Raw genomic sequence first — 52,566 nt, 5'->3', positions numbered from 1 at the left:
ATGTCTAATTTAATTAAATAAACGATAAAATATTTATATTTATCCAATAATTAAGATTTTTATGATATTTAATAAATGTTAGTTACTATTTATTATTTATTATATTTACTGAAATAGCGTTATATGGCGAAAATAAGAGGTTGCATATATTTTATAGAAATAAATATTAAAATGAATGTTGATAAAAAAATAACGTAAATTTAAAAATTAAAGTGTTTTAATACTGATTTTATTCTACAGATTGATTATTATTTTTACTTTAACAATTCTAAATAAAACTAAAATTAAATTATCAGAATAATCTTGACAGTCTAAAATCGTGACTGTATAATACAATTAAAAATCGGATTAATTACCTAGCTTACAAAAAATAAAAATAATGCTAAAAGCAAACGTTTTATTTTTTTAGTAACTAATCCTCCGCCACTCCTTAAATTAGAGCTTTTCTAATTTCAAAATGTATTACTAAAACTTCATAATGTAACTGTGCAATATTTATTAGGCTCTAACTTTTAAGGTTACTAATAATTTATTACATGGCTCCATACATTTGGCGGCAATGGCGGGAGCGATAAGGGGTAAGATATGGAAAATTACAAGTATGGATTTAATGACAAGCCAAAGCTTCTAACAGCAATACCACTTAGTATGCAACATGTTTTTTCTGCTTTTGCAGGTACTATGTCGGGTGCCATTTTAGTAGCTGTGGGCATGGGTCTCTCACTAAGTGAGACTGCATTTTTGATTCAATGTTCGATGTTGATTGCAGGGGTGAGCACCATACTGCAATCTATGGGAATTGGACCAATAGGGTCACGGTTGCCAATTGTTACTGGTGGAAGTTTCACCTTTGTAGCACCATTAATTGCCTTAAGTACAAATAATGATGTTGGTATTGCTGGAGCTTTTGGAGCAGTACTTGTAGGAAGTCTAGTTTTAACTTTAGTAGGACCTCTTGCAGTAAAATATTTACATAAATATTTTACACCTACAGTTACAGGCAGTGTTGTTTTGGCAGTAGGTTTATCACTTATGAGCTCTTCATTTGACTACGCAGTATCTTTTGATGCTCATGGACCTAATGTAGTTGCTAATTTTTCTTTAGCTGTATTTACATTGTTGTTGACACTTATTTTAAATCAATTTGGAAAAGGTTTTCTCAAAGTAGCATCCATAATAATTTCAATAGTAATAGGCTATGTAGTAGCAGTAATATTTGGTATGGTTGACTTTTCTAGTATGGCACAAGCAAATTGGTTTGCAGTGCCAAAGCCTATATACTGGGGATTGGAGTTCAACTTGGGCGCTATTATAACCATATGTACAATTCATATTGTAACAGTTATGGAAATAATAGGAGATACGACAGGGGTTGTTAGTTCTGTTGAAAACCGTCTACCTACGCAAAAAGAATTGATGAGAGCTGTTAGAGCAGATGGAGTTGGAAGTTGTTTTGCAGCTTTGTTTAATGGGCTTCCAGTCATATCAGGTAGTCCAAACATAGGAATAATTTGTATGACAGGAGTTGCAAGTAGGTACATAGTAGCACTTGGGGGAGTAATGTTAGGTATATTAGCATTTTTCCCAAAGTTTGCCCAAATATTAGCTTTAACACCAGACCCAGTTATTGGAGGTACATTAGTTATGATGTTTGGAACAATTGCATCATCAGGTATTAAGGTTATTGGAATGGGAAAGATGACAAATCGTAACATAACAATTTTAGCAGTTTCGCTGGGCATTGGTATGGGTGGTTATTTTAATCAAGCTGCATTAGCATTTTTACCAAGCATTGTAGTCACTTTAATGACTGGTATATCTGGAACAGCTCTATTATCTTTAATACTAAATATCGTATTGCCTAAGGAAAAAGAGGATGTAGTGGAAAGTAAAGTAAGTTGTAAAGCTTAGAGAACGTAATTCTAAAGGATATCCAAGAAGGAGCGCCTTGCTTCTATTTTTTTTACCAAAAATAGGATTGAACTTTGAAGGAAACCTAATAGCTTGCATTTGAGCAGAATATAATCTGAAAGGATATCCAAGAAGGAGCGCCTTGCTTCTATTTTTTTTACCCAAAAACCTTAAAAAACTAAATAATCAAAAGATATAATACTCATTTTAATAAAAGTATAATCTGAAAGGATATCCAGGAGGAGCGCCTTGCTCCTCCTTTTTTAACAGTAATTATGGATTTTACTTGTCAAATGAGTGTAAATAACTTGGATAAATTATTAATTAAAGATTAAATTTCATAGAAAATATTAAAAATTAAATTATGTGGAGAGAAGGTGGAGATTATAGATGTTATTGAGCTTGATATAAATGGCAGATTGAGAGAGGTGAGTATAAAAAAAAGTTGGACTTTACTTTATGTTTTAAGAGAAGTGTTTAATTTAACTGGAAGTAAGTGTGGATGTAGTACTGGTGATTGTGGAGCTTGTAAAATAATTTTAGATGGAGAAGCAGTTAATTCATGTTTGATTCTAGCAAGAAATGCAGTTGGGAAAAAGATATTGACAATTGAAGGGTTGTCAGATGGTATCAATATACATCCAATTCAACAAGCATTTATTGATTGTGGAGCTGTTCAATGTGGGTATTGCACTCCAGGGATGATAATGTCGGCAAAAGCCCTGTTAGATAAAAATCCAAATCCTTCTGAGGAAGAGGTTAGAAAGTCTATAGACAATAATCTTTGCAGATGTACAGGATATGTAAAAATTGTTGAGGCTATACTTTTATCAGCAAAAAGGATGGGGGGTATAACCTGTGAGTAATAATTTTAAAGTTATTGGTGAAAGAGTCCCAATAAGAGATGCTGTACTTAAAGCTACTGGCCAACTTAGATATACTGCAGATATGAAAATTCCAAATATGCTTTATGCTAAGGTTTTATTCAGCCCTATAGCGCATGCAAAAATTAAAAAAATAGACACATCAAAAGCTGAAAAATTAGAAGGTGTAAAAGCTATAGCCACTTATAAAAACTCACCTCAAAAAGCCTTTAATAGTGCCATGAGATTTTATGAACATGAGTTGCCAGAGGTTGAACATATCTTTGATGATACTGTTCGTTTTGTGGGTGATAAAGTTGCAGCCGTTGCAGCTGAAGATTTACAAACGGCTGAAAAAGCATTGAAGCTTATTGAGGTTGAATATGAAGAATTACCCTCAGTATTTAATCCAGAAGAAGCAATACAAGAGGGTGCATATCCAATACATAAAGGGGGAAACAAGCTTGCAGTAAATGTACAGCAGTGTGGAAATATTGAAGAAGCCATGAAAAAAGCTGATTATATTTTTGAAGATAAGTATACACTTCCAGCTATACATCATGGTGCAATAGAAACTCATGTGGCGATTGCAGATTATGATTACAGTGGGAAACTTACTGTTTATAGTCCTAATCAAAACACTTTTGGATTTAGGATAATCTTATCTAATTTATTTGGATTACCAATGAATAAAGTTAGACTAGTAAGTCCAGCTATTGGAGGAGCTTTTGGAGGTAAATTAGAGATTACAATTGAGCCAATTGTAGCATTATTAGCAAAACTGTCAGGTAGGCCAGTCAAACTAGAGCTTAACAGGAGAGAAACTATTGCTTCGACAAGAACTAGACATGGCGCAGTTGTATATCTAAAAACGGGTGTTATGAAGGATGGTCAAGTTATAGCACAAGATATGAAAGTTCTGACAAATACAGGAGCATATGCATCAAGTGCTTTAAATGTAATTGGAGCAATGAGTCATAAAGTGTTTAAAGCATATAAGATTGAAAATATGAGATATACAGGGATACCAGTGTATACAAACACACCAATTGCAGGAGCAATGAGAGGGTATGGTTCTCCACAAGCTTTTTTTGCTCAACAATCCCAACTAAATAAAATTGCAAAAAAACTAAATATGGATATTTTAGATTTACAGCTTAAGAACTTAGTCGAACCAGATGGAATAGATCAAAGATTTAAAAGTCCTCATGGAAATCCAAGACCAATAGATTGTATAAAAAAAGGTGCTGAAATGTTTGACTGGAAAAAACAAATTAGACAGCAAAATGAATCAAATGGTAGATTTTTGATTGGTGTAGGTATGGCAGTTGGTTCACATGGAAATGGATGCTTTGGAGCACATAGGGATATAACAGCTTTAATGTTGAAAATGAATGAAGATGGTTCAGCTGTATTATATACAGGTACTCATGATATGGGAAATGCATCTGTAAGTGTTCAAGTACAAATTATATCTGAAGTACTTGGAATAAGCCAGGAAAAAATAGAATGTATACAGGCAGATACAGAAGCATCACCATGGAATTTAGGAGATTACGCAAGCAGAGGAGTTTTTGTATCTGGAAATGCAGCTTTAAAAGTAGCAAATTCAGTAAAAAAAGAACTTTTAAAGGAAGCATCCCAACTTTTAAAAGAGGATGAAGAATATATAGAATTTAAGGATGATAGAGTCTATTCTATCAAAAATAACAACAAACAAGCCACTTTATGTGATGTCATGATACATGCTCAAAAGGTAAGTTTAAGAGAGATTATAGGAGCTGAAACTTTTGCATCTCAAACTGGAGCAAGTTCATATGGTGTACATTTTGCTAAAGTTGAGGTCGATACTAAACTGGCAAGTGTAAGAGTTTTGGAATATGTTGCAGTTCATGATGTAGGAAAAGCTTTAAACCCAATGTCTGTAGAAGGTCAGATTGAAGGAGCAATTCAAATGGGAATAGGATATGCGTTGACTGAAGCACTTGAATTTGACAATAGAGGAAAAATAAAAGCTAATTCATTTCGCTCGTATCATATGATAAAGGCTAGTGAAATGCCCCAAATAAAAGTTGGCCTGATAGAATGTGGAGAACCTGGAGGTCCATTTGGAGCTAAGAGTATAGGTGAATGTTCTGTTGTACCATCAGCACCAGCAGTAGCAAATGCAGTAGCAAATGCATTAAATTGTGATTTTTATAGTTTGCCAATAAAGAAAAGTATTTTACTAGATAATATAAATATTTAATGTTGCTTTATACAAAAGAAATTAGTTATACAAAGTAAAAAGATATTTATTTAAAATACTTTAGATATTAAAATGTAAGACCTTTTTCTAAATGTAAGTTTAAATTATATAAATGTAGAGGGTGTGATGAATTTTGAATTTAAGGTTTAAAGATAAGGTTGTTGTGATAACAGGAGCAGGGCAGGGGTTAGGAGCAGGATTTGCTTTAGATTTTGCTATCGAAGGAGCAATAGTAGTCTTAATTGGTAGAACCAAAAGCAAATTGGATAATGTTGCAGAACAAATTATTAAATCTGGAGGTAAAGCTTTTGTTTCAGTTTGTGATGTAAGTAAACCTAAAGATGTAGAAGTTTGTTTTAGTGAGGTAATAGATAAATTTGAGAGTGTAGATGTATTGATTAATAATGTTGCTCTCCATAAATCAGCTCCAGTAGTTGATACTACAATTGAAGATTGGGATGCTCAGATAAAGACTAATTTAAGTGGAACTTTTTATTGTACTAAGGCTGTCCTTAGAACAATGATTGATAAAAAGTATGGAAAAATAATAAATATTAGCTCTACAGCAGCAAAACACTTTTTTCCAGGCTTTGGAGCATATGCTGCTTCTAAAGGAGGAATGGTAAGTTTTACTCAAACATTATCTGAAGAAGTAAAAGAGTATGGAATCAATGTAAATGCGATATATTTAGGGATGACTAACACTGAATATACAAGAAAAAGATTTAACTATGATGATGCAGTTACGATACCGCTTGAAGAAATGTTGCAAGTGGAAGAAGTATCAAAAGTTGTAACTTTCTTAGCATCTGATGAAGCAAGTCCAATAATGGGAGCTGCAATTGATGTATGTGGTAAGAAAGCATAAAAATATATATTGAGAGGTATAAAGATGATAAGTTTAAACAAGAAAGCTATGGTGGTAGTGAGAGAGATAATAGAAGATGCAGAAGCATTGGGATGTGAAATTATTAAGATGGATTGTGGAGCAACTATAATTGATATGGGCTTAAATTGTAGTGGAAGCTGGAAAGCAGGTGTTTTATTTACTAGGGCTTCTATAGGTGACCTAGGAACAGTGTCATTAGGAGATTTTAAATTAAATGATGAATATTCTTTCTCAGCAGTTGAAGTATTTATAGATAAACCATTGATTGCATGTATGGGTTCACAGATTGCTGGATGGAAACTTGGAGAAGGTGAATTTGCAACTATTGGGTCAGGACCAGCAAGAGCTTTAGCAAGAGTTGAATCAGACTGGTATTTTGAAATGACTCCATATAAAGATACTTATCATGAGGCAGTTTTATGTATCCAAGATATAAAATATCCCAATAATGAAACAGTCTTAGAGGTTGCAAATGCTTGTAAAGTAAAACCAGAAGACACATATATATTAATTTCACCAAGTACATGTATTGTAGCATCAATGCAAGTATCAGCAAGAATCATTGAGCAAGTATGTCATAAGATGTTTGAAAAAAACTTTGATGCAGGTCAAATTGTACTTGCGAGAGGAAAAGCACCAATAGCACCTATAGTAAAAGATGAACTTAAGACTATGGGAAGAATAAATGATGCATTGATTTATGGTAGTGAAACTGAGTTTTGGGTAGATTCAACTGATACTGCCATTGCAAAGACTATACACCAGTTAGCAGGGAAAACTTCATCTCCAAATTATGGGGAATTGTTTGAAGATGTATTTGTGAAGGCAGGAAGAGACTTTTTCTATGTAGACCATGATGTACATTCAATAGGCAAAATACAAATACATAATATAAACACTGGAAAATCATTTTCGGCAGGAGAAATAAATTATTCAGTACTCGAAAAAAGTTTCTTAAAATAAACAACTTAAAAATTTATTGATTCAGGAGGAGATAAGATGGCATTAGGTAAGTTAAGATTAGAAAAATTATACCGTGACATGGTTATGATTCGAAGATTTGAAGAAGTAATAGAAATATATGCTGCCAATGGAACAATACCAGGATTTGTTCATTTAAGTATAGGGCAAGAGGCTTGTCAAGCAGGTATAGTTGATGCACTTAGAAAAACAGATTATAAATTTCCAGACCATAGAGGTCATGGAACTATAGCACTTTGTGGTACTGACCCAAAACTTGTAATGGCAGAAATCTTTGCTAAGGCTACAGGGATAAATGGTGGTAGAGGCGGTTCAATGCATATAAATGATATTGAATGTAGAAATATGGGATTTAATGGAATACAAGGTTCAACTATGGTAACTTGTCTTGGTACAGCTTTTGCATCTGTGTATAAAGAAACAGATGATGTTACAGCAGTATTTCTAGGAGATGGAACTTTAGGAGAAGGAGCTTGTCACGAAAGTCTTAATATGGCAGCAACATGGAAGCTTCCTATAATATATTGCCTACTTAATAATCAATATGCTATATCTACACACTATACAGATTCACATCCTCAAAAAGAGTTAAAAACTTGGGGTGAGGGGTATGAGATTCCAAGTTTTAGGGTAGATGGAAATGATGTAGAAGCAGTAATTGAGATAGTGGAAATAGCAGCAGATAGGGCAAGAAAAGGTGAAGGACCAACTTTAATAGAGTTTCTTACTTATCGTTGGCAAGGTCATTTTGCAGGAGACCCAGCAGCATATAGACCAGAAGAAGAAGTTAAGTATTGGAAAGATAGGGACCCAATAAAATTAACTAGAAAGATACTTATTGAAAGAGAAGGCATGTCAGATGAATCACTTAAGCAAATAGAAGAAGAAATAGAGGCTGATGTTCAAGAAATGCTGAGATTCTCATTGGAGAGTCCATCACCAGATATTAAAGATGCAGTTACACACACATATGTTGATAGAGAGGTGGAGATAAGATAATGGGAAGAAAACTTTCATATGGAATGGCAATAAATGAAGCACTTCATCAAGCTATGGAAAATGATGATAGAGTTTTTATACTAGGTGAAGATGTAGCTAAAATGGGTGGAGATTTTGGAATTACCAAAGGAATAATGGCTAAATGGCCAAATCGAATAAAAGATACAGCGTTATCAGAATCAGCTATATTAGGATTATCAAATGGTGCAGCACTTTGTGGGTTAAGACCAGTTCCAGAGATAATGTTTGCAGATTTTTTGGGAGTTTGTTTTGACCAACTTGTAAATAATGCAGCAAAATTAAATTTTATGTTCCAAGGAAAAGCACATTGTCCAATTACTGTTCGTGCTGTACAGGGAGGTGGTATACGCTGTGCATATCATCATTCAGTTTGTGCAGAGTCATGGTTTATGAACACACCTGGGCTTGTAGTAGTTTCACCAACAACACCTTATGAAGCTAAAGGGATGTTGCTTTCAGCTATAAAAAACGATAATCCTGTATTATTTTTAGAACATAAGATGCTATACAATGTCAAAGGGGAAGTGCCAGTTGAGCCATATGAGATTCCTCTATATGAAGCTGAGATTGAGAAAACTGGAAGTGATATTACTATAGTAGCTACTCAAATGATGTTAGGATTAGCACATAAAGCAGCAAGTCAACTTGAAAAAGAAGGGATTGATGTAGAGATAATCGACCTTAGAACTGTATTTCCTTATGATAAAAAAACTATAGTAGAGTCAGTTGCGAAAACTAGTCGATTGGTTATTGCTCAAGAAGGTCCAAGAGTTGGAGGATGGGCAGCTGAAATATCTGCAATGATAAATGAAGATGTATTTGAGTACCTAAGTGCACCGATAAAAAGAGTTACATCAATTGATGCTCCAGTAGCATATGCACCAGTTTTAGAAGATTTTGTTTTACCAAAATTAGAAAATCTAATTAAGGCTTGTAAGGAAGTTATGCAATATTAGTCAGGGGAGGATAAACAATGATTACAGAGGTTAAGATGCCTAAGTTTGGTCTTTCTATGGAGGAAGGAACAATTGGCACATGGTTGATTGAAGAAGGAAGCGTAGTAAATAAGGGTGATGAAATTTTAGAAGTTGAAACTGATAAGATTACTAATACTGTTGAAGCGCCAGAAAGTGGGGTATTGAGAAAAATATTTTTTGAAGAGGGCGATATTGCTAATTGTGGAGAACTAATTTGTATAATTGCAGAAGCTAATGAAGATATTAGTGGATTTGATTTGATAGATAAAGCTGATAATGAAAAAGAGGCAGATATTTTAAATTTAGAAAATACAACTAAGGCAAAATGTTTAAATATAGAGAAAAGAATAACTCCGAGAGCTAAAAAAATAGCTGAGGAAAAAGGAATTAACTATTCAAATATAGAGGGAACAGGAATACATGGTGCAATAACAATTGATGATTTGAAAAATTTTATGAATAGTAATTCAGTAGAAGAAGTTATGAAAGTCAATAAAAATAAAGTAGTAGAAAAAGAAGTACGGCAAGAAGTTACTCCTATTTCTCACGTTAATAACATTAAGGTAAATATAGGGGAAAATGATTTGGTAACTAAGATGACACCAATGCAAAATATAATAGCAAAAAAAATGCATGAGAGTTTGTTGACAACAGCTCAAACTACAATTGCCACTGAATTAGAAATTACTAGCTTATCAAAAATATATAAAGGATTGAAAGAAAAGTATAAAAAAGTAGGAGTTAAATTAAGTTATACAGCTCTTATAATAAAGGCTGTAGCTGAAGCTCTTGAAAATCATCCTAAACTTAGAACGCAAATAGTTGATGAAAATCATTTTAAAATAAGTAACGAAATTAATATAGGTGTAGCTGTAGACATTCCAAATGGCTTGGTGGTACCTATAATAAAAAATGCAAATTTAAAAGATTTAAAAACAATATGTATTGAACTAAGTGATTTAAGTGAAAGAGCTAAAAATAACAAGTTAAATTCTGATGAAATGAGTAATGGAACTATCACTATAACTAACTTAGGGATGTTTGGAATAACATACTTTACCCCAGTGTTAAATACACCAGAAAGTGCAATTTTAGGTATTGGAAGTATAATAGAAAAAGTTCTTGTAAAAGATGGTGCATTTTATGCTGGTTTAATAATGAATATGAGTTTAACTCATGACCATAGAGTAGTAGACGGAGCACCTGGAGCACGTTTTCTTCAAGAAGTTACACAAAATCTTTTGGATTTTAGATGGATGTAATTAAAATATATGTAAAATAATTTTATAGTACACCAGTAATCTGACAGATAGTTTGTTATGCGTTTCTCGAAAGATTTTTTCTCTCCAAACTATCTGTCAAAATCAAGACATAGCAAAAAATTATATGGAGGTTACTGCATGAGAAAAGTAGATTTGATAATTAAAAACGCTTATCTAATTTCAATGAATAATGAGAGGGAAATACTAAATGATGCTTGTATAATAATTGAAAAGAACAAGATAATTGATATAGGAAAGACGAATTTACTAGAAGAATACATCTCTGAAAAAATTATAGATGCTAGAGGTAAATTTGTTTTACCTGGATTTATAAATACTCATTCTCATCTATTTCAGACTTTGTTAAAGGGATTAGGAAGAGATAAACTGTTGTTAGACTGGCTTGATAGCTCTGTTAGAAGGGCTATACATAAAATAGATGAAGAATGTTGCTATTATGCAGCCTTAACAGGATGTATAGAAGCAATTAGAACAGGCACAACTACTATACTTGACTATATGTATTGCCATGGAAAAGAAGGGCTTGATGATAGCATAATTCAAGCATTTGAAGACTTAGGAATAAGAGGAATACTTGGTAGAGGGTTTACAGACACAAGTAAATTTCCAAAAGAATTTGGCTGTACTTATCATGATACAGAACAAAAGTTTTTTGATGATGTTAGAAGATTAGAGAAAAAATATAGAGACCACTCGAGAATAAGTTTAGCATTAGCTCCTGGAATTATATGGGATAACACAGAAGAAGGATACAAAGAAATGAGAAATATAGCCAATGAGCTTCATATTCCAATAACTATGCATTTACTTGAAACTGAGGACGATGATAAATACTGTTTAGAAGATAGAGGTATGAAGACTGTACCATATCTTGAAAAAGTAGGAATTTTAGGACCTGACTTTATTGCAGTTCACTGCATACAAATGTCAGATGAAGACATAGAACTATTTAAAAAATATGATGTTAAAATATCTCATAATCCAGTATCTAATATGGTTTTAGCGGCAGGAGTAGCACCAATTCCAAAGCTTATTGAAAATGGATTAACTATAAGTTTAGCTTGCGATGGTTCAGCGAGTAATGATACTCAAAATATGTTAGAAGTAATGAAAATGACTACATTATTACAAAAAGTTACTCATAGAGATGCAAAGCTTTTACCTTCGTCAAGTGTGCTGGAAATGGCAACACTTGGAGGAGCAAAATCCATAAATAAATTAGACTGCTTAGGGTCAATAGAGATAGGAAAAAATGCTGATATTATAATTTATAATCCATATAAAAGTGCAATTTCTATACCAGTTCACGACCCAATTAGTTCATTAATATATTCATCTACTCCAAATAATATAGAAACTTCTATTATAGATGGAAAAGTAGTTATGGATAATAACAAGATAGTTAATATAGATGAAGAAAAAGTAATATATGAAACTCAAAAAATATCAAGTAAGTTAATAGAGGATGTTGGTCTAGGAAATGTACAATGGGGAAAAAGAATTTATGGATTGTAAAAAATACTTGGGAGAGGGCGGTCAAAGTATGAATAAGCTTGAGTTTTTCAACATACCAAAAAATAATTTAAAAATAAATGTATTAAATAGAAATGAAAAGATATTAGACACTATAAAAGAAGAATCTAATGAAAATGTCTGTATACCAGATGCTTTAGAGTATTATACGGAGTTGTTTTTTCCAAAATCAAAAGATAAAAGACCATATATATTTTCATCTATGGTGCTTTCATCCGATGGAAAAATGGCATATGAAGACAATAAAGCAGGACCTTTAATTGGAAAAAATAATTTTGTTGATCCAGATGGAGCCTTGGCAGATTTTTGGGTTTTAAATGTTCTAAGAGCATATTCAGATGCTGTGATTATAGGGGCTAGAACGTTGCAAAATGAACCTGGGATAACATGTCATGTATTTGATGAAAGTTTGACACAGCAAAGAAAAGACTATTTAAATAAAAAATATCAGCCATGTGGAGTAGTAGTTTCTTTTGATGCTACAGATATTCCATTTGACCATTATACATTTAGAGTTGATAAGAGTCAGGAATATAAAATGGTTATAGCTACATCTCCAAATGGTTGGGATTATATAAAAGAAAATTCTCCTTTAAAACACAGATGTATAGGAAGCTTTAATTCAATTAAGGATGTTGATGATTATAAATTTGAAGAATTATACAAAGATTTTGATGTTTGTCCTGTAATTGTAACTGGTAAAGATAGTACTCCAGACTCTAAGATATTACTTTATGTACTTAAAAGTCTAGGGATAGAAAAAATGTGTATAGAATCTCCTTCATATTGTACTCATCTAATTGAAAATGAATTATTAGACGAATATTTTATGAATTATTCTATGGTATTTGTTGGTGGAAAAATGACTCCAGGTTGTACAACAGCTTATAGCCACTTAGAACATCCACATTCGGAATTATTGACAGTAGGAATGCATAGAAATAATTTTATTTTTACACGTCAGAAACTTTGCTATGGTATTAAAAATCAAGTAGATTTAACAAGCTATAAATATTGATACTAAAATTTTAATTATAGATATTAATATCTATAACTTAAAAGGAGGAAAAATAAATATGAACACTGATTTAATCGTAATTGGTGGTGGCCCAGGTGGGTATGTTGCAGCGATTCGAGGAGCTCAACTGGGGTTAAAAGTTGTAATTGTAGAAAAAAATGAATTTGGAGGTACTTGCCTAAATACAGGTTGTATTCCTACAAAAACACTATTTAAAGATGCACAGGTTTTAAATTATTTTAATCATGCTGAAGAATATGGGATAAAAGTTTATAAATACAAATTAGACTTGGAAAAAGTGCAGAAAAGAAAGAAACATATAGTTAAGACATTAACTAGTGGTGTAAAAGGATTATTAAAAGCAAATAAAGTGACTGTAGAAAAGGGGGAAGCAAAGTTAATAGGTAAGGATTCTGTAGAAATAAAATTAGATGATGGTTCAAAGAAGATAATTAAAGGAAAAAATATTTTGATTGCATCTGGTTCAAAATCTTCTAAGCCTCCTATTAAAGGAATTGATTTAGAGGGAGTAATAACAAGTAAAGAAGCTTTAGAAGTAACTAATTTGCCTCAGAAAGTAGTAATAATTGGAGGAGGAGTTATAGGAATTGAGTTTGCAGGAATTTTAAATGAATTTGGTTCAGATGTAACTATAGTTGAGTTCTTGGATAATATAATTCCTATGGTTGATAATGAGGTATCTAATAGGTTAACTAAACTACTTAATAAAAGGGGGATTAAAATACTACTTTCATCAAAAGTAGAAGAAATATTTAAGAGTGATAAAGAACTAGTAGTAGATATAAATAAGAATGGAGAAAAAACAAAGATTGCTTGTAATAATGTACTTGTATCTACAGGAAGAGAGTTAGATGTAGAAGGACTAAATCTAGATAATTTAGGCATCAAATATGATAAAAAGGGAATAAAAGTTGATGAAAATTACTGTACGTCTGTACCAGGTATTTATGCAATTGGAGATGTGATTGGAGGAATAATGCTTGCACATGTTGCATCTGAAGAAGGCAAAGTAGCTGTTGAACGAATTGTAGGGGAAAAAACAAGTGTAGATTATGATTTAGTACCAAATTCCATTTTTACTTTTCCAGAGGTATCTACAGTTGGATTGTCTGAAGAAGAAGCCAAAAATAAAAACTTAGACTATGTCGTTAGCAAATTTCAGTTTTCTGGCAATGGAAAGGCTCTTACAATGAATGATTCAGATGGTATGGTTAAGGTAATTGCTTCAAAAGATAAGACTACAATATATGGTGTTCATATCATAGGGCCCAATGCTAGTGATTTAATTCATGAAGCTGTAATTGCGATGAAAGCAATGTTGACAGTTGAAGAAGTTGCCAGTACTATGCATGGACATCCAACTTTACCAGAAGCTTTTGCAGAAGCTACTATGGGAATAGTAGGTAAAGCAATACACATACCTCCTGTTAGAAAGTAAAATTATAAGAAGTAAATAAAAAGTAATTATATGTAAGAGCATTATGTTGAAAGTATTTAAATAAAAAATCATTTGAATAAAAAAGTAGTCAAATATTAAAGAGGGAAGTATATAATATGAAATTAAAATCATTTGAAAGACCTTTATTTATTGAAGAACTAACTTTTAGGATAAATACTGAATTAATAGAAAAGTACTTACAATTAGATTATGAGATTTGGGTTAAAGGTCTAGAATTATTAGAAGGATTTGCTGGTTCTGAGATATGGATTAGTGAAAGTAATCCAGAAGAAATAACATCAATAATATATTGGACAGATTATAAGTACTATAAAAATATTGATAAAGACTGGCTAAGTGATAGAAAGAAAAGAATGTCTGAATTAATGGGAGAAGGAAATTTAGAGTTTGTAAGAGCAGAGCATGATGTCAATAAAAAGTATAAGCTTAGAGAATATAAATAATAAGATTAAGTGCACTGAACAACTATACATAAATAATACTTTAGTTAAAATAAATATCATTTAAGTTAAGAATTAACTAGATTAAGATGTGTATAGCTCAAAATTAATTGTTAATAAATTCATGGTCGTAAAGAAAAATAAAATTTATGGGAGGATTTATTTTATGAAAGAGCACGATACATCAAAATTTCATCTAGAGGGAAAACCGCCTTTAAAAGAAGCTTTACCCTTAGGATTACAGCATTTTGTTTCAATGATAGCTGGTAATATGGTTCCAGCTATGCTTATATCGAATATAGTAGGGCTTGATAAACAGATGTCAACTATGCTTATGCAAGGTGCTATGTTGGTAGCTGGAATAGCAACTTTACTACAATTGTACTCAATACCACTATTTAAAGGGCATAGACTGGGTTCAAAGCTTCCTGTAATAATGGGAACAAATTACGTATTTTTAGGAGCCTGTCTTTCAGTGGCTGGCAAATACGGACTTAAAGCTCTTTTTGGAGCTCAAATTGGAGGAGCAATAGTAGTGTTTTTTATAGCCTTTGGAATTAAGAAGATAAGACATTTATTTACTCCAATTATAGCAGGTACAATGATTGCTTGTATGGGTATTAGTCTATTTCCAACTGCTGTAAAAAATTTAGCTGGGGGAGAAGGCTCAGCCACATTTGGAGAACCTATAAATTTTGCAATAGGGCTTATAGTTGTTATAGCTATAATTTTGCTTATGAAATTTGGCAAGGGTTTGGTTCAAGATGCTGCAATTTTAATAGGTATAATATTTGGTTATTTAGTGTCACTTGCATTTGGATTGGTTGATTTTTCTGCAATTCAAGGGACACCAATATTTTCTTTTCCAAAACCATTGGCATTTGGTCTAGAGTTTAGACTTGATTTAATATTAATGTTTGCCATTTTATTTATGGTAGCTATAGCTGATATGATGGGAGCAGCAACAATTGCTACAATGGGAGCTATGAATAGAGAGGTTACAGATAAAGAATTAGAGTCTGCTACAATGGGAAATGCATTAACATCTATAATTGCATCTGTATTTAGTTCAATACCAACAGGAGTATTTGGTCAAAATGCTGCAATCGTAGCTATAAATAAAGTTACTAGTAGATTTGTATTGTCAATTACAGGAGTAGTATTAATTTTAGTTGGATTTTCACCATTATTGGGAGCAATCATAACGACTATACCTTCATGCATAATAGGAGGGGTCACTTTAATCGTATTTTCATCAATTGCTATGGCTGGTTATGATATGATAAGTCAATGTGGATTTACGTCAGATAACAATCTTATAGCAGGAGTTTCAATTACCTTAAGTATAGGTATAACTTCAGTTCCTCAGACTTTGGAAAAGTTTCCAGAGATTATTAGAACTTTAGTTGGAAATTCTTGTATAGTATCAGTATTTATTATAGCGATGATAATTAAATATATATTATCAATAAAATCGAATAAGTCTAATGATATAAAAATAGAGGCTTAAATTAAAATTTGTGGGAGGTATAGAGTTATGGCTAAGATACTAGGAATATGTGGAAGTCCAAGAAAAGGAGCAACTGAATATGCAATACTACAAGCTTTAGAGGAAGCTAAAGAAATACCAGGTATAGAAATTGACTTTTGGACTGTAAGAGGAAAAAATATAGGTCCATGTATACATTGTGATGCTTGTATGAGAAAAGCAGAAAAATGTACTATACAAGATGATATGGGCGAACTAGAGAAAAAATTGCTAGAAGCAGATGGATTTATAATAGGTTCTCCTGTTTATGATATGGGAATAACTGCTCAATTGACTGCTGTGTTAAATAGATTAAGACATATGTATTTAGTACATGGATGTAATTTGCAAAATAAAGTAGGAGCTGCCATAACTACTGGTGGGACTAGATATGGTGGACAAGAAATGGCTAGATTACCAATAATAAATTTCTTTTTAATGCATGAGGTATTGGTAACAGGAGGACTTATTGGAGGATACACTGGTGCTAGTATTTGGAGTAAAGATGCAAAGGAAGAAGGTGCAAAAGATGACGAAGTAGGCATGAATACCATAAAAAGACTTGGGAGAGGTCTAGCTGAAGCTGTTAAAATATCTAAATATGGTCTTGAAAAGTGGAATATTGAAAAAGAAGAATTAGGAATAACAAGTGAAACTGAAAAAAGTCCTGTAAAAGACCACTAAAATTTATATTGCCCATACGTAAAATTTAATTAGCCCCTCTTAATATATGAGACAACCCATCATAAATATTAAGAGGGGTAATTTTGTATTTAAAATTATTTGTAATAAAATAAGATATATTAATAAATATGATAGAATATATATTATAAATTAAATTTTATAAATATAAGGGGGGAACTTTGAGTTCTTATAAATTTCTTATGTTATAAGAGCCAATATTTTATGCGGGAGTTATTAAATGTAACACTTATAATAGTACTTGTTTTAATAAATGCATTTTTTGTAGCTTGTGAATTTGCTATGGTAAAGCTTCGTAGTTCTAGGATAGATACTATGATGGCTGAAGGTAATAATAATGCTAAAAGATGTAAAATAATAAAAGATAATCTAAATTCCTATCTTTCTGCATGTCAACTTGGGATAACACTTTGTTCGCTTGCACTAGGGTGGATGGGAGAATCTACAGTTAAAGAGTTAATATTGCCAATAATAAGTATATTTAATCTTAGTGAAAGTGTTATATATACAATATCAATTTCTATTTCCTTTTTAATTATAACAATGGTAGAAGTTGTAATAGGGGAGCTTGTTCCTAAAGCCTTAGCACTTTATAATACAGAGAGAATAATGCTAAGTACATCTTTTTTGCTGATTGGATTTTATAAATTGACATACCCAATAATATACTTTTTCAATCTAAGTACTGATTTATTTCTTAAACCATTTGGATATTCACAAGCTGATGAAGTTGATGAACCACATACAGGTGATGAAATAAGATTATTAGTGGAAGAAAGTTATAAAAGCGGGCTTATAGATGAATCAGAGCAAAGATTAGTTGACAATATTTTTGAATTTGAAGAAAAGAAAATTAGAGAGATAATGGTACCTAGAACTGATATGGTCTGTATATATGAAAGTGACTCAGAGGAAAAGATATTATCTATTTTGAGAGATGAAGGTGTTACTAGGTATCCAGTATGTAAGAAAAATAAGGATGATATATTAGGATTTGTACATATAAGAGATTTGTATAATCAAAAAATAAGCAGAAATAAAATTGAACTAGGAGAAATGCTTAGAGATATTATATATATATCAGAAAATTGGACTATAGATAAGGCTCTTGAAAAATTAAGAAAAGAAAAGCTTCAACTTGCTATAGTGGTAGATGAATATGGTGGAACATCTGGTGTAGTAACAATTGAAGATATACTGGAAGAGATAGTTGGAGAAATTCAAGACGAATTTGATAAAGAAGAAACTCATATTAAGAAAATAGGAACAAGTTCTTACTTGGTTGATGGAACTGAATCAATCAATGATATTAATAAGTATTTTGGTCTTGATATAGAGCATGATGGATTTGATAGTATAGGAGGTTGGATATCCTATATGCTTGGTTCAAACATTAAAGTAAATCAAAGTGTAACTTTTGAAAATTACAATTTCACTATATTAGAATTGGATAAATTGAGGGTTGTAAAATTAATCATAAAAAGTGTAATATAATTATATCAAAAAATATTGGAGGAATTGTATGCAAAAAGTAGAAGGAATTATTTTTGATATGGATGGAGTTTTGTTTGATTCAGAGAGAATATCTCTTGAATTTTGGATAGAGACATTTGAAAAGTATGGATACATTATGACTAAAGAAATATATACATCTGTTATGGGAAGAAATCGTAAAGGGATAATAGAAGGTCTTACTAAGATATACGATAGTTCTGTGCCAATAATAGATTTGTATGATGAGAAAACTAAAAATATGATTGAATTTATGGATAGAGAAGGAGCTCCTATTAAATTAGGAGTTAATGAATTAATATCTTTTTTAAAGAAAAATGGATATAAAATGGCAGTTGCAACATCTACAAAAAGAGAAAGAGCAGTTAAAAGATTGGCTAAGGCAAATTTAAAAGAATACTTTGATGCTATAGTTTGTGGAGATGATGTTGTAAATTCTAAACCAAATCCAGAAATATTCTTAAAAGCAGCTAAAAAGATAAATGTTAATCCAAAAAATTGTATTGTTATAGAGGATTCCCCTATGGGAGTAGAGGCTGCTTATAATGGTGGTATAAAATGTATAAACGTACCTGACTTAAAAGAGCCAGATGAACAAATTAAAGCACAATCACATAAGATACTTGAAAATTTATTGGAAGTTAGAGAATACCTGAAAAGTTTAGATTCTAAAGAATGTTGTAGCCTATAATATGAAATATTAAATCAAAGAATTTAAATTTAATTTCTTTGATTTAGAATAAATCCATGGATATGAGAAAAAATAATTATAAACAATTAGGAGGAATATTCATGGATAGTGTAGGTTCTCTATTATATTTTTTATTTAATTTTTTCTTGTATGGTTTTATAGGTTGGATAATTGAAAATTTATATAGTTATTTTACTCAAGGTCATTTTCAAGAAGATGGATTTTTAAATGGTCCATTTAAGCCAATGTATGCAATTGCAATGTCTATTATAATAGAGGTCTCAAGATTTATTGACCCAAATAATATATTTGCATTGCTTTTACTATGTTTAGTAGTGCCAACAACAGTAGAGTATATCACAGGTATAATTATGAAGGTATATTTTAATAAAGTATATTGGGATTATTCAGACTATAAGTACAATAATAGAGGGATAATATGTGTAAAATTTTCTATGTACTGGACTATATTGACTTTTATTGGAGTAAGGTATCTTCAAGTGTATGTAGTTGATAATTTGTATAGTTTAATAATGCCTTATTGGCCAATTATAGCAACTATATTATTGATAGCATTGTTTGTGGATGAAATTTTTACTATAAAATTCTTGAGAGGAAATAGAGATATAATATAACTTTAGAAGTATAAGATAAGTTTAGATTGTAGTTAAAAGAAAGCTATGCTAAAATGGTGAAATCATTTAAAGTTAGCTTTCTTTTTTATTTGATGAAGTTAATATTTTAATAAGTTTCAAACGTTTATATAGAGTATTATTTATTATAGAGTATTACAACTCTTGAGTTTCAGAACTCTTATAAATAATAACAAAATAGAGTCTGATATAAACTCACATGAAAATTCAAAGATAGTAATGGGGATTATGGATGAGATAAGAAGACAAGGGAAGATTGTTTATCCAGCTGACAGTGTGTAATTTATTTAAAAACATATAATAATATATAAGTATATGAGGTGGTAAATATGGAGAATATAAATTGGGCTATATTGGGTCCTGGAACTATTGCATCAGAATTTGCACAAGCCATGAGTGAGGTGGGTTGTAAAGTGTATGCTGTTGCTTCAAGAAGTCTTGAAAGAGCAAAAAACTTTGCAAATAAGTTTGATATAGAAAATGTGTATGATGATTATGATAAAATGCTAGAGAATAAGAATATAGATGTAGTGTATATATCTACTCCACATTGTAATCACTATGAATATATAATGAAAAGCCTAAAAAATGGTAAACATGTGTTGTGTGAAAAAGCTATAACAGTAAATGGAAGTCAACTAAGTGATATTGTAACTTTAGCTATTGAAAAGAACTTAATAGTAGCAGAGGCTATGACTATTTATTATATGCCTTTATATAAAAAATTAAAAAAGATAGTGGAGTCTGGAAGTTTGGGAAAAATTAAAATGATACAAGTATCCTTTGGAAGTTGTAAGGATTATGATGTTAATAATAGATTTTTTAGTCAAGATTTAGCTGGAGGGGCATTGCTTGATATTGGTACATATGCACTGTCATTTACTAGATACTTTATGTCAGTTCAACCGAATGAAATTTTAACAACTGTTAAGAATTTTGAAACAGGTGTGGATGAACAATCTGGAATAATTTTAAAAAATTCTAAGAATGAGATGGCTGTAATATCATTGACTATGAGAGCTAAGATGCCAAAAAGAGGTATTGTTGCATGTGAATTAGGATTTATAACCGTAGAAAATTTCCCAAGAGCATCAAAGGCTACAATAACTTATATAGATAGTGGAAGAGTTGAAACTCTAGAATATGGTGACACAAAAAAAGCTTTAAAGTATGAAATTGAATATGTTAACAATTGTATATCAAATAAAATAAAAGCAAATACTTTAGAATCATCTATAGATGTCATGAATTTAATGGATGAAATAAGAAAGCAATGGGGACTAAGATATACTTTTGAATAAATTTAATTTTAAAATAAGTTAAATTGTATACATAATTAAGTATTAAAATGTCAAATTATAAAAAGAAGAAAATCACTAAAAAGATTCCTTTTTCAGTTATTTTCTTCTTTTTTTTTACAAATTTGTAACAGAATAAAAAAAAGTTTTGGAGATTTTATTACAATTTTGTAGTTGAATATATACATTAAAACTAATATGATTAATAATAACATAAATTTGAATATTTTTAGAGGAGAGAAAATATGAGAAAATTGATATACTTTATTACACCATTTATAATAGGCGTAGTATTTTTATTTGGGTTAGACAAATTTCTTGATTCTAAAACTGATGAACTTTTGAGGGAGAAAAATCTACTTCCAATTATGGATGATACTTTAAGTGATATAAAGGATAAAGGTGTTACAGCAAATAATCATTTTTTAAGAGAAAAAGATATTATGATTTTGGGGTCATCAGAACTTAGTAATTCAACAAAACAACATCCAAAGTACTATTTTAATACAGATAGGAGTAAAAATAAGGTGTTTGCAATTGGTAGAGCTTATACTCAGACATTACAAGATGCTGCAGTGTTAGGAAGTATGAATCCTAATATTGATAATAAGAAGGTTGTCTTGTTAATTTCTATGCAATGGTTTATGGAAAAAGATGGAGTTACAAGTCACCATTATCAGTCTAGGTTTTCACCAATACAATTTTATCGTTTTTTAGATAATCCAAAGATATCTAAACAAAATAAGATTGAATATGTAAAAAAATCAAGTAAGCTTTTATGGGGTAGTGACGAATATAAGGCAGAAGCATTGTATGCCAAGCTATATGAACCTAAGACAGTGTATGAAAAAGCTGAGAAGGCGTTGTTAGAGCCTTATTTTCAAGGGAGAAAATACTGTATAGAGCTTAAAGAAAAAGGGATACTTTATAAGAAATTAATTAGGCTAGATAAACACAAAAAAGAAGGAAGAAAAAAACCTATAAATTGGTCACATGAGAAAAAGAAAGCTATTGAAGATGCTAAAAAGAGAGTAGGTAATAATCCTCTAAACATTGACAAGTATTATTACAATGAACATTTTAAAGATGGTCTAGAGCAATATAGAGGAAGAGATAAGGGTGTAAACTTAGTAACATCTAAGGAATTTGAAAGTTATAAGCTTTTATTAAATGTATGTAAGGACTTAGATATTAAACCAGTTGTTGTATTAATTCCAAGTATGGGTAAATTTTATGATTTAACTGGTATTTCTGAGAAAGAAAGAAATCAGTTTTATGATAAGGCGCAGAACATAGCAGAAAGTAAAGGCTTTGAAGTTATGAATCTTAAAGATAAAGGGAAAGAGAAATATTATTTAAGAGATGTAATGCATCTTGGAACGAAAGGATGGGTAGATGTCTGTGAGAGATTATTTAAAATATTTAAAGAGCAATAAAGAATTAGTAACTAGTATTTGTTTAACTATGATTATAATATTGGCAATAGGTGTTTTAACATTTACACCATTTAAAGAGTTGCCATTTATTTATAATGGATTTTAAAGGAGAATTTTTATATGAAAATTATTGAAGGAATAAAAAAATATTCAAATACAGATAGAATAGCTTTGGCATGTAATGGAGATAAACTTTCTTATAAAGATTTAAATGAATGTTCAGATGCTATATCAGTATTTCTAAAAAATGTATACAAAGAAGAAGATACTCCTATAGTAATCTATGGTAATAAAGAAAATATGATAATGGCGTGTATGATAGGAGCTTTAAAATCAGGTAGAGCGTATGTTCCTCTTGATATTAGCTTTCCATTAGATAGAGTTTTTGAAGTTACTAAGGAAGTGAAACCAAAGGTGTTGTTTAACTTTAGTGATGAAAAAGATTTTGGCGATATCAATGTAATTGATAAGGATAAATTAAATGATGTAATAAGCGAATATAAAGGAAAGTCATTAGATAAAGAAAACTGGGTAAAAGATGATGAAAATGCATATATACTATTTACATCAGGTAGTACAGGAAAGCCAAAAGGAGTTCAAATAAGCTCAAATAACTTAGATAGTTTTGTAGATTGGATAAGCCCATATTTAAATATAGATGGAAGTGAAAAAGTAATAATGAATCAAGCAGCATATTCTTTTGACCTTTCAGTGACAACAATATACCCTGGTCTTGTTCATGGAGCTACATTATTTTCAATATCAAAAGATGTGCTAGCAGATTATAAAGAGCTATTCAGACAATTTGGCGAGTCTAATATTGCAGTATGGGTATCAACTCCTTCTTTTGCAGGTGTATGTGTAACAGAAAAAGAGTTTAATAGTAAGATGCTTCCTAAGCTTGAATCAATGATATTTATAGGAGAAGCACTTTCAAAGAATCTTACTAAAGAGCTTATAAGTAGATTTCCAAATACAAGAGTTATCAATGGATATGGACCAACTGAAGCCACTGTTGGCGTAAGTGTAAATGACATGACTCAAGAAGCTATAGATGATGAAAAGAGTCTTCCAGTTGGATATCCTATGCAAAATTGTAAAATAAAAATACTTGATGAAAATGGAAATGAGCTGAAAGAAAATGAAAAAGGTGAGATTATAATAGTTGGACCATCAGTTTCCAAAGGTTATTTCAATAATAAAGAGAAGACTGATGAAGTATTTTTCTATGATGAAATAGATGGTATAAAATGGAGAGCTTATAAAACTGGTGATATGGGATATCTCTTAGATGGAAATATATACTATTGTGGAAGAAAAGATTTTCAAATTAAGTTAAATGGATTTAGGATTGAAATAGAAGATATAGAAAATAATTTGAGAAAAGTTCATAATGTAAAAAATGCAGTAGTTTTACCAATATATAAGGATGAAAAAATTGCTTATTTAAAAGGTATTGTTGAGTTAAATGAGAAGAATGATTTAGGTAATATCAAAAATGGGATGATGATAAAAAAGGAACTAGGAAAGTATATACCTTCGTATATGATTCCAAGAAATATTGCAATAATTTCCGAGTTTCCAACAAATATCAATGGTAAAATAGACAGAAAGAAACTTATGGAGGAAATTTAATGGTTTTTTCACAGTATGGAGATTATTTTTATCTTTACATATTATTATTAACATCAATACCAGCAGTGATTTTGGGCTTAATGGGTAAAAATATAAAGTATTATGGTATGTTGGCAAGTTTATTTATGATATTTTTGATTGTAGGAATAGATGTTCAATTTAAATACTTGTTGATATTTATCATTTTAGAAGTAATAATAGTCAAAGGATACGAATATGTAAGAAGAAAAACTAAAAATAAATATATATATTGGGGCTTTTTGTTTGCATCAATGCTTCCAATAATAATTAATAAAATATCTCCAGTTACATCTTTTGGATTGATTGGATTTATTGGAATATCATACTTAAATTTCAGGGCTATACAAATGGTTATTGAAATTTATGATGGTGCTATAAAAGAGGTTAAGATTTCAAATATGCTTTATTTTATGTTATTTTTTCCAACACTGAGTTCTGGACCTATTGACAGGTCAAGACGATTTGAACAGGATTTAGAGAAGAAAATACCTAGAAAAGAGTATATAGAAGAATACTTATTGCCTGGAATAAAAAACATTGTTATGGGAGTAGGTTATAAATTTGTTATAGCATTTTTGATAAATACATATTGGGTATCAATAATACCTAAAGATATGAGGTTTATAAATGTTTTAAGTTATATGTATGCATATAGTTTATACCTGTTCTTTGATTTTGCAGGATACAGTTTATTTGCTATAGGGACAGGATATATATTTGGAATACAAGTACCTATAAACTTTGATAAACCATTTATAAGTAAAGATATGAAAGAGTTTTGGACAAGATGGCATATAAGTCTTTCAAGATGGTTTGGAGATTATATTTTTTCAAGATTTGTTATGTCTTCAATGAGAAAGAAAAGATTTAAGAAAAGAACTACTGCTGCTCATGTAGCTCAGATGATAACAATGATAACAATGGGATTTTGGCATGGACTAACTTGGTTTTACATTGCTTATGGTGTGTATCAAGGTTTAGCACTTGTCTTAACTGATATATATCAGAGAAAATCTAAATTTTATAAGAAGCATAAAAAAGAAAAATGGTTTGAGAGAGTTCAAATTTTCATTACATTCCATATTGTATGTTTTGGATTATTGATATTCTCAGGATATTTAGCTTAATTTTAAGGAGGCAAATTTATGCAGGAAACAGTTATAGAAATATTTGAAGATGTATTAGGAACTGATGAGATAAAAGATGATTTAGACCTTAACTTATTTGAAACAGAGCTTTTAGACTCATTAGCTATAATTGAAGTTTTACTTGAGATTGAAAATAGACTTGGAATAGAACTTCAACCAACTGATTTAGAAAGAAAAGACATGTCTACTGTAAATAATTTAGTAAAATTCTTAGAGACAAGAAAATAAATTAATGACTAAATGTTTAATTATTAATTTACATAATAAAAGATTATAAAGTCCATCTAATATTGATATTTGATGGATTTTTTATTGTAAAGAGATATAACTTAGTTGTATAAATATATAAAATAGTGAAAAATTTAAAGTATGAATGAAAGATTGCATGCTATATAAATTAATAGTAATATCTATTGTAAGATATACTATCTTTAATTGAGTGAAATATCTTTTGTCATAGATTAGAATTACTTTATGGACGTAGATGTTAATTATAATTTTATAAAAGTAGAATACACATTTAGGAGGGGAACTTAATTGTCTTTAAATTCAATAGATAGAAAAAAAGAAATATTAGAACTGTTAGATGCAAAAGGAAAGGTAAATACTAAAGAATTAGTAAAAAAACTAGAAGTATCATCAGAAACAATAAGAAGGTACTTGGAAGAATTAGAAAGTGAAAATAAGTTGAAGAAGGTTTATGGTGGTGCTGTAAAAATAAATTATGGAGTAATTGAGCCAGAACATATAAAAAGAAATAGTACTAATTTAGAAAAGAAACAAAGTATTGCTAAGTATGCAGCTAAATTTGTGAATGATAATGAATCAATTGTAATAGATGAAGGGACTACTAATTTACAAATTGTGGATTACATAGTTTCTGTAAAAAATCTAAAGGTTATTACTAGTTCCTATCCTGTGCTATCAAAGTTGATTTCATATGAAAACCAAGGCATATTTGATGGAGAGGTTATATTTATTGGTGGTAAAGTAAATTTAAAACATCAAAGAACAGCATGTCAAATGTCAATAGATGCTATGAAAAACTTATATGTAGATAAAGCATTTATATCTAGTGAAGGTGTAATTGATAGCTTTGGAATTAGTAGCATAGACCAAAATAAAGCATTATTGTCAAAAGAGTATATAAGAAATTCAAAGGAAAGTTTTGTATTATGTGATAGTTCTAAGATTGGAATTGTCAGTATGTACAAGATAGCTGATTTGAATGAATTAGATTTTGTTATTTGTGACGCAGAACCTCCAAGTGAATGGAAAGATAAATTAAATGAATCAAATATAACATGGATAGAAGCAAAATAGAAGTAATAAATTTATAAAATTTAACAAATTCATATATTTAACCTAGAAATAAGATTACAAATTTTAATTTTTTTTGTAGAGTTTTAGTGGAATTTTTATATTAGATATTAAAAACAAACAGAATCAATTAAAAACAACTAAAAACATAAATTTAATATACATTTAACCTAAATATGATGTATAATTAACATAAAAAAGTTATACTTTAAAAGTAAAAACAACTAAAAACACAAAAATTCTAACTGAAAATCTATGGAGGTTATAAATATGAAAAAGTTATATGGAGAAAAAATAAAGGCAGTAGTATTTGACTGGGCTGGAACAACAGTAGATTATGGATGTTTTGCACCTCTTAATGTATTTATAGAGATATTTAAAAGAAGAGGTATAGATGTAACAATGGAAGAAGCAAGAAAACCTATGGGGAAATTAAAAATAGACCATATAAGAGAAATGTGTGAAATGGATAGGATAAAAAATATTTGGGCAGAGAATTTTGGAGGATTTCCAACAGAGGAAGATGTAAACAAACTTTATGCTGAATTTGAACCTATGTTATTTGAAACTCTAGAAGAGTATACAACTCCAATTCCTCATGTTGTTGAAACTATTGAGAAATTAAGAAAAAATGGATTAAAAATAGGTTCTACAACAGGTTATACAAGAGAAATGATGAATATAGTTGAACCAAATGCAGCTAAAAAGGGATATTCGCCAGATTTTCTTGTAACACCATCAGAAGTATCTCAAGGAAGACCATATCCTTGGATGTGTTATAAAAATGCTGAAGCTTTGGGTGTATCTCCAATGAGTGCCATGGTAAAAGTAGGAGATACATTAAGTGATGTAAAAGAAGGTATAAATGCAGGAATGTGGAGTATTGCTGTAATAAAAGGTTCAAGTGAATTAGGTCTTACAGAAGAAGAAGTAGAAAATATGGATAAAGAAGAATTAAAAATTAAGATGGAAGCAGTTTCAAAGAAGTTTAAAGAAGCAGGAGCACATTTTGTTATAGAAACTATGGCTGAATTAGAAGATGTTCTAGTAAAAATAGAAAATGAAACAATTAAGTCAGATTTTGTACCAGAAAATGATTACATATTACTTACACCAGGACCATTATCTACTACTAAATCAGTAAGAGCATCTATGTTAAAAGATTGGTGTACATGGGATGTTGAGTATAATGATTTGGTACAAGATGTTAGAAGAAGATTGGTGTCTTTAGCTACAAAGAATACAGAAAAATACACAAGTGTATTAATGCAAGGTAGTGGTACTTTCTCAGTGGAAGCTACAATAGGAAGCACTATTCCAAAGAATGGTAAACTTCTTGTAATTGCAAATGGAGCATATGGAAAGAGAATGAAGGATATATGCAGTTATTTAAATATAGAATATGTTGATTGTACATTTAGTGATGTAGAAGCAGTTGACCTAAATAGAGTGGAAAATTTATTGAAAGAAAATAAAGATATTACACATATATCAATGGTTCATTGTGAAACTACTACAGGTAGATTAAATCCTATAAAAAATGTAGGTAAACTTGCAAAAGAATATAATAAGGTTTACATAGTTGATGCAATGAGTAGTTTTGGTGGAATTGAAATTGATGTTGAAGACTTTAATATAGATTTTCTAGTGAGTAGTTCTAATAAATGTATACAAGGAGTTCCAGGATTTGGTTTTATAATAGCTAATAGAGACGAATTAGCTAAATGCAAAGGAATTTCTAAATCTTTATCTCTTGATGTATACGCTCAGTGGGAAACTATGGAGAATAATAATGGTAAATGGAGATTTACTTCTCCTACACATATTGTAAGAGCTTTTTATCAAGCATTACTAGAGCTAGGAGAAGAAGGTTCTGTCAAAAAAAGATATGCTAGATATAAAGAAAATCAATTTACAATATCTTCAAGATTAAAATCTCTAGGGTTTGATACATTGGTGAATGATGATGCTCAATCACCTGTAATAACAACTTTCCTATATCCTAAGAATGCAAAATTTGAATTTATGGAATTCTACACTTATTTAAAAGAAAATGGATTTGTTATTTATCCAGGTAAATTGACTGACATAGATACATTTAGAATAGGAAGTATAGGAGAAGTGTATCCGAAAGATATGGATAGACTGGCTGATGTAATCGAGAAATTTATCAATATGTAGATTATAGAAGTTCATTGGTAGATTATAAAGTTTAGAGAGTTACGAGACAAATATATAAATAGTTAAATAATAGAGGAGTATTTTATTTGAATTGGAAATCTAAGAAAGAAGGATTCATAGTTCATATAAAATATCTTCTCTATTATTTTTTTTATTTATCTGTCTTTAAAGGAGCATTGTTTTATTCATCAAGATTGTTATACTTGACAACGTAACAATGTTTTGTTATATTATATTCAAGAACAAAATAAGTTATTGAAAGGAAATCATTATGGATGGAGAATTACGTTCACTGAATTTTAATGGAATGGGAAAATGTAAAGGTGGAATTTTTGATGAAGTTAATATAGCAGGTACAGGAAAAATAGATGGAAATATAAAATGTAATAAATTTGATTCTTCAGGTTCGGCAAAAGTGATTGGAACAACGGAATGTAATGAATTTTTTACAGCAGGATTGAGTAAAATTGAAGGCAATATATTGGCATCACAAATGACAATATTTGGATTTCTTAAATGTACTGGAGACATAAAATCAGGTAAAGTTAAATCTGGAGGAATTATCAATGTTGGAGGAAACTTAAAGTCAGATATTATTAGCGGAGAAGGATGTCTAAAAATCAATAAGAGCATAGAATGTGAAAGTGTTGACTTAAGTGGAATTTTGGATTGTGATGGATTTTTAAATTGTGAAGAGCTTAAGATAAGTTTGCATGGAACTTCTAATCTAAACGAAGTTGGTGCAAGTAGTGTAAATATAAAAAAAGGACATGGTGATTATTGTAAAAGATTTTATAGAACCGAAAAAAAGAGTGGGGATTTTGAAAAAGTATCTTCTAATCTTAGAAATCTAGGTCTACTATCAGTTAAAAAATACACAGAAAGTAGATTATTAGCAAATGTTATAGAAGCAGATGAAATCAACTTGGAAAATAGTGAAGTTAAAATTGTAAGAGGTAAAAATGTTAAAATAGGTAAAGGATGTTATATTGAGAGTTTGGAGTATAGTGAAAGTATAGATATTGATGAAAGCTCAATAGTTATTGAAATAAAGAATGTAAATGGAAAAGTAAATCTAAGTAATGAAAAAGTAAATCTAAATAAAGATAAGTAATATTTAAGTTTAAAATAAAATTTAAAATGAGGTAATAATATGGAAAATGGATCTATAAAAATACTTGGAGAAGGATTTATCAATAGTGGAGAATATGAAAGTATAAAAATTATGGGAAGTGCTAGGTCAAAAGGAAATATAAAATGTAATGAAGTAAAGGTATTTGGAGATGTAAAGTTTGACGGAGGCATTAGTATAAAAAACTTTGTAGTGAATGGAAAGGCCACTATAAAAGGTAATCTTAAAGCTGAACGTGTAAGAGTTAATGGGCAACTTAGTATAGATGGAGATGCAGAAATAGATGACTTGATTATAACTGCTCAACAGAAAATTAATGGAAACTTAAAGTGTAATAATGTTACAGTAAAAGGTCAATTAATTGTAAGTGAAAGTATTTATGCACAGGATATAAAAGTTTATGGTGAAATGAAAAATAAAGAAAATATAGAATGTGAAGATATAAAGGTTCATGGAGCAATAAAATGTGATGGTCTTTTAAATGGAGAAAACATATATATCTATTCAGGAGGAGGCTCTTATTGTAAAGAGATAGGAGCAACTAATATAGAAATAGGTAGAAGTAAAGATATTTTTACATTTGGGATTAAATTTATTAACATTTTTTCAGGCAAATTTAAATGCAATTTGATAGAGGGAGATACTATTGAATTAGAAGATGTTTCAATAAAAGATATACGAGGAAAAAGCATATCTTTAGTAAGCAATTGTGATGTTGAAAATATTGAATACAGTGATAAGTTGGTAGTTTCAGATAATTCGAGTGTAAAAAACAGTACAAAGGTGGGCTAGAAAAATTATGGAAGAATTGATATCTAAGAAAGATTTATTAAGCAAAACTAATATATCTTATGGGCAGCTATATAGATGGAAAAGAAAAAATATAATACCAGAAGAATGGTTTATAAAAAAATCAGCTTTTACAGGTCAAGAGACTTTTTTTCCAAGAGATAAAATACTAGAAAGAATAGAGTTAATACTATCTATGAAAGAAGAAACATCTCTTGATGATATTGCAAACATGTTTACAAAAAAAGATACCAATAAAGAGTTTGATATTGACTTTATTTTTGAGAAGGAAGCTATATGTAAATATACAAAAGAAATATTTCAAAATTTGTATAAAAAAGAGCAGAGTATAGGTAAAAAAGAATTACTTATATTGAGCATAATAGAGAAATTCTTAGTTAAATCTACAATAACATTTGAAGAATTAAAATTGATAGTCAATATAATAGAAGAAAATTTTAAATCAATATACAATGAAAATGGAAGAATTTATTTGTTTAGAAAGTTTGGTGTTCCATTTGTAATAGGATGCTTGGATTATAAACAAGTGAAATTTGAAAAGGATGTAGTTAAAATTGTTGAAATTGACCTAATGAAAGAAATAAATGATATAAGTATTAAGTTATCATAGTAGGTTATTGTAAATTACTTATTATAAGTAGATATAGATAGATTATAGTTTCTAAAAAATTACAAAATGAACCATATTGAATTATTATAAATTATAGAAAGAGTATAGTTATAATAATCTCTATGGTTCATTTTATTATTCAAATAATTTAATATTTATAAAACTGGTTAGTATCAATATAATAAATTGCTTAAATACAGCAGATTATTTTTATTTATTCAAATAATGAATTTTTAAAGTCTAAGAAATACCCTTGTGGATGAAGACAAACAGGGCAAGCTTTTGGAGCTTCTTTACCAATATGAATATGTCCACAGTTTGTACATATCCATTGGATATCTTCATTTCTTCTAAATAAAGTACCTTCTTCTAAATCAGTAGCATATCTACCAAATCTATCACCATGAACTTTTTCTATTTCAGCTATATTTTCAAATAATTTAGCTATAGCTTCAAAACCTTCTTCACGTGCTGTTTTTCCAAAATTTTTATATACATCATCCCACTCTTGAAGCTCATTATGTTGTGCAGCTTTAAGGTGTTGAGCTGTCTTATCATATAAATCTACAGGATATGCTCCTGATATACTTATATTTTCTCCAGCAAATTCTTTTAATTTAGTAAAAAATTGTTTTGCATGTGACTTTTCTTGGTCAGCAGTATAATTAAATAAAGATTCTATTATATATAATCCTTCTTTTTTTGCTACAGATGCAGAAATATTATATCTATTTCTAGCCTGGCTTTCACCTGCAAAAGCTCTTAATAAATTTTCTTTAGTTTTACTGTCTTTTAAATTCATATTATACCTCTCTATTAACAATAAATTTTTACAATATTTGATTCTTTTTATTTATTATTCCAAGACTAGATATAATTATGCTCGATTTAGTCAGCATTTTTGAAATTATTATTGATTTTTTTTAAGATTCTAAGGAATTCTTGCTTTTCCTTTTCTGTAATGTTACAGTAGGCTGTTTCTTTAACTTGTGATGAAATACTATTGAATGTATCCTCTATTAGTATTGCTTTTTCTGTAAGTTTTATATATGTAATACGTTTATCACTATTGCATTTTTGTCTTTCTATATATCCGAGGTTTATAAGTTTATTAACTAATACTGTAACAGTAGATTTGTCTTTTCCTATTTTAGTTGCAATTTCTTTCATTGTAAGTATTCCATTATTTTCATAAAGTGCAGTGAGTATATTTCCATGTGTAGGCAACAATTCATTTAAACCATTTTTATTGAGTCTATTTTCAATAAATTTAAGCATATTAGCTTTTGTTTTACTTATAAAATGTATGATATATTTATCTTCCATAAATTAATCTCCAATCTTTAAATTATTTGAAGTGCTTTGAAATAAAAAGTAGTTTGACATAAAACTATTTTTCAACTATAATTAGTTTAACATAAAACTAAATGTATTGGGAGGAAATTTATGAGTAAAAATTTTAAATCACTATATATTACAGAAGAAGAAGGAAGTTTTAAGAGAAATATAATAGAAAGAGATATAGATGCACTACCAGAAGGAGATGTTCTAATAAAAGTAAGATATTCTTCATTAAATTACAAGGATGCACTTTCAGCAAATGGAAATAAGGGTGTCACTAGAAAATATCCTCATACTCCAGGAATAGATGCATCTGGTGTAGTAGAATTTAGTAGTTGTGATGATTTTAAAGTTGGGGATGAAGTTTTAGTAACAGGTTATGATTTAGGTATGAATACATCTGGAGGTTTTTCAGAATATATAAGAGTTCCTTCTAATTGGGTTGTCAAACTTCCAAATAATCTTTCTTTAAAAGAAGCAATGGATTATGGTACAGCAGGATTTACAGCAGCTTTATCTGTATATAAATTTGTAAATACTGTAGACAAAGATATGGGAGATGTGCTAGTTACTGGTGGTACTGGAGGAGTTGCTGTGATTGCAACTAAAATATTAGTTAAATTAGGCTATTCAGTTGTGGTTTCAACAGGAAAATTGGAAGAACAAAAAGAAACATTATTAAAGCTAGGAGTTAAAGATGTTATACATAGATCAGAAGTAGATGATAATTCAGGGAGACCTCTACTTAGACCAAGATGGGCTGGAGCAATAGATACAGTAGGAGGAAATACTTTATCAACAGCAATAAAGACAACTAATTATTGTGGAGCAGTTACAACATGTGGCAATGCAGGTGGAATTGATTTTACAAGTTCAGTATATCCATTTATATTAAAAGGTGTTACTTTATATGGTATAGATTCTGTAGAATGCCCAATGAATTTAAGATTAAAAATATGGGATTTATTATCAAATGAATGGAAGCTAGAAGATTTAGATGACATGGTATCTGTAGTATCATTAAGTGAATTGAGTAAGAGTATAGATTCAATAATAGAAGGAAAGCATGTAGGAAGAACAGTAGTTGATTTAGGTGTGTAGTTAAGGTTAGGTTTATAGTTAAGTTAACTAATTTTGAATATATAATTGATTTTTAATATATAGTTAAATAAGTTTTAATGTAAAACTATAATATCAAATCATAAAATAAAAAATGAGATGCCTTAAATTTATTTTATTTAAGAGTATCTCATTTTAATTTTTATGTAAAAAATTTATGCAAGCTTTTGGATAAAAAGACTATTCGTGAACAATTAATTCAAATACATCAGGTCTTGAATAGTGACCTTCTGAATCAAAATCTAGTCTGCTAAGAACTATTTGTTCTAAATCTAAATCAGCTATTAATACTTCTTCTTTATTGAAAACAGGACCTGCTACATATTTTCCAAAAGGGTCAACTATACAACTTCCACCTGGACACATAATCTCTGGTTCTGCATCAAGTTCTCTATAATAGTTAAGGTCAGTTGGGTACATATTTTTTTCAACATATTGATTGCATCCAATAACGAAGCATCTTCCTTCTAAAGCAATATGTTTCATAGTTGATTGCCACTCTTCTCTTGAATCAGCAGTAGGAGCTATATAAAGTTTTACACCTTTAGCATAAAGAGCTGTTCTAGCTAATGGCATATAGTTTTCCCAACAAATTAATGAACCCATTTTTCCATATGGAGTATCAACAACTGTAAGGGTGCTTCCATCACCTTCACCCCAAATGCATCTTTCTGTTCCTGTAGGTTTAAGCTTTCTATGTTTACCAATAAGTTTACCTTCTGGTGAGAAAAATAAGTTTGTACAATAAAGAGTGCAATTTATATCGTTTCCATCTCTTTCTGTTATTCCCATTGATAGATATATCCCTGCTTCTTGGGCCGCTTTTCCTAATAAATCTGTTGTAGCACTAGGTACTGGTACAGAATTATCATAGTATCTTTTCCAATCTTCTCTACCTTTCATTGTTCTACTTCCAACAACAAATCCAAATGAAAGTCCTCTTGGATATGCAGGTATAAATGCTTCTGGGAAAACTACTATATTTGCCCCTTTTCTACCAGCTTCTTTAATTAATTCTAATGCTTTTTCAACAGTTTTATCTAAGTCCATTATAATTGGTGATGCCTGAACAACGGCAACTCTTACATTTTTATTTTCTTTGTTCATAAAAACCTCCTAAAAAATATTTGAATTTGTTGATTTCAACAGATTACATCAAGTTTTATTTGAGAAAAAAGTATCTTATCTTGTAAATAATGATGCAGCTGTATATTTAAAATGATACATCATGATTTAGCAAATTACAATTATACAAAAAAATAATTCATGCTAAGTATCTTATTCTATAAGCATATAATAATTCTTTATATTAATTATAATGACTATTAAATTATCATATTTATAATGAATAGTATTTATTTCTTGGTGAACAATAATTAAAAATGAGATTTTCATATATTAATATATGAAAAAATAAGCTTAATGAAATACGAATAATTAATTAGAAAACAATAAAATAAATTTATCAAAATAGAGCAGGATGAAAAAGAAAATAAAACTGTAAAAAATATAAAGTATTTATATAAATTTATAGAGTTTATACATCAGTTTAAGGAGAATTTTATGAAAGAAAAAATTTATTATAATGGAAATATCATTACAATGGAAGATTCAATATGTGGAGATGCTATTCTTATAAAAGATAAAATAATAAAAAAAATAGGAACAAAAGAAGAAATTTTAGCTTTAAAAAATGATGAAACAGAAGTCATAGATTTACAGGGAAAAACATTGATGCCTTCCTTTATAGATTCACACAGTCATTTGACAGCTTTTGCTACTACACTAAGATTAGTTCCTTTAGAAGATGCAACTAGCTTTAAAGATATAGTAAAGAAAATACAAGATTTTAAAGATTCAAAGGATATAAAAAAGGGTGAATGGATAATTGGGTTTTCATATGATAACAATTTTTTAGAAGAAAATATGCATCCAGATAAAGATTTATTAGATAGTGCGTCTTTAGAAAACCCAATACTAATTTCACATGCTTCTGGTCATATGGGAGTTGCAAATACTTTAGGATTAAAAAAATTAGGTGTTACTCATGAAACACAAGACCCAGAAGGAGGACATATAGGCAGAGTCAAAGGGAGTAAAGAGCCAAATGGATATTTGGAGGAAAATGCATTTTTTAAAGTATCCTCTAAAATAAAACAACCATCATTAGATGAAATTTGTAATCTAATTGAAAAAGTACAAGATATTTACTTAAGTTATGGTATTACAACAGCGCAAGAAGGATTAATGGCAGATAATCAATTTAATCTTTTAAAATTAATGTCAAATCAAAATAGACTAAAAATGGATATTGTAGGATATATAGATTTAAAAAATAGTAAATCTGTGAAAGATGATAATAAAAATTTTGTAAAGAAATATGTAAATAGATTTAAAATAGGAGGATATAAGATATTTTTGGATGGTTCTCCTCAAGGAAAGACAGCATGGTTAACGAAACCATATGAAAATTCAGAAGATGGTTATCGTGGGTATCCTATATATAAAGATGAGGAAGTAGAGAAATTTATAAAAATTTCAGTAGAAGAAAAAATGCAACTTTTAACTCATTGTAATGGAGATGCAGCAGCAGACCAACTAATAAATTCATTTGAAAAAGTTATAAAGGAAAAAAATATCAAAGATGATATGAGACCTGTGATGATACATGCTCAAACTGTAAGAGAAGACCAAGTTGATGAAATGAAAAAAATAAACATGATACCATCATATTTTGTAGCTCACACATACTACTGGGGAGATATTCATATTAAAAATCTTGGAGAAGGTAGAGCATTCAAGATTAGTCCCCTTAAAACAACTATAGAAAAAGGTTTGATTTATACTTTACATCAAGATACACCTGTAATAGCACCTAATATGCTTGAAACAATATGGTGTGCGGTTAATAGAATTACAAAAAAAGGAGTATTGATAGGTGAAAATGAAAAGATAAGCCCATTGGAAGCTTTAAAGGGTGTTACTATAAATGCGGCATATCAATATTTTGAAGAAGATAAAAAGGGTTCAATCAAAGAAGGTAAACTAGCTAATTTAATAATACTAGATGAAAATCCACTTACAGTTGACCCTCTTAAAATAAAAGATATTAAAGTTTTACAAACAATAGTAGAAGGGGAAGTATTATATTCATTAAAATAGATATGAATTATATTATTTTAGAGATTGTGTAAAAATATTGCGTAAAAAAATATTATGTAAAAATAAAATCTAATCTAATAAAATAGGTAGAATTAATAATATTATATATGACTGAATGGTTAGCTTATTAGGTCTAAAGGGTCATTGCCATAATTTTATTAATTCTACCTTGAAAATTTATATTTTTAGGACACTACTATGTAGATTACCTTACTTTCAACTTCATTTGGATTTCCCCACTTATGTCTCATACCAAAAGGTATTTTTACACTATCACCTTCATTTAATTCAAATATATCATCTTCCAAACTAAGCTCAACACTTCCTTTAAGTATATAAGCAACTTCGTCTCCAGAATGCCCATTTTTTTCTACATAAAGTCAATTTTCTGCCTATACTTGAATTACTCATTAAAATCCTCCTATTCTAAAATCTGACAAAGAATATATAAAGAATTATATCATAAGGTAAAAAAATTTATATGAAAATTGATAACTATATAAGATTGATAAAGAAAAAGTCAAAATAGATAATTGATTGCTAAAATTAGTATAATTATAATGAAAGTAAAAGTAAGGTTAATGACAAAAAATTAAATAATATTAATTTAATTAAATATAATTTGACAATGTGTAAAAAAGTGAGTAAAATATAACTAAATAAAAATAATAGGTTCGGATAAGACAGAAAAAGATTTCTTAACCTTAAGCAAATATACTATTATCAAAGTTAACTGAGATTAAGAGATAACATCCAATCTTAAAGTATTGAGGAGGAAAAAATGCTTGATATAAAAAGAATAAGAGAAAACTTAGATTGTATAAAGAAAGCAATGGAAAGAAGGGGTGAAAAAGCCTTTAATCTTGATGAAGTAGTTAAGTTAGATGATGAAAGAAGAAAAATTCTTCAAGAAGTTGAGGTTATGAAAAATGAGTTAAATACTGCATCCAAAAATATACCAAATCTTATAAAAGAAGGTAAAGATGTAGAAAATGAAAAAGCTAAATTAAAAGAGTTATCTGACAAGATTAAAGTTATAGACCAAAATCTTAAAGATGTAGAGGACAAGATGGAATATTTGTTAATGAGAATTCCAAATGTACCACATCCAGAAGTACCACAAGGGGAAACTGATGAAGATAATGTTGAAGTGAGAACTTGGGGTAAGACGACTAGCTTTGATTTTGAATCTAAAGCTCATTGGGAAATAGGAACTGAGTTAGGTATACTTGATTTTGAAACAGCTGGGAAAATAACTGGTTCAAGATTCACACTTTATAAGGGATTAGGAGCTAGATTAGAAAGGGCATTATTAAATTTTTATCTAGATACAAATACAACAGTAAATGGATACACAGAAATTATTCCACCATTTATGGCAAATAGAAATAGTTTTTTGGGTACAGGGCAACTACCTAAGTTTGAAGAGGATATGTTCAAGATAGAAGGATTAGATTACTTTTTAATTCCAACATCAGAAGTTCCCTTAACTAATATACATGCTAATGAAATACTTAAATTTGAGCAATTACCAATAAATTATACGGCATATACTCCTTGTTTTAGGTCAGAAGCTGGTTCTGCTGGAAGGGATACAAGAGGTTTGGTAAGACAACATCAATTTAATAAAGTAGAAATGGTAAAAATAGTAGCACCAGAAGAATCTTACAATGAATTAGAAAAATTAACTAATAATGCTGAGACTATGCTACAATTATTAAACTTACCATATATAGTAGTAAAAATATGTACAGGTGACTTAGGTTTTACAGCTTCTTTTAAATATGATGTAGAAGTTTGGATGCCAAGCTACAACAGATATGTTGAAATTTCATCTTGTTCAAATTGTGAAGATTTTCAAGCTAGAAGAGCTGGAATAAGATTTAAAAGAGATAAAAATTCTAAAGCCGAATATGCACATACATTAAATGGTTCTGGATTGGCTATTGGAAGAAGTGTAGCAGCTATATTGGAAAATTACCAACAAGCTGATGGTTCTGTAATAGTTCCAGAAGTTTTAAGACCATATATGGGTGTTTCTGTTATTAAATAATAATTGAAATATATATTTTTAAATAATAAAGTAAGCTATAAATAATTAAAAAAATAATAATTAATATAATAATGTGTACAAACTAATGAATATTGATATAGTATAGCTATCATATGAAAGAGTATGTGCACATTTTTATTTACTAATTTATTTAAAGATAAATGAATATAAATAATCTATAAACAGAAAGGGTTTTTTTATGAAAATTCAAAATACTGAGTGGGGATATATTGAATGGAAACATACTTATGATGAGAATAACCCAAAACAAGCTATGAATATATACATTGCAGTTACCATGCCAGGTAAAAAACATTTTAATCATGTTCATTATGGGCAAGAACAGATGATATATATTTTAGAAGGAGAGGGATTGTATATTATAAATGGAGTTTGGAAGCCATTTTCCCAAGGTATGATTTTTTATATAGAATCTGGTAGCACACATGAGTCTATAAATACAGGAGATAGACCAATAAAAGAGCTTATTGTTTCAAATAATGTAGGTAATATAGGAGAAAGTGAAGTTATAGAAATCAATCCTAATAGTGATTTAAAAAAGACCTTAATAAATTATAGTGAAAGTACTTTAAATTTATATGCAGCAGTGGAATCAATTCGTGGTCAGTTTATTGACCCATTTAAAATTCCACTAATTATATATGATGATTCTTGGAATATAGTTTTAAAAAATCCATATTTTCCATTATTTTGTTTTGAAAAGTGTAATCCTATGAAGTTTCCTAAAAATTGCGATTGTATGAATCAAAAAAGTAGCAATCAATTCATATGTAAGTATGGGATAACTATATATAATATTCCAATATTATACAAGAACAATAGTATTGGAGTTATTCGAGGAGGGTATGTATTGTTATCTGACTTAAATCTAGATACTACTCATAGTAATTTATATGATATTCCAGAAGGTGCTGCTAGAAGTATAAAAAGATTATTAAAGCAAATATCTAAAAATATAATAAATTTTTGCTCATTTAATGATATAAGGAAAGATTTACAAGAGAAAGAACAAACCATTGCAAGAACTTATCACTATGGAGAACAACTTGAAATGAATCTAAAGGTAGCACAGGATACAGTTACTAATCTGAGAATAAATCATCATTTTTTATTTAATACTTTAAATTCAATGGCAAGCATAGCACTTGATGATGGTTGTTATGATTTATACAGTGCGATAATAGATTTGTCTAAAATGTTTAGATATACAATGAGGTCGGATTTAAGATTTGTAGAGTTAGAAGCTGAAATATTATATATTAAAAATTATTTGAATTTACAGAAATTGCGTTATGGAGATGAACTTAAAGTAAAGTACCTTATTCCAAGGAAGCTATATAACCTTTCTGTACCTTTTAACTTTATGCAACCTATTGTAGAGAATGCATTTACACATGGGTTTAGAGATATTGATTCAAAAAAGAGAATAGAAATAATTGCTAGAGTAGATTCCCAGTATGCTATTATAGAAATTCATAATAATGGAACTATCTTAGAAGAAAATAGTATAGACAAAATAAAGGCAGGTATTCGTAGTAATAATGGTCATGGTTTATCTCTAATATATACAAAATTTACATCTGCTTATGGAAATAATTTTGATATGGATATAAAGTCAAGTGATAATGATGGGACTTACATAATGATTAAAATTCCTATTGAAAATTATAAGGAGTATGTATAGAACCTATATAAAATTAATAAGTTTTATAAATATTAAGAAATATATTAGATGTTTTTATGTTGTTTTATATATCTTGCTTTTTTATATTATTAAGCTAAAAGGGAGGAATTCTCATGAGAAGAGCACTAATAATAGATGATGAAGAAGCTGTTCTAAAAATAATAACACACTTTATAGAAATGAAAGATATGCCAATAAAAATTGTTGATAAAGCAACATCCGGCGATGAAGCAGTAGAGAAAATAATTGATTTAGAGCCAGACATAGTTTTTATAGATATTCAAATGCCAATATACAATGGGTTAGAAGTAATAGAAAAAACATCTCACCTATCTAAAAAAATAAATTTTGTAGTAATAACTGCTTTTGACTATTTTGAATATGCTCAAAAAGCTTTGAGATTAAATGTGAAAGATATACTCCTTAAACCATTAGATATGAAAGAATTTACTAAGTCTGTAGAAAAGATTATCGGATATCAATATACTAATAATGATTTATTAAATGAAATACTGGAATATATAAATCTAAATTATAGCAATGACTTAAAGTTAAATGATTGTGCTAAATTATTTTTAACCAATCCATCTAATATATCTAGGATTTTTAAAAGTAATTTGAATACGACTTTTATATCATATCTAAATCATATAAGAATAGAAAAATCTATTGATTTACTTGAAAATACTACAAAAAGTATAAATGAGATTGCAGAGATAGTTGGATATAATAGTCTGAATAACTTCTATAAAAACTTTAAGATAGAAAAAGGAGTAACTCCAAAAGTTTATAAATTGAATACTAAAAATCGAAATTGATAAATAAAAAGTCAATATAGATAATTGTTTGAATATGTCTGAGTAAGTATACTTTAATTATAATAAAAATTAAAGCGCTTTAAATATATTTAATAATATTAAACCTTATAAAAGCTGTACCTATTTATATAAAAAAATATATATAAATAAAAATAAAAAGATATAAAAATAAAAAGATATAAAAATAAAAAAAGTAAGTCAAATACTATTCTTAAAAGACAGAATTTTCATTTAATTTACTTTGAATTTATATTTGTTAAAGAAGGTAACTTTATAATGGAGGTAATTTAATATGTCAGACAAAGTCAATGTGAAAAATATTATCTGTATTGCGGGTGCTTATTTAGCAACAGCAATTGGTTCTGGATTTGCTACTGGTCAAGAAATACTCCAATTTTTTGCCTCACAAGGGTATATGGGGCTGATTGGGGCGTTAATATCAATGGTGTTATTTTCATTTCTTGGTGCTGAAGTTATAACTAGAGGTAGAGAATTAAAACTCAAAGAACCAACAAGAATTTACACTTTTTATTGTGGGAAGATTTTAGGAAAATTTTACGAATGGTTTAGTCCAATATTTTTATTTGGGATTCTTATAGTAATGATTTCTGGTGCAGGCTCAACTTTAACTGAATATTATGGTATAAATCCTTATTTTGGAAGAGTGTTGATGGCTGTTGCTACCTTGATTACAGTATCTATGGGTCTAGAAAAATTAGTAAGTATACTTGGTCGTATTGGACCAGTGATAGCAGTATTTACAATTGCTGTTGGATTAATAAGCTTATTTAAGCATTTTGATGGTTTATCTATGGTTGGAGAAGCTATGAAAAATATTGAAGTTACAAAAGCATCAGAAAGTCCAATCATTTCAGGTGTAATATATAATACATTAAATATTATTGTAATGATTGTCTTTTTAACAGGAATGGGAGCTTCTATTGAAAGTAAAAAGGATGCTTTCTGGGGAGGTTTATTAGGTGGAGTTGTATTTATGACTGCTGGTATAGTTATGTATTTGGCTATGATTTCAGATATAGGAAACTTGTACATGAAAGAAATACCATCACTTTATTTAGCGGATAATATAGCTCCTATTATAGGTGTATGTTTCTCAGTTGCACTTATATTAGGTATTTATACAACAGCTGTTCCACTTTTATGGTCTGTAACTAATAGAATTGTTGAAGATGAGCATCCTAAATTTAAATTGGTAACAACAGTAATAGCTATTTTAGCTTGTATAGGTGGATTTTTACCATTTGGTAAACTAGTAAATATTTTATATCCATATACAGGTTATATGGGACTTTTAATTTTAGTTTGTATGGTATATAAAGCAATTACATGTAGACAGAAATCAACACAAAGTCAGGAATAGAGCCACTTATTAATATTTTCTAGTTAAAGAAACTTTTTATATAATCTGAATTTAAAAAGTCAAAATAGTTAAATAAATTGCAAAATATGATAATATATTTAATTAAAATAATATAGTAAAATATATATATAAACAAAATTAAATTTATAAAAACTATCTTTATAAATATTAGTAACTTATATAATTTGTAGTTAAATTAGCAAAAAATCAAAAAATAAAATTTTGGAGAGGTGTTAGTATGCATGAACTTATTTTAATCTCAGAAAAGTATAAAGAAGATATTTTAGATTTTTTTACAGATATTCATATGCACCCCGAATTAAGTTTTAAAGAATTTAGGACTACAAAAGCTATAAAAAATTTATTAGTAAGTTTAGGTATAGAGATATTAGACCTGGGAATGGAGACAGGAGTAGTAGGATTATTAAAAGGAAAGTACGATGGTCCTACAGTAGCATTAAGAGGCGATATTGATGCTTTACCAATATATGAAGAGGTAGATATTGAATACAAATCAAAATATGATGGTATAATGCATGCATGTGGACATGATATACATACATCTTGCCTTGTAGGATGTGCATATGTATTGTCTCACATTAAAGATAGTCTCCATGGAAATGTAAAGTTTATATTTCAACCAGCAGAAGAAGTCAATAAAGGTGCGAAGATGCTAGTTGAACGAGGAGTAATGGAAAATCCAAAAGTTGATGCTATATTTGGTCTTCATAATCACCCAGATATACCTTGTGGAAAAGTGGGAGTTAAGTTAGGTGGATTAATGGCAGCAGTAGATACTATTAGGATAGAAGTAAATGGTTTTGGAGGTCATGGAGGTATACCAAATAGAACAATAGATCCTATAGTAGCATCAAGTGCAATTATAATGGGTATTCAAACCATAGTAAGCAGAAACATAAGTCCATTAGAACCAGCTGTTATATCAATAGGTACTATAAATGGAGGAACTGCAAATAATGTAATTTCAGAAAAGGTAGATATGACAGGGACATGTAGAAGCTTTAGTAATGAAGTACGAAAGAAAATATCTGAAAATTTGGAAAATATAGTTTGTGAGATAGCTCGTGGATATCAAGCAACTGCAAAGCTAGATTATTTATTTGATCTACCAGCCGTTATAAACAGTAAAGAAATGTATACAATAGCTTGTAAGTCTGTGTGTGATTTGTATTCAGAAGATGCTATAGTTGATCCAATACCTTCTACAGGAGGAGAAGATTTTTCTATATTTATGGAAAAAGCACCAGGATTTTTTTACTGGTTAGGAGTAGGCAACAAAGAACAAGATTGTATGTATCAGTGGCATAATCCTAAATTTAAAGCTGATAAAAATTCTATATTAGTAGGTACAAATGTACTATGTCAGTCTGTTATAAATTATATGGATAAATTAAAAAAATAAAATTTAAGATAGAGCATTTCTGGAGATAAAGTTTATGGGGGTGATTAGTTTGAGGAAAATTAATTCACAGGAAAAAAACAAAGATAGTGGATTATTGATGAGAGCATTAAATGTTGTAGAGAGAGCAGGAAATAAACTTCCAGACCCAGTAACCATATTTTTATTACTATGCATAATTGTTTTAATATTGTCAGCAGTTATATCTAATTTAGGAGTAGAAGAAATACATCCTTCTACAAAAGAAGTTGTAAAGGTAGTAAATCTACTAGAGAAAGAGCAGATTCAATCATATTTAGGTAGTATAGTTACAAACTTCCAGTCATTTGCTCCATTAGGATTAGTATTGGTTACAATGCTTGGAGCAGGTGTTGCTGAGAAATCTGGATTTATGGAAGTGTTAATGAAAAAGGGAATAAGTAAAGTTCCGCAAAAACTTGTAACTGTAGCAATTGTATTTGCAGGTATGTTATCGCATACAGCAGCAGATGTAGGATTTATAATATTACCACCACTTGCAGCACTTGTGTTTTTAGGAATTGGAAGACATCCTCTTGTAGGTATGTTTGCAGCTTTTGCAGGTGTTGCAGGGGGATTTGCAGCAAATGTTATGCTTAGTACTACAGATGTATTGTTAGCTGGGTTTACAATACCAGCAGCTCAAATGATGGACCCATCTTACCAAGGTAATCCAGCAATGAACCTTTATTTTGCTTTTATATCAGCGATAGTTTTAACTTTTGCAGGAGCATTTGTAACTGAAAAATTTATAGCTCCTCGTTTTTCAAAATATAATGATTCAACAAATGATAAGGATATACAGAAATTGAGTGAACTTGAAAATAAGGGTATAAAGTACGCTTTATTATCATTGTTAGTTGTAGTAGTAATGATAGTTGCCTTATGTATAGGTGAAAATGCATTTATGAAAGATCCAGAGACTGGTTCTATACTATCTAGTAATGCACCTTTAATGAAAGGCATAGTTCCTATAATCACTATCATATTTTTAACTCCAGGATTAGTGTATGGAAAAGTAAGTAAGAAGATAAAAAGCGACAAAGAATTAGTATCTATGATGGGTAGTAGTATGAGTGATATGGGTGGATATATAGTCCTAGCATTTATAGCATCTCAGTTTATTAATTTATTTAATCTTAGTAACTTAGGAACAATTTTATCAATAACAGGAGCAAAATTACTGGCAGAATCGGGGATACCTAGCTATGGATTGATAATAGGATTTATATTGTTATCTGGATTTATCAATTTATTTGTAGGAAGTGCTTCTGCAAAATGGGCGATTTTAGCACCTATATTTGTTCCAATGTTTATGCTACTAGATTTCAATCCAGCATTAACTCAAATAGCTTATCGTATTGGAGATGCTTCAACAAATCCAATAAGTCCACTTTTCCCATATTTCCCAGTAATATTAGCTTTTGCTAGAAAGTATGATAAGGATATAGGTATAGGTACTGTCATATCGAATATGATTCCATACTCAGTAGTATTTACATTAATAGAAATAATAATATTATTACTATTCATGGGTATTGGCATACCATTAGGACCTGGTGGAGGAATATCTTACATTTTATAGACCTTTATAATAAATTTATTAATAAAGATTAAACTAAAAAAATATATTCTTTAATTAAGAGGAGGATTATTATGTTAAAAACAACAAAAATTTCAGACCCAGAGTTATATAAAATTGTAGCTGATGAGTTGGTTAGACAAGAGCATAATATCGAAATGATAGCTTCTGAAAGTACAGCACCAACAGAAGTACTTGAATTAAGTGGATGTGTATTTACAAATAAAACAGAAGAAGGTTATCCAGGCGCACGTTTCCAAGCAGGCTCTGAAGAAGCAGATAAACTTGAAAATCTAGCAATAAAACGTGCAAAAGAAATATTTGGAGCAGAACATGTAAATGTACAGCCTTACTCAGGTTCTACAGCTAATTATTGTGTATATTCAGCAATATTAAAACCAAATGATACTGTTTTAAGTATGCGTCTTGACCAAGGAGGACACTTAACACATGGTAGTACAGTAAACTTCTTACATGATATTTATAAATATGAATTTTATGGGGTAGATTCAAATACTGGTCGTATAGATTATGATGCTCTTGAAGCGAAGGCAAAAGAGTGTAAACCAAAACTTATAATTGCAGGAGCAAGCTCATATCCAAGGTTGATAGATTATGAAAGAATCTCAAATGTTGCAAAAGAAGTAGGAGCTTATTTTATGGTAGATATGGCTCATGTTGCAGGTTTGGTGGCGGCAAAAGTAATACCTAGTCCTGTACCTTATGCAGATTTTGTTTCTTCATCTACAACAAAAACTTTCTGTGGACCAAGAAGTGGTATTGTACTTTGTAAAGCTGAACATGCAAAGAAGCTTGATAAAGGTGTTTTCCCAGGAACGTTAGGTTCTATACATCTTAACACAGTTGCAGCGAAAACATTTTCACTATTGTATCTAGGGACAGATAAGTTTCGTAAGATAATGGAGCAAGTAGTATTGAATGCTAAAACTTTGGCATCTGAACTTATTTCTCATGGATTTAGTATAGTAAGTGGTGGAACTGATAATCATATAGTAATGGTTGATTTAAGAAGTAAAAATTTGACAGGAAAGCAATTTGAAAAGGCTCTTGAATATGTAGGAATAACAGTTAACAAAAATGTTATACCTGATGACCCACAATCACCATTTGTAACTAGTGGTGTTCGTATCGGTCTTACATCAATATCTCAAAGAGGTCTCAAAGAAAAAGAAGTTGTACAAATAGCAGGTATAATGAATAAGGTATCAGAAAACATTGATAACAAAGAAGTATTAGATGAATGTAAAGTAGAAGCTCAGGAACTTATAGCTAAATTCCCATTGTATCCAGAAGGATATTTTGAAGATTAAGCATATCAATTTATGTAGCCTACAACCTATAAAGCCTATAACATAAAACCTAATAATATATAACCACTATAAGGTGTTGATTAATCAACACCTTATTTTTTTTGAAAAGTAATATACAAGCTATCATAAGCATATAATTCTCTATATATAATTAACAAGGGGGATAAAGTTATGAGGTATTATAATAAACCTACCAAAGAAGTCTTAAAATACTTAAAGACAAATCCAGAAGTTGGACTTGCTGATAATGAGGTAGAAGAAAGGAAACTTAGATATGGATTAAATGAATTTACGATAAAAGAAGGACGAACATTTTGGGACGAGTTGGGAGAAAGTCTAACAGAGCCAATGATATTAATTCTTCTGGGGGCAGCAGTAATAAGTTCTTTTGTAGGAGAACTTCATGATGCATTAGGGATTTTAGGGGCTATTTTTATTGGGATTTCCATAGGTATAATAACCGAAGGAAAATCCAAAAAGGCAGCTCATGCCTTATCAAAATTAACAGAAAACATAGAAGTAAAAGCACTTAGAAATGGTAAGATAATTAAAATATCAAAAGACAATTTAGTTCCTGGAGATATTGTGTATATAGAGACTGGAGATATGATACCAGCAGATGGGAGACTTATACAGTCTATAAATTTAAAGCTTAGAGAAGATATGCTTACAGGAGAGTCTGATGATGTAGCTAAAAATGCTGATGCCATATTAGATATGGAAGTAGTTTATTCTAAAACAGAAATAATTGAACAAGATACAATACCTGCAAAGCAAATAAATATGGTATTTGGAGGAACTCTTGTAGCATATGGTAGAGGAATAATGGTTGTTACTTGTATTGGTGATAAGACGGAGATGGGCAAGATAGCACAAAATTTATCAAATGAAGAACAGCAAACTCCGTTACAAATTAAATTAGGTAAGTTAGGAGCTAAAATAGCAGGTATATCAGGTGTAATAGCTACATTATTATGTATGTTTATGATTATACAAATGCAAAGAAGAGGTCTGCTAATTTTAGATACAAGCAGTATTTTATCTTTTTTACAATCATTAGAGCCTGCTAAAAATGCATATATGGTTTGTATTGCTTTAATAGTTGCAACAGTACCAGAAGGTTTGCCAACTATGATAAATATTACTTTAGCCATAACAATGCAAAAGATGGCAAAGATAAATGCATTAGTAACAAAGAAAGAAGCCTGTGAAACTATAGGTTCTGTTTCTGTAATATGTTCTGATAAGACTGGCACTTTGACACAAAATAAAATGATGGTAGAAGTAGCTTATATTGATGGTAAATATGTAAGTGGTGGAGAATATAAGAGTAATAGCTATTTTGAAGAAAATTGTATAGTAAACTCAACAGCAGATATAGAAAAAGAAGAAAATTCATTTAAATATATAGGAAGTGCAACAGAGTGTGCATTACTTTTATACCATAATGATAAAGATTATACTGAAATGAGAAAGCAAACTTATTTAATCTCACAAATACCATTTAGCTCAGAAGAAAAGAAAATGTCGACATTAATTCGTCAAGATGACTCAGATATATTGCTCTCAAAAGGAGCTCCAGAAGTATTACTGAAGAAATGTTCTTATGTACAGCAAGGTAAAAATATTGTTCCAATAACTCCAAGAATAGAAAAAAGTATTTTAGATGAAATTAGAAAGTTACAGATTAAATCTATGAGAACCTTAGGGTTTGCCTACAAAAAAATGACTAAATCTCGCACAGAGGTAGCAATAACATCAGAAGGAGAATTGAATTTAATAGGAAATCCAAGAGGCTATGAAAAAGAAGAAAATTTAATTTTTAGCGGATTTGTAGGAATAGTAGACCCATTAAGAGAAGGTGTTAAAGATTCTATTGATAAAGCTTTTAGTGCTGGGGTAGATGTAAAAATGCTTACAGGGGATAACATCAATACAGCTACTGCTATTGGAGATGAGTTAGGGCTATTAAATGATGGAAAAAAAGCTGTCGAAGCTACTTATATAGATGTGCTTACAGATGAAGAATTAAGAAAAGAAATCAAGGGAATATCAATCGTTGCAAGAAGCAAGCCAGATACAAAAATGAGAATAGTTTCAGCACTTCAAAAGAGTGGAGAAGTTGTAGCTGTGACAGGTGATGGTATAAATGATGCTCCTGCACTTAGTCAAGCAGATGTGGGAATTGCAATGGGTATTTCTGGAACAGAAGTTTCTAAAAATGCAGCTGATATAATATTGACTGATGACAGTTTCAGTACAATAGTAGAGGGAATAAAATGGGGAAGAGGTATATATGAAAACTTTCAAAGGTTTATACAGTTCCAGCTTACTGTAAATATAGTAGCATTTATAATTGCTATAATATCTCAACTTACTGGTAAAGACATGCCTTTTACCACAATACAATTATTATGGGTAAACATAATAATGGATGGTCCTCCAGCGTTAGCATTAGGATTAGAGCCTGTTAGAGATTATGTATTGAAAAGAAAACCAATAAATAGACATTCTGGAATAATAGCTAGGTCTATGTCTGTAAATATTATTATAAATGCTATCCTTATGATTACAATTGTATTTACACAATCAGCTTTCAACATATTGGGAGCAACTCCAGAAGAACAAGGTACTGTTATATTTTCCTTATTTGCATTCAGTGCTCTTTTTAATGCATTAAATTGTAGAGAATTTGGATTAAACAGTACAATACCAAATCTATTTAAAAATAAATTAGCATTACAAGTAATAGTTGTGACAGGTGTTATTCAAATAATATTTACCCAAGTATTTCAAAGTTTCTTCAATTCAGTGTCACTAGAGTTTGATATGTGGATAAAGATAATATTATTTGCATCGACTATTCTATTGTCAAATGAACTTGTAAAATTATTTCTTAGAACAATAAAAAATGGTAAAAAAGTGAATCTTAATGATAAAAATTAACTTCTAAAATTCCGCAAAATCGTATTGAAACTACGCTTTTGCGGTTTTATTTGTTTTTGTGGAAGTGATTTCAAAATACTATTTATCGCTTTTTTGTATGATACATTATTATTATACTTAAAAAATGTGATTGACTATTAAAATATGGTATTTAGCAACATACTCATAAGATTTAAAGATTATTATTGCTACTAATTTACTGCCATTAAATGAGTCCTAGTATGATGTCAAGAGCCTTGAATATATGAGCTGATAGACATAATTTGCGAAGTATTTGATATGAAATAATAATATATAATATTTTGATGGTAAAGAGTTTCTTTACCAATGTCGCAATATTTATTTTGTCTGATATAATGGTTAAAGAACATTAACGAAATAAGGAAAAACCATGCAGGGATTATGCATATTGAAGAGAACTAGAAGGGTAAAAATATAAATAAAAAGTATATCTGAATATTTAAGTAAGTTAAAAATATGCGATAGTTTTAAAATATGAATTTTATAAAGGGGTTGCTAAAATTATGATTATATATTTTTCTGGTACTGGTAACAGTGAATATGTGGCAAAAAAAATAAGTAAAGAGCTTCAAGATGAGGTATTGAATATATTTGAAAAAATTCGAACTAGGGATTATTCTGATTTAATATCTGATAGACCATGGGTTATCGTTGTACCAACTTATGCATGGCGTATTCCACGCATTGTGCATGAATGGTTAATGAAAACAGAACTGGGTGGAAACAAGAATATTTATTTTGTAATGACCTGTGGGGCTGATATTGGAAATGCAGGTACCTATTTGAATAAATTATGTGAAGAAAAAGGGATGAATTACAGGGGATGTGTTTCTGTAATCATGCCAGAAAACTATATTGCGCTTTTCAGTACCCCAAGTAAAGAAGAAGCTTTAGTAACGATTGAACAAGCTGAGCAGAAAATATCATCTACGATACAATGTATTAGAACTGATATAGCATTCCCAGAATCTAAAGCAACATTTAAGGCTAAATTCAGTAGTGGCTTTGTCAATAATATATTTTATCCAATATTTGTTCATTCTAAAAAATTTTATGTTACAGATGCTTGTGTTTCTTGTAAGAAATGTGAAAATGTATGTCCACTTGAAAATATACATCTTAATGATGGAAAGCCAAACTGGGGAAATCATTGTACTCATTGCATGGCCTGTATATGTCGATGTCCAAAAGAAGCTATTGAATATGGTGAACATAGCAAGGGAATGGCACGTTATACTTGCCCAAAGGAAATGTAAAAATAAATGATTTAAACTAATCTTGATGTATGTTAAGGATGGTGTTTTAAAAGCAATCAGTATATCACATAGATTTTATATAATTGAGTATTAATTTAAAAGACAGTTGATAAATAGTCAGCTGTCTTTTTTCAATCAATTAAATTAACTAGTCATCTTAATGAAATTCTAATGAAATTTGTATTATAGATATTTCTCAATTTTACTTTGTTCAATTACGCGTTTACCCAATAAGGTAATTGCCTGTTTTGGGCAATTATTAATACAGCGATAACACATAGTACACTGATTTCCTGGTATAGCAGTACCATTTTTCAAGACAATATTTTTCAAGCAACATAGATTTACACATTTTCCACAGCCAATACATTTGTCAGCATTTATTTTTAATTTGTCTGAATAGTATTTTGTTTTATTAATAAAATATAGCCTTTGTCCAAATAAACCTGCTATATGATAAAAAATTCCTATTCCATCTTGTGTTGGCATTCCGTCTTGCAATTTTTTTACAGCATGCTTTATTTTTTGCTCTGCATTTGTTATGAGTTTTCTATTGCCTTCTAAAGTCTTTTTTAGTACCTTTTCGTCAGCAATGCTATCAGGCATTTTTAAATGTAAACCTCCAATAATGACTGCACCATATTTTTTAAGCAAACGAGCTAAGATACCTGCTCCATCTCCACTGAATAGTCCCATTGTTGTAATAATAAAAACTCGCTTGTCTTTCCATAAATTTTGATGATTGATTATAAAGTCTTTTAATATTTTAGGTATGTTACTGTATTGTGTAGGATAGCTAAATACAATATCTTTATGATAACTAATTTGATGTAATAATTGCTTATCTTCAATAGAAAATGCTTTTGATGTCATATCATATTCCTGCAAAAATTTTTCTATACAATATTTTGAATTACCTGTTCCACTGAAATATATTCCTAGCATAATTTTTCTCCAATTTTTAATTTATTGACTTATTTGTTTTATTCTACCATGAGGATATATAAAAGTCATTTTTTTTATGCTTTAAGTAGATATTTAAGCAAAAGTTATGTGAATTAATTTTGATATGTAGAAAATAGAGTATTTTTTA

General features: G+C 29.6%; 44 protein-coding genes and 1 pseudogene. 40 read left to right on the top strand and 5 right to left on the bottom strand.

Going from position 1 to position 52,566, the window contains the following annotated elements:
- Nucleotides 1–585 precede the first annotated feature (585 nt).
- The 29 genes from KGF52_RS06970 to KGF52_RS06830 all read left to right on the top strand — a co-directional run bounded on the left by KGF52_RS06970 (nt 586) and on the right by KGF52_RS06830 (nt 31,320).
- Nucleotides 586–1,911 carry a uracil-xanthine permease family protein gene (locus KGF52_RS06970; protein WP_227827650.1) on the top strand — a complete coding sequence of 442 codons (1,326 nt, stop codon included), beginning with the start codon at nt 586–588 and terminating at the stop codon, nt 1,909–1,911.
- Nucleotides 1,912–2,288: 377 nt separating this feature from the next.
- Nucleotides 2,289–2,777 carry a (2Fe-2S)-binding protein gene (locus tag KGF52_RS06965; protein ID WP_413894779.1) on the top strand — a complete coding sequence of 163 codons (489 nt, stop codon included), beginning with the start codon at nt 2,289–2,291 and terminating at the stop codon, nt 2,775–2,777.
- The gene (locus KGF52_RS06960; RefSeq protein WP_227839591.1) at nt 2,770–5,022 is read left to right on the top strand and encodes a molybdopterin cofactor-binding domain-containing protein; all 2,253 of its coding nucleotides are present in this window, start codon (nt 2,770–2,772) and stop codon (nt 5,020–5,022) included. Before KGF52_RS06965 ends, KGF52_RS06960 begins: the two co-directional genes overlap by 8 nt.
- Before the next feature lie 133 nt (nt 5,023–5,155).
- Nucleotides 5,156–5,890 (top strand): SDR family NAD(P)-dependent oxidoreductase, encoded by a 735-nt coding sequence (locus tag KGF52_RS06955; protein ID WP_227827648.1) that lies wholly within the window; start codon nt 5,156–5,158, stop codon nt 5,888–5,890.
- A 24-nt stretch (nt 5,891–5,914) separates the two neighbouring features.
- Nucleotides 5,915–6,874 (top strand): methenyltetrahydromethanopterin cyclohydrolase, encoded by a 960-nt coding sequence (gene mch / locus KGF52_RS06950; protein WP_227827647.1) that lies wholly within the window; start codon nt 5,915–5,917, stop codon nt 6,872–6,874.
- Between the two features lie 36 nt (nt 6,875–6,910).
- On the top strand, nt 6,911–7,891 hold the full coding sequence (locus KGF52_RS06945; RefSeq protein ID WP_227827646.1) for a thiamine pyrophosphate-dependent dehydrogenase E1 component subunit alpha: 981 nt from the start codon (nt 6,911–6,913) through the stop codon (nt 7,889–7,891).
- A complete protein-coding gene (locus KGF52_RS06940; RefSeq protein ID WP_227827645.1) occupies nt 7,891–8,868 on the top strand; it encodes an alpha-ketoacid dehydrogenase subunit beta in 978 nt (325 codons plus the stop codon). The genes KGF52_RS06945 and KGF52_RS06940 overlap by 1 nt, the downstream gene beginning before the upstream one ends.
- Before the next feature lie 17 nt (nt 8,869–8,885).
- Nucleotides 8,886–10,151, top strand: coding sequence for a dihydrolipoamide acetyltransferase family protein (locus tag KGF52_RS06935; RefSeq protein ID WP_227839590.1), 1,266 nt, complete (start codon nt 8,886–8,888; stop codon nt 10,149–10,151).
- A 138-nt stretch (nt 10,152–10,289) separates the two neighbouring features.
- Nucleotides 10,290–11,687, top strand: coding sequence for an amidohydrolase family protein (locus KGF52_RS06930; RefSeq protein ID WP_227827643.1), 1,398 nt, complete (start codon nt 10,290–10,292; stop codon nt 11,685–11,687).
- The gene (locus KGF52_RS06925) at nt 11,677–12,723 is read left to right on the top strand and encodes a dihydrofolate reductase family protein (RefSeq protein ID WP_227839589.1); all 1,047 of its coding nucleotides are present in this window, start codon (nt 11,677–11,679) and stop codon (nt 12,721–12,723) included. Before KGF52_RS06930 ends, KGF52_RS06925 begins: the two co-directional genes overlap by 11 nt.
- 58 nt (nt 12,724–12,781) lie before the next feature.
- Nucleotides 12,782–14,182 carry a dihydrolipoyl dehydrogenase gene (gene lpdA, locus KGF52_RS06920; RefSeq protein ID WP_227839588.1) on the top strand — a complete coding sequence of 467 codons (1,401 nt, stop codon included), beginning with the start codon at nt 12,782–12,784 and terminating at the stop codon, nt 14,180–14,182.
- A 116-nt stretch (nt 14,183–14,298) separates the two neighbouring features.
- Nucleotides 14,299–14,646 carry a TIGR03792 family protein gene (locus tag KGF52_RS06915; protein WP_227827640.1) on the top strand — a complete coding sequence of 116 codons (348 nt, stop codon included), beginning with the start codon at nt 14,299–14,301 and terminating at the stop codon, nt 14,644–14,646.
- 163 nt (nt 14,647–14,809) lie between these two features.
- The gene (locus KGF52_RS06910) at nt 14,810–16,153 is read left to right on the top strand and encodes a solute carrier family 23 protein (protein WP_227839587.1); all 1,344 of its coding nucleotides are present in this window, start codon (nt 14,810–14,812) and stop codon (nt 16,151–16,153) included.
- A gap of 27 nt (nt 16,154–16,180) precedes the next feature.
- Nucleotides 16,181–16,855 (top strand): flavodoxin family protein, encoded by a 675-nt coding sequence (locus KGF52_RS06905; RefSeq protein WP_227839586.1) that lies wholly within the window; start codon nt 16,181–16,183, stop codon nt 16,853–16,855.
- Between the two features lie 222 nt (nt 16,856–17,077).
- The gene (locus KGF52_RS06900; protein ID WP_227827637.1) at nt 17,078–18,367 is read left to right on the top strand and encodes a hemolysin family protein; all 1,290 of its coding nucleotides are present in this window, start codon (nt 17,078–17,080) and stop codon (nt 18,365–18,367) included.
- A 28-nt stretch (nt 18,368–18,395) separates the two neighbouring features.
- Nucleotides 18,396–19,076, top strand: a complete 681-nt coding sequence (locus tag KGF52_RS06895; protein WP_227839585.1) for an HAD family hydrolase — start codon at nt 18,396–18,398, stop codon at nt 19,074–19,076.
- A gap of 101 nt (nt 19,077–19,177) precedes the next feature.
- Complete coding sequence (locus KGF52_RS06890) at nt 19,178–19,711, top strand: putative ABC transporter permease (protein WP_227827635.1); 534 nt, start codon at nt 19,178–19,180, stop codon at nt 19,709–19,711.
- 162 nt (nt 19,712–19,873) lie between these two features.
- The gene (locus tag KGF52_RS06885; protein WP_227839584.1) at nt 19,874–20,011 is read left to right on the top strand and encodes a hypothetical protein; all 138 of its coding nucleotides are present in this window, start codon (nt 19,874–19,876) and stop codon (nt 20,009–20,011) included.
- A 47-nt stretch (nt 20,012–20,058) separates the two neighbouring features.
- Nucleotides 20,059–21,030 (top strand): Gfo/Idh/MocA family protein, encoded by a 972-nt coding sequence (locus tag KGF52_RS06880; protein ID WP_227839583.1) that lies wholly within the window; start codon nt 20,059–20,061, stop codon nt 21,028–21,030.
- Between the two features lie 242 nt (nt 21,031–21,272).
- Entirely contained in the window at nt 21,273–22,463 is a 1,191-nt protein-coding gene (gene dltD / locus KGF52_RS06875) for a D-alanyl-lipoteichoic acid biosynthesis protein DltD (protein WP_227839582.1), read from the top strand.
- Nucleotides 22,429–22,569 carry a hypothetical protein gene (locus tag KGF52_RS06870; RefSeq protein ID WP_227434522.1) on the top strand — a complete coding sequence of 47 codons (141 nt, stop codon included), beginning with the start codon at nt 22,429–22,431 and terminating at the stop codon, nt 22,567–22,569. Before dltD ends, KGF52_RS06870 begins: the two co-directional genes overlap by 35 nt.
- A gap of 14 nt (nt 22,570–22,583) precedes the next feature.
- Complete coding sequence (locus KGF52_RS06865; protein ID WP_227839581.1) at nt 22,584–24,098, top strand: D-alanine--poly(phosphoribitol) ligase; 1,515 nt, start codon at nt 22,584–22,586, stop codon at nt 24,096–24,098.
- On the top strand, nt 24,098–25,246 hold the full coding sequence (gene dltB, locus KGF52_RS06860; protein WP_227839580.1) for a D-alanyl-lipoteichoic acid biosynthesis protein DltB: 1,149 nt from the start codon (nt 24,098–24,100) through the stop codon (nt 25,244–25,246). The genes KGF52_RS06865 and dltB overlap by 1 nt, the downstream gene beginning before the upstream one ends.
- A gap of 18 nt (nt 25,247–25,264) precedes the next feature.
- The gene (dltC, locus tag KGF52_RS06855; protein ID WP_227839579.1) at nt 25,265–25,495 is read left to right on the top strand and encodes a D-alanine--poly(phosphoribitol) ligase subunit DltC; all 231 of its coding nucleotides are present in this window, start codon (nt 25,265–25,267) and stop codon (nt 25,493–25,495) included.
- A 309-nt stretch (nt 25,496–25,804) separates the two neighbouring features.
- Nucleotides 25,805–26,590 carry a DeoR/GlpR family DNA-binding transcription regulator gene (locus KGF52_RS06850; protein ID WP_227839578.1) on the top strand — a complete coding sequence of 262 codons (786 nt, stop codon included), beginning with the start codon at nt 25,805–25,807 and terminating at the stop codon, nt 26,588–26,590.
- A 267-nt stretch (nt 26,591–26,857) separates the two neighbouring features.
- The gene (gene phnW / locus KGF52_RS21600; protein ID WP_227839577.1) at nt 26,858–28,768 is read left to right on the top strand and encodes a 2-aminoethylphosphonate--pyruvate transaminase; all 1,911 of its coding nucleotides are present in this window, start codon (nt 26,858–26,860) and stop codon (nt 28,766–28,768) included.
- 271 nt (nt 28,769–29,039) lie between these two features.
- Nucleotides 29,040–29,882, top strand: coding sequence for a hypothetical protein (locus tag KGF52_RS06840; RefSeq protein WP_227839576.1), 843 nt, complete (start codon nt 29,040–29,042; stop codon nt 29,880–29,882).
- Between the two features lie 39 nt (nt 29,883–29,921).
- Nucleotides 29,922–30,692, top strand: a complete 771-nt coding sequence (locus KGF52_RS06835) for a polymer-forming cytoskeletal protein (RefSeq protein ID WP_227839575.1) — start codon at nt 29,922–29,924, stop codon at nt 30,690–30,692.
- Nucleotides 30,693–30,699: 7 nt separating this feature from the next.
- Nucleotides 30,700–31,320, top strand: a complete 621-nt coding sequence (locus KGF52_RS06830) for a YhbD family protein (protein WP_227827625.1) — start codon at nt 30,700–30,702, stop codon at nt 31,318–31,320.
- Between the two features lie 214 nt (nt 31,321–31,534).
- On the opposite strand, the gene rbr is transcribed toward KGF52_RS06830, so the two are convergent.
- Nucleotides 31,535–32,122, bottom strand: coding sequence for a rubrerythrin (gene rbr, locus KGF52_RS06825; RefSeq protein ID WP_227434375.1), 588 nt, complete (start codon nt 32,120–32,122; stop codon nt 31,535–31,537).
- 86 nt (nt 32,123–32,208) lie between these two features.
- Nucleotides 32,209–32,646 carry a MarR family transcriptional regulator gene (locus KGF52_RS06820; protein WP_227839574.1) on the bottom strand — a complete coding sequence of 146 codons (438 nt, stop codon included), beginning with the start codon at nt 32,644–32,646 and terminating at the stop codon, nt 32,209–32,211.
- Between the two features lie 120 nt (nt 32,647–32,766).
- Between KGF52_RS06820 and KGF52_RS06815 the strand changes: the two genes are divergently transcribed.
- Entirely contained in the window at nt 32,767–33,762 is a 996-nt protein-coding gene (locus KGF52_RS06815; RefSeq protein WP_227839573.1) for a YhdH/YhfP family quinone oxidoreductase, read from the top strand.
- A 198-nt stretch (nt 33,763–33,960) separates the two neighbouring features.
- On the opposite strand, the gene KGF52_RS06810 is transcribed toward KGF52_RS06815, so the two are convergent.
- Entirely contained in the window at nt 33,961–34,887 is a 927-nt protein-coding gene (locus tag KGF52_RS06810; protein ID WP_227839572.1) for a carbon-nitrogen hydrolase family protein, read from the bottom strand.
- Nucleotides 34,888–35,343: 456 nt separating this feature from the next.
- Here KGF52_RS06810 and KGF52_RS06805 point away from each other — a divergent pair, with 456 nt between their 5' ends.
- Nucleotides 35,344–36,942, top strand: coding sequence for an amidohydrolase (locus KGF52_RS06805; RefSeq protein ID WP_227839571.1), 1,599 nt, complete (start codon nt 35,344–35,346; stop codon nt 36,940–36,942).
- 185 nt (nt 36,943–37,127) lie between these two features.
- On the opposite strand, the pseudogene KGF52_RS06800 reads toward KGF52_RS06805, so the two are convergent.
- Nucleotides 37,128–37,292: pseudogene (locus KGF52_RS06800) on the bottom strand (cupin domain-containing protein); the annotation flags it as partial.
- Nucleotides 37,293–37,723: 431 nt separating this feature from the next.
- On the opposite strand from KGF52_RS06800, the gene serS reads away from it, so the two are divergent.
- The 9 genes from serS (at nt 37,724) to KGF52_RS06755 (ending at nt 51,473) form a co-directional block, all read left to right on the top strand.
- Nucleotides 37,724–38,995, top strand: coding sequence for a serine--tRNA ligase (gene serS, locus KGF52_RS06795; RefSeq protein WP_227839570.1), 1,272 nt, complete (start codon nt 37,724–37,726; stop codon nt 38,993–38,995).
- A 199-nt stretch (nt 38,996–39,194) separates the two neighbouring features.
- Complete coding sequence (locus KGF52_RS06790; RefSeq protein ID WP_227839569.1) at nt 39,195–40,700, top strand: histidine kinase; 1,506 nt, start codon at nt 39,195–39,197, stop codon at nt 40,698–40,700.
- 113 nt (nt 40,701–40,813) lie between these two features.
- Nucleotides 40,814–41,518, top strand: a complete 705-nt coding sequence (locus KGF52_RS06785) for a response regulator (protein ID WP_227839568.1) — start codon at nt 40,814–40,816, stop codon at nt 41,516–41,518.
- A 292-nt stretch (nt 41,519–41,810) separates the two neighbouring features.
- Nucleotides 41,811–42,899, top strand: a complete 1,089-nt coding sequence (locus tag KGF52_RS06780; RefSeq protein ID WP_227827617.1) for a hypothetical protein — start codon at nt 41,811–41,813, stop codon at nt 42,897–42,899.
- A 238-nt stretch (nt 42,900–43,137) separates the two neighbouring features.
- Nucleotides 43,138–44,322: a M20 family metallopeptidase gene (locus tag KGF52_RS06775; RefSeq protein WP_227839567.1), complete on the top strand. Its 1,185-nt coding sequence runs from the start codon at nt 43,138–43,140 to the stop codon at nt 44,320–44,322.
- A gap of 97 nt (nt 44,323–44,419) precedes the next feature.
- Nucleotides 44,420–45,922, top strand: coding sequence for an AbgT family transporter (locus tag KGF52_RS06770; RefSeq protein WP_227839592.1), 1,503 nt, complete (start codon nt 44,420–44,422; stop codon nt 45,920–45,922).
- Between the two features lie 71 nt (nt 45,923–45,993).
- Nucleotides 45,994–47,250, top strand: coding sequence for a serine hydroxymethyltransferase (glyA, locus tag KGF52_RS06765; RefSeq protein WP_227839566.1), 1,257 nt, complete (start codon nt 45,994–45,996; stop codon nt 47,248–47,250).
- A gap of 171 nt (nt 47,251–47,421) precedes the next feature.
- Nucleotides 47,422–50,196, top strand: a complete 2,775-nt coding sequence (locus tag KGF52_RS06760; protein WP_227839565.1) for a calcium-translocating P-type ATPase, PMCA-type — start codon at nt 47,422–47,424, stop codon at nt 50,194–50,196.
- Between the two features lie 524 nt (nt 50,197–50,720).
- Nucleotides 50,721–51,473: an EFR1 family ferrodoxin gene (locus KGF52_RS06755; RefSeq protein ID WP_227839564.1), complete on the top strand. Its 753-nt coding sequence runs from the start codon at nt 50,721–50,723 to the stop codon at nt 51,471–51,473.
- 183 nt (nt 51,474–51,656) lie between these two features.
- Here the strand turns inward: KGF52_RS06755 and KGF52_RS06750 are convergent, their stop codons facing one another.
- Nucleotides 51,657–52,418, bottom strand: coding sequence for an EFR1 family ferrodoxin (locus KGF52_RS06750; RefSeq protein ID WP_227839563.1), 762 nt, complete (start codon nt 52,416–52,418; stop codon nt 51,657–51,659).
- Between the last annotated feature and the right edge of the window lie 148 nt (nt 52,419–52,566).

Origin of the sequence: Clostridioides sp. ZZV15-6597 (genome assembly GCF_020657815.1) — a bacterium.
In the GTDB taxonomy this organism is placed as follows: Bacteria; Bacillota; Clostridia; order Peptostreptococcales; family Peptostreptococcaceae; genus Clostridioides.
Note: the sequence above shows the minus strand (reverse complement) of the source record. Positions and strands in the feature narration are given on the sequence as shown.

Coding starts and splice junctions, on each gene's coding strand:
- KGF52_RS06970 (WP_227827650.1), top strand. CDS start 586: ATGGAAAATTACAAGTATGGATTTAATGACAAGCCAAAGCTTCTAACA.
- mch (WP_227827647.1), top strand. CDS start 5,915: ATGATAAGTTTAAACAAGAAAGCTATGGTGGTAGTGAGAGAGATAATA.
- KGF52_RS06945 (WP_227827646.1), top strand. CDS start 6,911: ATGGCATTAGGTAAGTTAAGATTAGAAAAATTATACCGTGACATGGTT.
- KGF52_RS06940 (WP_227827645.1), top strand. CDS start 7,891: ATGGGAAGAAAACTTTCATATGGAATGGCAATAAATGAAGCACTTCAT.
- KGF52_RS06935 (WP_227839590.1), top strand. CDS start 8,886: ATGATTACAGAGGTTAAGATGCCTAAGTTTGGTCTTTCTATGGAGGAA.
- KGF52_RS06930 (WP_227827643.1), top strand. CDS start 10,290: ATGAGAAAAGTAGATTTGATAATTAAAAACGCTTATCTAATTTCAATG.
- KGF52_RS06925 (WP_227839589.1), top strand. CDS start 11,677: ATGGATTGTAAAAAATACTTGGGAGAGGGCGGTCAAAGTATGAATAAG.
- lpdA (WP_227839588.1), top strand. CDS start 12,782: ATGAACACTGATTTAATCGTAATTGGTGGTGGCCCAGGTGGGTATGTT.
- KGF52_RS06915 (WP_227827640.1), top strand. CDS start 14,299: ATGAAATTAAAATCATTTGAAAGACCTTTATTTATTGAAGAACTAACT.
- KGF52_RS06910 (WP_227839587.1), top strand. CDS start 14,810: ATGAAAGAGCACGATACATCAAAATTTCATCTAGAGGGAAAACCGCCT.
- KGF52_RS06905 (WP_227839586.1), top strand. CDS start 16,181: ATGGCTAAGATACTAGGAATATGTGGAAGTCCAAGAAAAGGAGCAACT.
- KGF52_RS06900 (WP_227827637.1), top strand. CDS start 17,078: ATGCGGGAGTTATTAAATGTAACACTTATAATAGTACTTGTTTTAATA.
- KGF52_RS06895 (WP_227839585.1), top strand. CDS start 18,396: ATGCAAAAAGTAGAAGGAATTATTTTTGATATGGATGGAGTTTTGTTT.
- KGF52_RS06890 (WP_227827635.1), top strand. CDS start 19,178: ATGGATAGTGTAGGTTCTCTATTATATTTTTTATTTAATTTTTTCTTG.
- KGF52_RS06880 (WP_227839583.1), top strand. CDS start 20,059: ATGGAGAATATAAATTGGGCTATATTGGGTCCTGGAACTATTGCATCA.
- dltD (WP_227839582.1), top strand. CDS start 21,273: ATGAGAAAATTGATATACTTTATTACACCATTTATAATAGGCGTAGTA.
- KGF52_RS06865 (WP_227839581.1), top strand. CDS start 22,584: ATGAAAATTATTGAAGGAATAAAAAAATATTCAAATACAGATAGAATA.
- dltB (WP_227839580.1), top strand. CDS start 24,098: ATGGTTTTTTCACAGTATGGAGATTATTTTTATCTTTACATATTATTA.
- dltC (WP_227839579.1), top strand. CDS start 25,265: ATGCAGGAAACAGTTATAGAAATATTTGAAGATGTATTAGGAACTGAT.
- phnW (WP_227839577.1), top strand. CDS start 26,858: ATGAAAAAGTTATATGGAGAAAAAATAAAGGCAGTAGTATTTGACTGG.
- KGF52_RS06840 (WP_227839576.1), top strand. CDS start 29,040: ATGGATGGAGAATTACGTTCACTGAATTTTAATGGAATGGGAAAATGT.
- KGF52_RS06835 (WP_227839575.1), top strand. CDS start 29,922: ATGGAAAATGGATCTATAAAAATACTTGGAGAAGGATTTATCAATAGT.
- KGF52_RS06830 (WP_227827625.1), top strand. CDS start 30,700: ATGGAAGAATTGATATCTAAGAAAGATTTATTAAGCAAAACTAATATA.
- rbr (WP_227434375.1), bottom strand. CDS start 32,122: ATGAATTTAAAAGACAGTAAAACTAAAGAAAATTTATTAAGAGCTTTT.
- KGF52_RS06820 (WP_227839574.1), bottom strand. CDS start 32,646: ATGGAAGATAAATATATCATACATTTTATAAGTAAAACAAAAGCTAAT.
- KGF52_RS06815 (WP_227839573.1), top strand. CDS start 32,767: ATGAGTAAAAATTTTAAATCACTATATATTACAGAAGAAGAAGGAAGT.
- KGF52_RS06810 (WP_227839572.1), bottom strand. CDS start 34,887: ATGAACAAAGAAAATAAAAATGTAAGAGTTGCCGTTGTTCAGGCATCA.
- KGF52_RS06805 (WP_227839571.1), top strand. CDS start 35,344: ATGAAAGAAAAAATTTATTATAATGGAAATATCATTACAATGGAAGAT.
- serS (WP_227839570.1), top strand. CDS start 37,724: ATGCTTGATATAAAAAGAATAAGAGAAAACTTAGATTGTATAAAGAAA.
- KGF52_RS06790 (WP_227839569.1), top strand. CDS start 39,195: ATGAAAATTCAAAATACTGAGTGGGGATATATTGAATGGAAACATACT.
- KGF52_RS06785 (WP_227839568.1), top strand. CDS start 40,814: ATGAGAAGAGCACTAATAATAGATGATGAAGAAGCTGTTCTAAAAATA.
- KGF52_RS06780 (WP_227827617.1), top strand. CDS start 41,811: ATGTCAGACAAAGTCAATGTGAAAAATATTATCTGTATTGCGGGTGCT.
- KGF52_RS06775 (WP_227839567.1), top strand. CDS start 43,138: ATGCATGAACTTATTTTAATCTCAGAAAAGTATAAAGAAGATATTTTA.
- KGF52_RS06770 (WP_227839592.1), top strand. CDS start 44,420: ATGAGAGCATTAAATGTTGTAGAGAGAGCAGGAAATAAACTTCCAGAC.
- glyA (WP_227839566.1), top strand. CDS start 45,994: ATGTTAAAAACAACAAAAATTTCAGACCCAGAGTTATATAAAATTGTA.
- KGF52_RS06760 (WP_227839565.1), top strand. CDS start 47,422: ATGAGGTATTATAATAAACCTACCAAAGAAGTCTTAAAATACTTAAAG.
- KGF52_RS06755 (WP_227839564.1), top strand. CDS start 50,721: ATGATTATATATTTTTCTGGTACTGGTAACAGTGAATATGTGGCAAAA.
- KGF52_RS06750 (WP_227839563.1), bottom strand. CDS start 52,418: ATGCTAGGAATATATTTCAGTGGAACAGGTAATTCAAAATATTGTATA.